This window comes from Bradyrhizobium sp. USDA3010 (assembly GCF_056429065.1).
The window spans coordinates 586246-642049 of record NZ_JBWJZD010000001.1; the positions used below are offsets into that span (position 1 = coordinate 586246).

The following is a 55804-nucleotide window of genomic DNA, read 5'->3' on the forward strand; positions in this document are numbered from 1 at the left end:
GACCTCACCGAAGGCTGGTATGCCGGCATGAAGAAGGAGCTCGAGCCGCTCGGCGTCAAGTTCGAGATCCGCGATCCCAACTGGAACACCAATGCCGGCGCGCAGGCGGTGACCTCGCTGATCTCGGAGAAGCCGGCCGTGATGGTGATCCACAATCCGGACGTGCAGACCTACGCCAAGCTGCTGCAGCGCGCCGAGAACGAAGGCATCTACGTCATCCAGATCAACATGGGATCGGCCTATCGCTCTTCAGCCTTCGTCGGCGCCAACTGGATCGAGATCGGCGAGAAGGACACTGAAGCCGTGGTCAAGGCCTGCCAGGGCAAGTCGAACAAGATCGCCATCGTACAGGGCGCGCTTTCGGCGGCGGCCAGCGCCTACACGCTCAAGGGCGTCGAGAACGTGCTCGCCAAGCATCCCGAGATCAAGGTGGTCTCGAGCCAGGCGGCCGACTGGGATGCGGCAAAGGCCAAGGCGATCACCCAGACAGTGCTGAAGCAGAATCCCGATCTCTGCGGCATCGTCGGCTTCTGGGACGGCATGGACATCGGCACCGCGGCCGCGGTGAAGGAAGCCGGTCTGACCGGCAAGGTGTTCGTCGCGACCTCCGGGGGCGGCGAGCGCAAGGGCGCCTGCGAGCTCGTGAAGTCCGGCGCCTTCGATCTCAACCTGAGCTACGACGTGCCGACCCAGGCCGCGCAGATGGCCGGCACCATCAAATGGCTGCTGTCGTCCGGCGCCAAGGCCGGCTCGATCAAGGGTTCGGAATACACCACCCTGATTCCGATCACCAAGGAGAACGCCGACAGCCAGACCGCGTGCTGGAATCTCAGTGACCTGAAGAAATAATCCGGCCACGTCCGCTTGACGTCCCGGGCGCGCTCTGCCCGGGACGTCGATCTCCCAAAATCCAACGCCCTGCTGGAATGCCGATGCGCGATACCCTGACGAGCCTGCGTTACCGCTATTGGCCGGATCATCTCCTCGGCGAGATCCTGTCCAAGCGTTGGACCGAGACCGCCATCCCGGTGATTCTGCTTTTGATCGTCGGCTTCGCGCTGAGCCGCTCCATCGATCACTTCCTGTCGCCGGCGAGCCTTGCCGACACCGCGCGGCAGGCCGGCGAGATCGGCTTCATCGGGCTCGGCATGGCGCTGGTGGTCATCGTCGGCGGCATCGATCTGTCGGTCGGCTCGATCTTCGCGCTGACGGATTTCTGCGCGCTCTATCTGCTCGACGTGTTGAACTGGCCGGTGCCTGCGGTGGTGGTCGCCACCCTCGCCTGCGGCGCGCTGCTCGGTGCCGTCAACGGCGTCCTGATCGGATACCTTCGGCTGCGCGCCTTCATCACCACGCTGATCACCTTGATCATCTACCGTTCGGCGTTCGATCTTCTGATCCAGCGCTACTCCAATTCGATCGCCGCGGCCTTTCCCGACATCCCGTCCTGGAATTTCATCGGCGGCGGCGACGTGTTCGGCATTCCGAGCGTCGCGCTGGTCTACATCGCGATCGCGATCTTCGGCCATATCTTCATGACGCGGCTGCGCCCGGGCTGGCACATCACCGCGATCGGCGGATCGCGCCGTTCGGCCTACAATTCCGGCATTCCGGTTCGCCGCACCATCGCGCTGTGCTACGTCGCAAGCGGTGTGCTGACCAGCATCGCCGCGCTGTTCTTCGCAGCCAGGCTCGGCACTGTCGGCGGCGACATCGGCGTCGGCCTCGAGGTGATTGTGCTGACCGCGACCGTGCTCGGTGGCATCACGCTCGGCGGCGGCAAGGGCTCGGTCGCCAAATCGCTGGTCGGCGTGCTGATCGTGCTCCTGATCACCAATGGCCTGACCACGCTCAATGCGCGCGGCGGCATCAACCGCATGGCGCTCGCAGGCATCCTGCTGATCGCCGCGATGGTCGACATCCGCTGGCAGAAGAACCGCACCCGCATCATCAGCAAGGTCTATGTCGCGCCGACCTATCACGCGTTGCCGCCGCCCCCGGCCACCGAGATCGGCCAGGGCGGCCCGTTCGAGCAGAACGACAAGCTGCGCGACGTCGAATTGATCGGTCTCGGCCGCATCGAGGCGCCGGAGGACGTGATCCTCGACCGCAACGACAATCTCTACGCCGGCTCGCGCCACGGCGACATCATGCGCTTCTTCGCGCCCGATTATCAGCGCATGGAAGTGTTCGCCCATATCGGCGGTCAGCCGCTCGGCATGGCGTTCGACCGGCAGGACAATCTCTATGTCTGCATCGGCGGCATGGGCCTGTACCGGATCACGCCCGACGGCACCGTGGAAAAGGCGACCGACGAGACCAATCGCAGCATGCATTCGGTGAACGACGACAGCCGCTTGCGACTGGCCGACGACCTCGACATCACCGACGACGGCCTGATCTTCTTCTCGGAAGCCACCGTGCGCTACGAGATGGACGAATGGCCGATCGACGGCCTCGAGGCCCGCGGCAACGGCCGCATCATCTGCTACGACACCAAGACCGGCGCGACGCACACGGCGCTGCGCGGCCTCAAATTCCCCAACGGCATCTGCGTCGCCAGCGACGGCCAGTCGATCCTGTTCGCCGAAACCTTCGGCTGCTCGATCAAGCGGCTGTGGTTCGCAGGGCCGAAGAAGGGCCGGGTCGAGGTGGTGATGGACAATCTGCCGGGCTATCCCGACAACATCAACCTCGCCTCCGACGGCAATTACTGGCTGGCGCTGGTCGGCATGCGCAGCCCCTCGCTCGACCTCGCCTGGAAGATGCCGGGATTCCGCCGCCGCATGGCGAAGCGCGTCCCGGTCGACGAATGGCTGTTCCCGAACATCAACACCGGCTGCGTCGTCAAGTTCAACGAGCAGGGCAAGATCCTCGAATCGTTCTGGGACCTGCGCGGCGAGAACCATCCGATGATCACCTCGATGCGCGAGCATCGCGGCTATCTCTATCTCGGCGGCATCATGAACAACCGGATCGGCCGCTACAAGTTGACCAACGCCGACCCGAACTTCGTGCAGTATGACAAGCGTTGGGGGAAAGCGTCGTGATCGCGGCTGTCAGGGAATTCGCCAACCGCTTCCTCGGCCGCGGCGAGGCCACCATCACCGTGCCGTCGTTCGACGGCGCGCTCAAGCCGAACCAGAAACTGGAGGCCGCGACCACCTTGCTGGAGTGCGAGGCGCCCGAGGATCTCGCGACCGACGGCCGCAACCTTTATGTCGCCGACGGCCGGCGTCTGCTGCGCCTCGACGGCAGCGCCGCGACCGAGCTGCGCGGCTTCGAGCAGCCGATTTCCGCACTCTGTATGCTCGCCGACGGCGGCCTCGCGGTCGCGCTCGGCGGCCGCGAGGTGCGCCTCTACGCCAATCCCTCATCGGCCGAGCCGAGCGTGACGTTCAGCGACGCCGCCTTCAATGCGGTCAACGCGCTGACGCTGGCGGATGACGGGACCTTGATCGCGACAGACGGCTCGACGACCTGCGGCGTCGACGATTGGGCGCGCGACCTGCTGGAGCTCAACCGGAACGGCCGCGTGTTCCGGCTGGATCCCAGGAACCGATCGGTGAAGCCGCTGGCCTCGAAGCTCGGCTACGCTTTCGGCGCCTGCGCGCGCGGCGATGGCGTCTTGGTCAGCGAGAGCTGGCGGCATCGCCTCGTGCTTGTCGCGGATGGCAGGCCGCCGCAGGTCGTGCTCGGCCACCTGCCGGTCTATCCGTCGCGGCTGTCGAAGGCCACCGGCGGCGGCTATTGGCTCACGGCGTTCACCGCACGCACCCAGCTGATCGAATTCGTGCTGCGCGAGCCGGCCTATCGGCGCCGCATGATGGCCGAGATCGACCCGGCCTATTGGGTGGCGCCGCGGCTGCGCTCGGGCTTCTCGTTCAAGGAGCCGATGCAGGGCGCGCACATCAAGACGATGGGCGTGATCAAGCCGTGGGCGCCGCCGCGCTCCTACGGCCTCGTGATCCGGCTGGGCGAAGATGGCAAGCCGCTCTATTCGCTGCACAGCCGGGTCGACGGCAGCAATCACGGCGTCGTGGCAGCGCTCGAGCTGGGCAGCGACCTCGTGCTGATCGCCAAGGGACCGGGCCGCGTGCTGAAACTGCCCCTCGCCGGGCTTGCCGAGGAGGTTGGCTCATGAGCGACACCGTGCTTTCGCTGCGCAAGGCCACCAAGCTTTACGCCGGCGTGCCCGCCATCGAGGGCGTGGACTTCGACCTTCGCCGCGGCGAGATCCACGCACTGGTCGGCGAGAACGGCGCCGGCAAGTCGACGCTGACCAAGGTGATGGCCGGCGTCGTGACATTGACGTCGGGCAGCATGACGGTCGACGGCTCCGACGTCGCGCCGCGCACGCCGCTCGAGGCCCGCAATCTCGGCATCGCCATGGTGTTCCAGGAGAACAGCCTGGTGCCGACCATGACGGTGGCGCAGAACCTGTTTCTCGGGCAGGAGAAATTCTACAACCGGCTGCGCGGCATCTACATCGCCGCCCAGCAATTCCTGCAATCGCTGAATTTCGACGTGACGCCGACCGCGACCGTGAGCGGACTCGGCGCGGCCAAGAAGCAGATGGTGGAGATCGCGCGCGCGGTCCTGCACAAGGCCAAGGTCATCATCTTCGACGAGCCGACCGCATCGCTGACACCTGAAGAGAAGAAATACTTCTTCGACCTCGTCCGCGACCTCAAGAAGCGCGGCGTCTCGATCATCTTCATCTCGCATGCGCTGGAAGAGGCCTTGCTGCTCGCCGACCGGATCACCGTGCTGCGCGACGGCAAGCACGTCGTCACCGACGACGCGGCGAAGTTCGACCGCGCTGCGATCGTGCAGGCGATGGTCGGGCGCGACCTTTCAAACACGCTGTATGGCGCCAGGAAGACCAGCGTCCGGCCCGCCGGGGCGCGCGTGCTCACGGTGCAGAACCTCAAGATGGCGCCGATGGTGAAGAACAATTCGCTGTCGGTGTTTGCCGGGCAGATCACCGGCGTGTTCGGCCTGGTCGGCGCGGGCCGCACCGAGACCTTCAAGATCGTATCCGGCGTGCTGAAGCGCGACTTCTTCCATGGCGGCGAGATCCTGCTGCATGACAAGCCGGTGCGCTACCGGGTCCCGGCGCCGGCGGTGAAGGCCGGCATCGCCTATGTCACCGAAGATCGCAAGGTCGAGGGCTTCTTCGAGACCGCCTCGATCGCCCGCAACATCTATCTCGGCCTGCTGTCGAAGTTTCCAGGCGGCCGCATGATGCTGTCGCGGCGCGAGACCAACACGGTGGGCAAGACCTGGACCCAGCGGCTGAAGGTCCGCGCCATCGGAGACGAGGCCAAGGTGGTCGAGCTTTCAGGCGGCAACCAGCAGAAGGTGGTGATCGCCAAGTCGCTGGTGCAGGAGCCCGAGCTGATCATCTTCGACGAGCCGACCCGCGGCGTCGACGTCGGCGCCATTGTCGAGATCCACGAGCTGATCAACCAGCTCGCCGACGAAGGCAGGGCGGTGGTGGTGATCTCATCCTATCTGCCCGAGATCATGGCCCTCTCCGACCGCATCCTGGTCTCGCGCCAGGGCAAGGTGGTCGAGGAATTCTCCGCGGTCGAAGCGACCGAGGAGAAGATCATGTATGCGGCGATTCATTGATGCCGCAGTCACGGCGGGCGCGCCGCGCCGGCGGCAGATGATTGGCGCTGGTCGGCGAGGCGCTGTCGCAAAAGGAGGAATCAGCACGTTTGGGCCGCAGCGCAAGGATCAGGTGCGCCGCGCCGGCGGCCTCCTTGTTGGCGTCCGTCATGAAGACACCGAGCAGCCGTCCGGGCACCACGTTGCAGCGAGTCATGAAGCGCATCGGGACAGCGAGCAATGCGCAGCGGATGTCCGCTCCGCTCATCCCGGTACTGCGGCCCTGCTCTGCGGCTGCCCGCGACGTACGCCGGTGAAATCGGGGCCAGCGTATCTAGGGTAGCGACGCCGCGAAACTGCTATCGACCGGGAAACAAATGGAAACAAAGACACCGGTCGTACCGCCCGACAGCCAAGGAACTGATGGTGGTTCACTTCCGCCAGTGCCGGATTGCGCCTTGGCTTTCCGTTGATCGAACAACATGGCAGTGCTTCCGTATCGAAATTGCCGTCTCATCCATCCTGAGCGCGACGCCGGTCGGGACTTGCTGCAATCGGAAAATGGCGCGCCCGGAACGATTCGAACGTCCGACCCTCAGATTCGTAGTCTGATGCTCTATCCAGCTGAGCTACGGGCGCATTTTCGCAGGTGGGCTTAAGCCCGCACGGCTCCGGGAGCCCCGGAGCGTCGCGAAAGAGCGCTCTAGCTACAGGCTCCCGGTCCGGTTGGCAAGGTCTGGAAACGCCAATTTCGGCCGCTGTTATAGCCGCCCTGGGTTACCGGAATGGCCTCAGGCCCTCGCCCGCTCGCTGCGGACCGACAGCAGTTCCACCGGGCGATCCGGGATCGAGATCCGGAACGTGGCGCCGATGGTGCCCTCGACCAGATGGATATGGCCGCCATGGGCGCGGATCAGCTCGGCGGCGATCGCAAGGCCCAGTCCGCTGCCGCCGGGGCGGCCGGAGGTCTGGAACGCCTCGAACAGATGCTCGCGCGCCTTGGCCGGAACGCCGGGGCCGGTGTCGGAGACCTCGATGATCGCAACCGTCCCCTCGCGGCGTCCAGTGATGCGGATCTGCTGGGCCCCGCCGTCGCTGTCCTGCCGGCTTTCCAGGGCCTGCGTCGCATTGCGCACCAAATTGAGCAACACGCGGAACAGCTGGTCCGGATCGGCGTCGATGGTGAGGCCGCGCTCGATCGCACTGATCCAGGTGATCGATACGTCGGTCGCGAGCCCGGCCGATTCCCGCACCTCGGCAACCGCAGGCTCCACCATGATCACGCGGCGGTCGGGCGCCGCCTCCTGCGCGCGGCCATAGGACAAGGTCGACTGGCAGAAGGCGATGGCGCGCTCCAGCGAGCGCAGCAGCTTCGGCGCGAAGCGCTGCACCCGCGGATCGGGCACGCTGGCGAGCTGGTCCGACAGCAGTTGCGAGGACGCCAGCAGATTGCGCAGGTCGTGATTGATCTTGGAGACGGCGAGCCCGAGCGCGGCAAGCCGGCTCTTCTGATGCAGCATCGAGACGAGGTCGCGCTGCATGTCCGACAGCTCGCGCTCGGCAACGCCGATCTCGTCGCCGCGCTGGCTGGGCACGATGATTCGCGCCGAACTCTCCGGATTCTCGTGGAAGCCGACGAGGCTCGCGGTCAGCCGCCGCATCGGGCGGACGAACAGATAATGCAGCGCCAGGTAGACCAGGCCGGCGGTCAGGCCGGCGATCAGGAGCGCGACGACCAGAACGTTGCGCGAGAAGCGGTACATCGCCTGCCGCAACGGTTTCTCGTCGATCACGACCTCGATGAATTGCGCCTGGCCCGGCGCGGGTCCGACCACGCGGATGGTCTGGTCACCGTGCTCGAGCATGATCTCGAAGGCATCGACGATCGCCGACCACACCGTCATGGCCCGCATGTCGACATCATGGTCGATCGCGGCCGGCAGGTCGGCGCTGGCGAGCAGGCGGCGCTGCTGGCCGAGCTTGATGGCGACGGCGCGGGCGCCGATGCTGGTCAGGATCTGCCGCGCCAGCGAATCCGGCACCAGGCCGGACGGGGCGGCATCGAGCACCAGCGCCGCGGTGTTGGCGGCGGCCAGGCGGTCATTGAGCCGGTTCATCCGGAAGTTGGCGATGGCCGGCACGTAGATCAGGAGCCCGGCGATCATCACCAGGGGGATCGTCAGCAGCAACAGCTTGCCCGACAGCCCGAGCCGAAGGGGCGGCTTGGGCCGCTGCTTCTGCGCGGTCGCCTGATCGTCAGTTATAGCCACAAGATAAGGCCTTGTTTGGCTTAGGGGTCGGAAGATGGGGCCCGGCCCCCAAGCCGGTCAAATTACGGATCGCTAATGTCGGCGGTTCCCCGAACGCCCCAAAGCGCTCCTCACCGGCAAAAACCCCGCGAAAACAGTTATATTCGCCCCAATTGCGACGTTTCAAAGAAGCCTCTTTGCGACGCCCTGTGACATTGACGAAAACAGGGCGCTCCCTTATAAGCCGCGCCAACTGTCCGCGATGGCCCGGTTCTTGACCGGGGGCGGCTCATTTGGGGCCGTAATCGGCTCGCTTGGGCCTGCCAGCATCATCGGACTCCATCTCAATACAACGGCAAATTGCCCGGTCAGCGGAGAATTACCCGTGAAGCGGACTTATCAACCCAGCAAACTGGTGCGCAAGCGCCGTCACGGCTTCCGCGCCCGTCTCGCCACGGCCGGCGGCCGCAAGGTCCTCGCTGCGCGCCGTGCGCGCGGCCGCAAGCGCCTGAGCGCCTGAGCCCGGACGTCTCCTCTCCGGAGATACCCATTATGGATCGGCTGAGGCAGCGGGCGGATTTCCTCGCCGTTGCCAATGGCGCACGGGCGAATACCGCAGCTTTTGTGCTACAGGGCCGCCGTCGCGACGATCAGGGCCCGATCCGCGTCGGCTATACCGTCACCAAGAAGAACGGCACCGCGACCGAGCGCAATCGCATCCGCCGCCGGCTTCGCGAAGTGATAAGACGGATCGATGCCGTATTCATGCGGCCGCACCATGATTATGTGCTAGTCGGCCGTCGTGACGCGCTGACCCGCGACTTTGCGACCATGATTGACGACCTGCGGTCGGCGCTGCGCCGCCTCGACCGGCCTGCGCCCAAGACGGGTACCGACAAGGCGGGTAACAAGAGCGCTCCCAATCCGAATGGAATGACGAGACCCTAAGAGATGTCCGACAACCGCAACACGATCATCGCCGTCATTCTGTCGGGCCTCGTCCTGATCGCCTGGCAATATTTCTATAACGTGCCGCAGATGGAGAAGCAGCGCGAGGCGCAGCGCCAGGCCGAGCTGTTGAAGCCGGCACCGCAGGCGACCCCTGGTGCTGCTCCCGGCGCCGCTCCCGGAAGCTCCGCGACGCCGTCACCGACAGCGGCCGCGCCCGGTGCCGACGCGCCGGTGGCGAGCCGCGAGACGGTGCTCGCGGCCGGCCCGCGCATCAAGATCGAGAGCCCGCGCGTCATCGGCAGCATCGCGCTGAAGGGCGCCCGGATCGACGATCTGGCGCTCGTCCAGTTCCGCGAGACGGTCGACCCCACATCGCCGGCCGTCGTGTTGCTGTCGCCGTCGGGCACCGCCGAGCCTTATTATGCCGAGTTCCTGTGGCTGACCGCCAACGGCTCGTCGGTGAAGACGCCGAACGCCGAAACCGTCTGGCAGCAGGAGGGGTCGAACAGCCTGTCGCCAAGCACCCCGGTGACGCTGAAATACGACAACGGCCAGGGCCTGACCTTCCGCCGCACCATCTCGATCGACGATCGCTACCTCTTCAGCATCAAGGATGAGGTCAACAATCTCGGCAGCACGCCGGTGACGCTGTATCCGTTCGGCCTGATCTCGCGCGGCGGGAAGCCGCCGGTCTCCGGCTACGCGATCCTGCACGAAGGCCCGATCGGCTATCTCGGCGAACAGGGCCTGCAGGAATACACCTACAAGAACCTCGACGAGGCCAAGACCCCGACCGGCGGAAATTCGCGCGGCGTCGTGTTCTCGAAGGTCACCGACGGCTGGCTCGGCATCACCGACAAATACTGGGCCACCGCGCTGCTGCCGGAAACCAATGCGACGCTCGACACCGCCCGCTTCACCACCGGCGACAAGCGCTACCAGGCCGACTACATGCTCGGCGCGCAGACCATTCCGATCGGCGGCACCGGCGTTGCCAACGCGCGGCTGTTCGCCGGCGCAAAGGAGGCCGCCACGGTCGGCCTCAACTTCCCGCTGGTCGGCTTCGGCGGCTACAACAAGCAGCTCGGCCTCAACCATTTCGATCTCCTGATCGACTGGGGCCACTTCTACTTCATCACCAAGCCGATGTTCCTGGCGCTCGACTGGTTCTATCGCCTGGTCGGCAATTTCGGCATCGCAATCCTCTTGGTGACCGTGATCGTGAAGCTGCTGTTCTTCCCGCTCGCCAACAAGTCCTACGCCTCGATGGCGAAGATGAAGTCGGTGCAGCCGCAGCTGCAGGCGCTGAAGGAACGCTATCCTGACGACCGCGTGAAGCAGCAGCAGGAGATGATGGAGATCTACAAGAAAGAGAAGATCAACCCGATCGCCGGCTGTCTTCCCGTCGCCTTGCAGATCCCGGTGTTCTTCTCGCTCTACAAGGTGCTGTTCATCACCATCGAAATGCGGCACGCGCCGTTCTTCGGCTGGATCAAGGACCTCTCCGCGCCCGATCCGACCAATCTGTTCACGCTGTTCGGGCTGATCCCATTCGATCCGATCGCGCTGCTCGGACCGCATATCGGCGCCTATCTCGTGATGGGCATCTGGCCGATCATCATGGGCATCACGATGTGGGTCCAGATGAAGCTCAACCCGGCGCCGCCGGATCCAACCCAGAAGATGATCTTCGACTGGATGCCGCTGATCTTCACCTTCATGCTGGCCGGCTTCCCGGCGGGTCTCGTGATCTACTGGGCCTGGAACAACACGCTCTCCGTGCTGCAGCAGAGCTTCATCATGCGCAAGAATGGCGTCAAGGTGGAGTTATTCGACAATCTGAAGTCGACCTTCGCCAAGAAGCCGACATAGCTTCCTGCGCCCGATCTATCACTGCGTCATGCCCGGCCTTGTGCCGGGCATCGACGTATTTGGCGGCCAGCAAAACGTTGACGCGGATGGCCGGGTCGTCTTACGCCAAAGCTGCGCTTCGGGCTTTCGCCCGGCCACGATGAAATGGGATCCTTCGCATGACCGCCGAACCTGATGCGGAGCTGATCGAGCAGGGGCGAAAGCTGTTCGCCGGCGACTGGCGCTTCATCTGGGCCTCGCCCTCGATCGAGACGCTGCCGCCGATGGCCGGCCTCGAGGTCGCCTTTGCCGGCCGCTCCAATGTCGGCAAGTCGAGCCTGATCAACGCGCTGACCGGCCGCAATGCGCTAGCTCGCACCTCGCATACGCCGGGCCGCACCCAGGAACTGATCTTCTTCGAGGGCCCGGAAAACGCGGACATTCGTCTCGTCGACATGCCCGGTTACGGCTACGCCTCGGCGCCGAAGACCAAGGTGGCGTCATGGACGGCGCTGATTCACAAATTCCTGCTCGGGCGCGCGACGCTGGCGCGGGTCTATGTGTTGATCGACGCCCGCCACGGCATCAAGGACGTCGATCAAGACGTGCTGAAGACGCTCGATAAGTCCGCGGTCAGCTACCAGGTCGTGCTGACCAAGGCCGACCAGGTCAAGGCCGGCGAACTCAAGACCGTCACCGCCGAAACCATCGCGACGCTGGCAAAACATCCCGCCGCGTTCCCCGAAGTGCTGGTGACCTCGTCGCGCACCGGCGACGGCATGCCGGAGCTGCGTGCCGCCATGGTACGCCTGATCGAGGAGCGGCGCCGATGAACGGCGCATCCCGTCTCCTGATCGGCGTTGCCGCCATCATGGGCGCGTGCGGCGTGATATTGGCGGCGGCCGCGGCCCATCTGCCGGACGCATCGCGGCTGGCGGCGGCATCCTCGATGCTGCTGTTCCATGCCACCGCCGCCATCGCGACCATTGCGGTCGCGGAGCGCGGGATCATCCATCTGAAGCTCGGTGTCGTGGCGGCGGCAGGCTTCGTCATCGCGGCGTCATTGTTCGCGGGCGACCTCACGCTGCGCCAATATGGCGGCCATGGCCTGTTTCCGATGGCGGCTCCATCAGGCGGAACGCTGCTGATCCTGAGCTGGCTGGTGCTGGCGGTTTCAGCCATGTGGCCCAGACGCTGAACGGTAGCCCGGATGCAGCCAACGGGTCGCGCGAATGCGCGCCCGATGACAGGCTCCGCGAAATCCGGGGACCGCAGCCGCGGCACGATTCCCGGATTTCGCTTGCGCTCGATCCGGGCTACGGATCGCGATCCCCACTTTGCGCCCTGCCCGGCAATCAGATAGAAACGCGCCCGTCCCTCCGCTGACGTGAGACCAGCCCCATGACCGACCAGCACATCAGCCCGCTCGATCAGGCCCGCATCCTGTCCGAGGCGCTGCCGCACATGCAGGAATATGACGAGGAAACCATCGTCATTAAATATGGCGGCCATGCCATGGGCGCCGAGGACACCGCCAAGGCGTTCGCGCGCGACATCGTGCTGCTCGAGCAGACTGCGATCAATCCGGTGGTCGTGCACGGCGGCGGGCCGCAGATCGCGACCATGCTGAAGCGCCTCGGCATCCAGTCGGAGTTCGCCGCCGGCCTGCGCATCACCGATGCCGCGACCATCGAGATCGTCGAGATGGTGCTGGCGGGCTCGGTCAACAAGCAGATCGTCGGCTACATCAACGAGGCCGGCGGCAAGGCCGTCGGCCTCTCCGGCAAGGACGGCAACATGGTGAAGGCGTCGAAGACGACCCGCACCATGGTCGATCCGGATTCCAACATCGAGAAGGCCATCGATCTCGGCTTCGTCGGCGACCCCGAGAAGGTTGACCTCACGCTGCTCAATCAGCTGATCGGCTATGAGCTGATCCCGGTGCTGGCACCGCTGGCGACCTCGCAGGACGGCCAGACCCTGAACATCAACGCCGATACCTTTGCCGGCGCGATCGCGGGTGCGCTGAAGGCCAAGCGCCTGCTGCTGTTGACCGACGTGCCCGGCGTGCTCGACAAGTCCAAGAAGCTGATTCCGGACCTGTCGATCAAGGAGGCCCGCAAGCTGATCGCCGACGGCACGATCTCCGGCGGCATGATCCCGAAGGTCGAGACCTGCATCTACGCGCTCGAACAGGGCGTGCAGGGCGTCGTCATCATCGACGGCAAGACGCAGCACGCCGTGCTGCTCGAGCTCTTCACCAACCAGGGCACCGGCACGCTGATCCACAAGTAATGGCAGACGAGGTCGTCATCGCGGGATGCGCGGCGAGGATACCTCGCCGGTCGCCGCCGGCGCGGCTCGCGATGTCGCTGCCGGCCGCGCTGGTGTCGTTCCTGTTCTCGGCGGCGCCGGCGCATGCCGATCTCAAGCTGTGCAATCGCATGAGCTACGTGATCGAGGCCGCGATCGGCATCGACGACAAGGCCGCGACGGCGACGCGCGGCTGGTTTCGCATTGATCCCGCGACCTGCCGCGTCGTGGTGCAGGGGGCGCTGACCGCGGACCGCGTGCTGCTCAATGCCCGTGCCCTCGGCGTCTACGGCGCGTCGCCGATCCCGCAGAACGGCACCGACACGCTCTGCGTCGCGCAGGACAATTTCGTGATCGCCGCCGCGCGGCAATGCCGCTCCGGCCAGACACCGGCGCAGTTCACCCAGATCACGCCGACGCAGAGCGATGACGGCAATCTCGTCGCCTACCTCGCCGAAGACAGCGAGTATGACGACGAGCAGGCGCGGCTCGCCGGCATCCAGCGCCTCTTGGTGATCGCGGGCTACGATGCGGCGCCGATCGATGGTGTCGACGGGCCGAAGACGCAGAGCGCGCTGTCGGCATTCCTCAGGAGCCGCGGGCTCGGCAGCGACATCGTGCAGTCGCCGAACTTCTTCGCCACCATGGTCGATGCCGTGCAGAAGCCCTCGCCGTCGGGGCTGACCTGGTGCAACGACACGCCGCACAAGGTGATGGCCGCGGTGGCGACCGACGACGGCAAGATGGTGACCAGCCGCGGCTGGTATCGGATCGACCCCGGCAAGTGCCTGCATCCCGACGTGTCGGGCACGCCGAAGCAGATCTATTCCTTCGCCGAGGCCGTCGACGGCGACAACCGCGCCATCCGCATCAAGGACAAGCCGCTGAACTGGGGCGGCGCGGTCCAGCTCTGCACCCGCGAAAGCAAGTTCGAGGTCAACGAGCAGGGCGACTGCGCCACCCGCGGCCTCACCGCGCTCGGCTTCACCATCGTCGACATGACCAGCGGCGGCAAGACGCTGCGCTTTGCGATGCCGTGATGAAGACAGTGGCGCCACATGGATCACCGTCGTCCTGGCGAAAGCCAGGACCCATTACCACAGGCAATCATTTGGCGAAGACTGGTAGTGACCGACCGTTGCGCGGTATTGGCACCGCGCTTCATTTGATGGATCACGCGGTATGGGTCCTGGCTTTCGCCAGGACGACGACGGAAAGATAACATGAAAACTCCCCGCAGCTTCGGCCATGTCGAGACCTGGGTGTTCGACCTCGACAACACGCTGTACCCGCATCACGTCAATCTGTGGCAGCAGGTCGATGCGCGGATCGGCGAGTTCGTCGGCAACTGGCTGAAGATCTCGCCCGAGGAAGCGCGGCGGCTGCAGAAGGACTATTACCTGCGCTACGGCACCACGATGCGCGGCATGATGACCGAGCACGGCGTGCAGGCGGACGACTATCTCGCCTATGTGCACAAGATCGACCACTCGCCGTTGCAGCCGAATCCGGCGATGGGCGCTGCGATCGCCAAGCTGCCGGGGCGCAAGCTGATCCTGACCAACGGCTCGGTCGACCATGTCGATGCGGTGCTGGGCCGGCTCGGCATCTCCAACCATTTCGACGGCGTGTTCGACATCATCGCCGCCGATCTCGAGCCCAAGCCTGCGCCGCAGACCTATCAGAAGTTCCTCAGGCTTCACGACGTCGACCCGGCGAAGGCTGCGATGTTCGAGGACCTCGCGCGCAATTTGGTGGTGCCGCATGAGCTCGGCATGACCACCGTGCTGGTGGTGCCCGACGGCAGCCAGGAGGTGGTGCGCGAAACCTGGGAGCTCGAAGGCCGCGACGCCGCTTATGTCGACCACGTCACGGACGATCTCACCGGGTTCTTGCAGCGGCTCGATCGGAAGCCGTAGCCTCTCAACGGGTGTCGTCCCGGCCTGGTGCGCAATTGCGCACGGGAGCCAGGACGACGTGGAGTTTGCCTTGACTCCATCGCCCCAAATTCCGAAAAAGCCCTGCAAATTCCCTCATATCCCCGATACGCCCAAGGATTGTCCCGATGTCGCTGTCCGCCCTCGAAACCACCGTCAACACCGCGTTCGACGCCCGCGATGGCATTTCGACGTCGACCAAGGGCGAGGTCCGCGAGGCCGTCGACCACGCGCTGGAGCTGCTCGACAAGGGCGAGGCCCGCGTCGCCGAGCGCGAGGCCAGCGGCAAGTGGAAGGTCAATCAGTGGCTGAAGAAGGCCGTGCTGCTCTCGTTCCGCCTCAACGACATGAGCGCCATTCCCGGCGGCCCGGGCAAGGCGTCGTGGTGGGACAAGGTGCCCTCGAAGTTCGAGGGCTGGGGCGAGAACCGCTTCCGCGACGCCGGCTTCCGCGCCGTGCCGGGCGCGATCGTGCGCCGCTCCGCCTTCATCGCCCGCAACGTCGTGCTGATGCCCTCCTTCGTCAATCTCGGCGCTTATGTCGATGAAGCCACCATGATCGACACCTGGTCGACGGTCGGCTCCTGCGCCCAGATCGGCAAGCGCGTGCACATTTCCGGCGGCGTCGGCATCGGCGGCGTGCTCGAGCCGCTGCAGGCCGAGCCCGTGATCGTCGAGGACGACTGCTTCATCGGCGCGCGCAGCGAGGTCGCCGAAGGCGTGATCGTGCGCAAGGGCGCGGTGCTGTCGATGGGCGTGTTCCTGGGCGCGTCCACCAAGATCGTCGACCGCGAGACCGGCGAAATCTTTGTCGGCGAAGTCCCGGAATATGCCGTCGTGGTGCCGGGCACCCTGCCGGCCAAGCCGCTGAGGAACGGCCAGCCGGGCCCTGCCACCGCCTGCGCCGTGATCGTCAAGCGCGTCGACGAGCGCACCCGCGCCAAGACCAGCATCAACGAGCTGCTGCGGGACTGATCGCCGTCGCGGAAATCGACCCATCACCGTCACCCTGAGGAGGCCGCGAAGCGGCCGTCTCGAAGGGTCGACGGCCCGACTGTGGCCGTTCACCCTTCGAGACGCGCTACGCGCTCCTCAGGGTGACGGGGCCGGGACTGATCGAACCAAATTCCATCCGACCCCGACAAAACTCCGGGCCGCGAAAAATTGCCGCTGCCCGGAGTTTTTTCATGGACTGGGCCAATTACCTGTTCGGCTTCAAGGGCCGCGTCAACCGGGCCAAATTCTGGCTCGCAGCACTGATCATCGTGTGCTGGATGATATTCTTGGCCGCGCTGGTGCTCCTGGCGGGCCTCGGCGGCAAGGGTGCGTCGTTCGGCTTCAATGTCGACGACATCTTCCGGGCGTTCGACCCGGACAGCTACAAATCGCTGACCTCCGCCGGATTGCCCGCGCTGCTGGTCAAGGCCAGTGGCACGGCGTTATTCGTCTGGGTCTATATCGCGGTCTCGATCAAGCGCCTGCACGACCGCGACAAGAGCGGCTGGTGGATGGTCCCGTTTTTCGCGATCCCCGGTCTCATGAGCCAATTCTCGGACCGGCTTCCCGATGATTCCTATTGGGTGATGGCGGCGGGCGGGATCGTCTCCGTGCTCTATATCTGGGGCTTCATCGAGCTGGCGTTTCTGCGCGGCACCTCTTACCCCAATCGCTATGGTCCCAATCCGCTTGGGAAAACCCATGTGCGGCAAGGCGGCGACCGCGGCAACGGGTCGCGCTCCAGGCAGGGCTGGGATCAGCAGAGCGAGCTCGAATGATGCGGCACAAAGCTGGTCCACCCGCGGTGTGACGTGTTAAGCGAGGCGCATGAGTGATGCTGTCTCGATTACCCGCGATCTGGTTCGCTGCCCCTCCGTCACCCCGGCCGACGCCGGCGCGCTCAGCGTTCTTGAAAATTTGCTGAAAAGCGCGGGCTTCGAGGTCCACCGCGTGACGTTCTCCGAGCCCGGCACCGCCGATGTCGACAATCTCTATGCCCGCATCGGCAGCGCGGCGCCGCATATCACCTTTGCCGGCCACACCGACGTGGTGCCGCCCGGCGATGAAGCGGCGTGGACGCTCGGCGCGTTCTCCGGCGAGGTCAAGGACGGCTATCTCTACGGCCGCGGCGCCGTCGACATGAAAGGCGGCATCGCCTGCAGCGTCGCCGCGGTGCTGCAATATCTGCGGGATCATGCTGGCAAGGCAAACGGTTCGATCTCCTTCCTGATCACCGGCGACGAGGAAGACGTCTCGATCAACGGCACCGTCAAGCTGCTGAAATGGTGCGCCGAGCGCGGCGAAAAATTCGACCATTGCGTGCTCGGCGAGCCCTCCAATGTCGAGGTGCTCGGCGACATGATCAAGATCGGCCGGCGCGGCTCGCAGTCCGGCACGCTCATCGTCGATGGCGTGCAGGGCCACGTCGCCTATCCGCACCGCGCCTCGAATCCGGTGCCGGATATCTCGCGGCTGATCGTGGCGCTGAGCGATGAGCCGCTCGATCACGGCAGCGCGCAATTCCAGGCCAGCAACCTCGAATTCACCACGGTCGATGTCGGCAACACCGCGGGCAATGTGATCCCCGGCCAGGCGCGGGCGAAATTCAATATCCGCTACAACGACAACCACACCCAGGAGAGCCTGCGGCAGCTGGTCGACGCGCGGCTGGAGAAAGCCTGCGGCAACCGCATCCGTGCCCACATCGACTGGCAGCCGTCGAACTCGAACGTGTTCGTGACCCAGCCCGGCCCGTTCACCGACCTCGCGGTCGCCGCAATCGAGGAGGTCACCGGCCGCAAGCCGGAGCTTTCGACATCGGGCGGCACGTCGGATGCGCGCTTCATCTCGAGCTATTGCCCGGTGATCGAATTCGGCCTGGTCGGCCAGACCATGCACCAGATCGACGAGCGCACGCCGGTGGCCGATCTGGAGAAGCTGACGCGGATCTATCGGTGCGTATTGGACAGGTATTTTGCGTAATCCAGCCGCGTGGCTGGACAAAATATCGAAAACAACCCCATGCACAGTAGGGATTGGGGCCGCTAGTAGTCCACCCGCACCAGATATAGCCCGTCCGGCGGCGCGACGGGGCCGCAGGCGGCACGGTTGCGGGCGGCCAGTGCACCAAAGAGATCGTCCGCATTCCAGCGGCCCTCGCCGACCCAGACCAGCGATCCCACCATCGAGCGCACCTGGCTGTGCAGGAACGAGCGCGCCGACGTCACGATGTTGATGGCATCGCCCTCGCGCGTGACGTCGAGCTGATCGAGCGTCTTCTCCGGCGACTTGGCCTGGCACTCGGTGTCGCGGAAGGTGGTGAAATCGTGCTTGCCGAGCAGCCGCTGCGCGGCGGCGTGCATCGCGCCCGCATCGAGCGCGCGCGGCACGCGCCAGACGCGACCGATGTCGAGCGCGAGGTTCGCCCGCGTGTTGGTGATGCGATAGAGATAGTGCCGCTTGATCGCCGAGAACCGCGCCTCGAAATCGTCGGGCACGATGTCAGCCGCGAGCACGCCGATCGGATTGGGCCGCAGATGCGCGTTCAGCCCGTCGCGAAAGCGGCCGGGCGGAAAATGCTTGGCGATGTCGCAATGCGCGACCTGGCCGCGCGCATGCACGCCGGCATCGGTACGCCCGGCGCCATGGACGCGCACGTCCTCGCCGCAGATCGCCTTGACCGCCGTCTCCAGCGCGCCCTGCACGGTCGGTGCATTGTCCTGGATCTGCCAGCCGGAGAACGGCGTGCCGTCATATTCGATGGTGAGCTTGTAGCGCGGCATCAGGCGAGCCGCGCCGGCGGCTTCAGCGGCGTGCCGCGCAGAAAATCCGCCGCCTTCATCGGCGCCTTGCCGGCGCGCTGCAATTCGAGAATCCGGACCGCGCCATCGCCGCAGGCGATCGCAAGATTGTCGTCGAGCACATCGCCCGGCTCGCCCGCGCCTTTGGCCAGTTCGCAGCGCAGGATCTTCAGCCGCACCGGCTCGCCCTCGCCTAAGAGCTCGCACCAGGCGCCGGGGAACGGCGAAAGCCCGTGAATGTGCCGCAGCACCGCACGCGCCGGCTGCTTCCAGTCGATCCGCGCCTCAGCCTTCTCGATCTTGGCGGCATAGGTGACGCCGTCCTCGCTCTGCTTCGTCAGCTGCAACCCGCCACGCTGCAGCGCGCCCATTGCGCGCACCATCAGATCGGCGCCGAGCGGCGCCAGCGCGTCGTGCAGGTCGGATGCCGTCATGCTGTCGGAGATCGGCAGCCGCTCGGCCATCGCGACGTCGCCGGTGTCGAGGCCGACATCCATCTTCATCACCATCACGCCGCTTTCGGCGTCGCCCGCCATGATGGCGCGGTTGATCGGCGCGGCGCCGCGCCAGCGCGGCAATAGCGAAGCATGCAGGTTGAAGCAGCCGAGCTTCGGCGCGTCGAGAATCGCCTGCGGCAGGATCATGCCATAGGCGACCACGACGGCGGCATCCGCGTCAAACGCGCGAAATTCCTCGAGCGCCTCCGGCGTCTTGAGGGTCTTCGGCGTCAGCACGGGAATGCCGAGGCGGCGCGCCTCCTGCTCGACCGGCGTCGGCTGCAACTGCAGGCCGCGCCGCCCGCCCGGTTTCGGCGCGCGGGTATAGACCGCCACGACCTCATGGCCATGGGCCACCAGCTCCAGCAGCGTCGGCACCGCGAAATCGGGCGTGCCCATGAAGATCAGACGGAGAGGCATCAGACAGGGCTCGATGGCATTTGGAGTGCTCCGTTATGCACGGGCTCAAGCGCGAAGCGCGTCCTCGCATCAGAAGCCCCGGGCATCCACGTCTTTCGTATCAGCGAAGCAAGACGTGGATGGCCGGGTCAAGCCCGGCCATGACGCGTCTGAGGAGCCGGCAACGCCTACTCCGCCGCGCGCTTGGCGGCCTTCTCGAATTTCTTGAAAACGCGGTCGCGCTTCAGCTTCGACAGATAGTCCACGAACAGCACGCCGTTGAGGTGGTCGATCTCGTGCTGGATGCAGGTGGCATAGAGCCCATCCGCATCCTCCTCGTGCAGCTTGCCGTCGAGGTCGGTGAAGCGCAGGCGGACCCGCGCCGGGCGCTCGACCTCCTCGTAATATTCGGGGATCGACAGGCAGCCCTCTTCGTAGACCGACAGCTCCTCCGAATGCGAAATGATCTCCGGGTTGATGAACACCCGCGGCTGCGGCGTGGTCTCGCCGTTCTCGTCGCGCTTGGCGAGGTCCATGGTGATCAGCCGCAGCGGCTGCGCGACCTGGATCGCCGCGAGCCCAATGCCCGGCGCGTCATACATGGTCTCGAGCATGTCGTCGGCGAGCTTGCGGATCTCCGGCGTCACCTTCTCGATCGGTTTCGACACCAGACGCAACTGCTTGTCCGGCAGGATGATGATTTCTCGTAATGCCATGGCGGCGATTTAAGCTGCTGACTTCATGGGGTCAATCCGCTCAGGAACCGGCTAACGCAGCCTTAACCACGTTTCTTCACGCAACGTTAACCACGAAATTTAAGGGCGTGTTTACCACAAATGTTCCCTTTTCGTTCGATGACGGTGCCGAATCGGCTACAACTGATGGCATGAACGAGATTCTCCTCACGATTGGCGACCTTCCGGTCCGTGTCGCCGACGCGTTAATCGGCCTTGGCGCGCTGGCGCTGATCCTGCTGTTCGCCATCGCCGTGGTGATCGCGCGCGCCAGCCGGCGCGGCGCGGAACTCGCGATGGCCCAGGCCATTCGCGCCGACGAGCTGGAGGAGCGGCTCGCCGACATGCTACGGGCCCAGAGCGAGGCCTCGGGGCGGGTCGACGCGATGGGGCAGGCTCTGGCCGGCCGTCAGGCCGAGATGGCCCGTGCCGTCAACGAGCGGCTCGATTCGGTGACCCACCGGGTCGGCCAATCGATGGAACAGACCACGCGCAACACGATGGATTCGCTGCGCGTGCTGCATGAGCGGCTCGGCATCATCGATCACGCGCACAAGAACCTCAACGAGCTCACCACCCAGGTGACGACGTTGCGCGACGTGCTCGCCAACAAGCAGTCGCGCGGCGCCTTCGGCCAGGCGCGGATGGAGGCGATCGTCCAGGACGGCATGCCGAAAGGCTCGTTCGAGTTCCAGTACACGCTGACCACGGGCAAGCGGCCGGACTGCGTCGTGTTCCTGCCCGACCAGCGCCCGCTCTGCATCGACGCGAAGTTTCCGCTGGAGGCCATGACCGCGCTGCACGACGCGCGCAGCGACGAGGAACGCAAATTCGCCAGCCAGCGGCTGCGCGCCGACGTGCTGAAGCATGTCAGCGACATCGCGGAGAAGTACCTGATCCCGGGCGAGACCCAGGACACCGCGCTGATGTTCGTGCCCTCGGAATCGGTCTATGCCGAAATCCATGACGGCTTCGACGACGTGGTCCAGAAGGCCTATCGCGCCCGCGTCGTGCTGGTGTCGCCCTCGCTCTTGATGCTGGCGATCCAGGTGATGCAGCAGATCCTGAAGGACGCCCGCATCCGCGACGCCGCCGACCAGATCCGCAACGAGGTGATGCATCTCGGCGACGATCTCGGCCGCCTGCGCGAGCGCGTGCTCAAGCTGCAAAATCACTTCGGCCAGGTCAACGAGGACGTCAGGCAGATCCTGATCTCGGCCGACAAGATCGAGAAGCGCGCCGGCCGCATCGAGGAACTCGACTTCAGCAAGTCCGAGACCCCAATCGAGGTGCCGCGGTTCGTGAAACCCAGCGCGCCCGAGCTGTTCCCCGGCCCGCGCAAACTGCAGGCGGGGGAGTAGGTGTTGCCTTCAGAAGTCGTTTGGCGCTCGCGCGCCCGGCTCTACCCCCGAGATAGCCGCCGGCGGCGGAAGGCCTCTGGGATACTGGATCGCCCGGTCAAGCCGGGCGATGACAGTCTTTTTGCGGCCGAATCTGGTAACGACTTCTCTATGATCGTGCCTGGTGATGTTGCTGACCGCAGATCGCGCAGCATAATCAGGTGTCATCGCCCGGCTCGACCGGGCGATCCAGTATCCCAGAGGCAGCAGTTTGGGGGCACGCAGCTTCTACGTCTACATCCTCGCCAGCCACATCGGCGGCACGCTTTATATCGGCGTGACAAATGACCTCATCCGCCGCGTCGGCGAGCACAAGCTGAAACTCATCAAGGGCTTCACCGAGAAATACGATGTGGTGAAGCTGGTTTATTTCGAGCAATTCGATGATCCTGAGAACGCGATCAAGCGCGAGAAGCGGCTGAAGAAATGGCCGCGCGCCTGGAAAATTGCCCTGATCGAGAAGGACAATCCGGACTGGATTGATCTTTACCCGGAGATAGCCGGTGGCGGCGGATAGGCCTCTGGGATACTGGATCGCCCGGTCGAGCCGGGCGGTGACAGTCTTTTTGCGGCCGAATCTGGTAACAACTGACCATGACCGCACCTGAAGCGACTGCGCCCCCGCCCCAAAAGGCCGCCTCATGGCACGAATTGGTCGCCGTGTATTTTCAGCGGCGCGTGCTAGTTGTGATGCTGCTCGGGTTTTCTGCTGGCCTGCCGTTCTCACTCGCCGGCCAGACGTTGCAAGCCTGGATGACCGAAAGCGGCGTGAACATCAAAACGATCGGCTTGTTTGCGTTTGTCGGCACCCCCTATTGGGCGAAGGTTTTCTGGTCCCCCGCAGTCGATGCCCTCGATGTGCCCGTGCTGAGCCGACTGCTCGGACGGCGTCGCGCATGGCTCATCCTGACCCAGCTATGGCTCATGGGCGCGATCATTCTGCTCGCCTGTTGCGATCCGTTCAAAGCTCCCGCGCTGGTGGCGATCGCGGCCCTGCTAGTGACGACGGCATCGGCGACACAGGACATTGTCATCGATGCATTCCGCGTTGAAAGCCTCGGCAAATCCGAGCAAGCGGCCGGAATGGCCTCCTACGTCGCAGCGTACCGCGTCGCCGCATTGGTCTCAGGCGCCGGCTCATTGCTGCTCGTCAGCGCCATCGTGAACACGGGCGTCGATCAGCAGCACGCCTATAGCGCGACCTTTGTGGTGATGGGCGTTCTGATCGCAGTCGGGATAGCAGCAACCTTGTTGGCGATCGAGCCGGAACAATCCGTCGAGGTTAGCGCGGAACATGCCGGCACCGGAGAAGTCGCTGGAAGGCGCGTCATTGAGGTTGCGGTCGCCAGTCTCAAAGATTTCCTGTCACGGGATGCCGCGATCGCAATCTTGCTCTTCGTCACGCTGTTCAAGCTAGCGGACGCCTTGGCTACCGCCATGAATACGACGTTCGCGCTGAAGATGGGTTTCTCCAGGGTTGAGCTCGCGGCTATCTTGAAGGGCGTCGGCTTCGCTGCAGCCCTGGCGGGCGGCTTTGTCGGAGGATTCGTTTGCCGCTCATTCTCGCTCAGCAAGAGCCTCTGGATCGGCGGGATCCTGCAAACAGTCGCCATCCTCGCCTTCTCGTGGCAGGCACTCGTCGGCTACGACGTTGCGTGGCTGACATTTGCGATCACGGCTGAACAGTTCACCGCAGGGCTCGGGACCGTAACGTTCGTTGCCTATCTTTCGGCACTGTGCGGCAACCCCTTGCACACAGCGACACAATACGCGCTTCTAACGGCACTGGCGGCGCTCGGGCGGACCGTCTTCGCCGCGAGCAGTGGCTATATCGCCGATGCGACAGGGTGGTTCGTCTATTTTCTTGTCTGCACCGCGTCAGCCATTCCGAGCTTCATTCTGCTCGCCTGGCTGCAACGGCGCGGACATTTTGACGAGCTGGGGCCGGTCAGGATTTGACGCCAGGCTGTCATCACCCGGCTTGACCGGGTGATCCAGTATTCCAGAGGCGTTCGTAATCCAGCGGAGAAGCCGCGGCGTACTGGATCGCCCGGTCAAGCCGGGCGATGACACCGCAATTGACGCAGCTACTTCGCCACCACGCTCCACTTGGTGACGATGGCTTCGCTCATCTCGCCGGCATCCTTGGCGCAGGCGATCTCGTCGACCTTCACCGAGATGGCCTTGCCGGAGAGGCTCTTGAGCTGCGCGGCCTGGGCGTCGTTGGTCGGAATCAGCTGAAAGGTTTCCGGCCCGGTCTCGAGGTTGCAGAGACCGTTCGGCGGCGGCAGGCGGCGCGGCTCGCTGGTGATCTGGTAGGTCGCGACGCGCTTGCCGCGATTCTTGGTGTCGCGCACCTTCATGACGCCGAGTTCCCCCGACAGTACGTCGCCGGCCCGGATCATCTTGCCGGGCTTCTGCGGCGCGTCGCTCTGCTGCGCGATCGCACAGGGCGCGGCGAAGGTTGCCGCCAGAAGCGCAACGCCCAGGCGTACGCCGAATCGGTGTGTCGTCATTTGCAGTGGTTCCGTACTTGATTCGTCAGAGCGTGGATGACCGTCCCCGAATCGTCATCCACCCTATCGTTTTGTTTCAGTGCGATCTTTTCGACTTATGAAGGATCGCCCGGCAAACAACGTTGCGTCCGGCCTTCGAGCGCGCGCTAGAACAGCGTCCGCTGCCGCATCGCAGCCGATAGCGTACCTTCGTCGAGGTAATCAAGCTCTCCGCCGACCGGCACGCCATGCGCCAGCCGCGTCACCCGCACATTGGCCTCGGACAGGAGGTCGGTGATGTAATGCGCGGTGGTCTGGCCATCGACCGTGGCATTGAGCGCCAGAATGATCTCGCTCACTTCAGGCGCATGCGCGCGCGCCACCAGCTGATCGATGGTGAGATCCTGCGGGCCGACACCGTCGAGCGGCGACAGCGTTGCGCCGAGCACGTGATAGCGTCCATTGGTCGCATTGGCGCGTTCCAGCGCCCAGAGATCGGCGACGTCGGCGACCACGACGATGATCGAGGGATCGCGGCGCGGATCGGTGCAGACCGTGCAGGGGTTTTGTGTATCGATGTTTCCGCAGGTCTTGCAGACCTGGATCTTGTCGATCGCGACCTGCAGCGCCGCGGTGAGCGGCGTCATCAAAGCCTCGCGCTTCTTGATCAGATGCAGCGCCGCGCGCCGCGCCGAGCGGGGCCCGAGCCCGGGCAGCCGCGCCAGCAACTGGATCAGGCGTTCAATCTCGGGGCCGGCAACGCTCGCAGCCATTTAAGTTGGACCAAATCCCGGCGGCAGGCCGAGCCCGCCGGTGAGCGCCATCATCTTCTCCTGCATCGCGGTCTCGGCCTTGCGCCGCGCATCGCCATGCGCGGTGACCAGCAGATCCTCGAGCACCTCGCGCTCCTCCGGCTTCATCAGCGACGGATCGATCTTGATGCCCTTCACTTCCATCTTCGCGGTCATGCGCACGGCGACCAGGCCGCCGCCGGAGATGCCCTCGACCTCGACATTGCCGAGCTCGTCCTGCATCGCCTGCATCTTGGATTGCAGCTGCGCTGCCTGTTTCATCATGCCGAGAAAATCAGCCATGGGTGCGTTCCTATCGCCAGATCAATCGTCGTCGCCGTCGGAAGTTTCAATCGGGTCTTCGCCGGTCGCATCCGCCACCGGAACCTCGGCGGCAAGGCGGCGGACCTCGACCACCTTGGTGCCGGGGAAGCGCGCCAGCACCTCCTGCACGCGGGGATCAGCCTCCGCGGCACGCTGATGCTCGCTGCGCGCCAATTCGTTCTGCGAACGCACCGTGGGCTGGCCGGCCTCGTTGGAAATGATCACGGTCCAGCGCCGCCCGGTCCATAGTTCGAGCTTGCGTGACAGATCGGTAACGAGCGCGCGCTGCGCCTTCGGCTCGAGCCCGATCTCGAGCTGGCCGTCCTCGATGCGCACCAGCCGCACATCGGCCTCCAGCGCGCTCTTGGTCATGATGTCGCGCTTCTCGCCCGCGAGCGCGATCAATTGCGGAAAGCTCGTGATCCGCAGCGCCGGCGCAGCATCGGCGACCGGCGCGGCCATCTGCGGACGCGCGGCGAGATCGGCGCGCGGCGCAACCTGCGGTCCCCGCGCAGACGGCATGGCCGACATCGTCGAGGCCGGCGCGCCGCGTGGCGCTGACGATGCGGCGGAGCCCGACGTCGCGGGCGCCGCGCCGCCGCCATTCTGCTCGATCATCCGGATCGCTTCATCCGGCGTCGGCAGATCGGCGACATAGGCGATCCGCACCAGCACCATCTCGGCAGCGGCGGCCGGGCGCGTCGCGGTCTGCACCTCGGCGATGCCCTTGAGCAGCATCTGCCACATCCGCGACAACACCCGCATCGACAGCTTGGCAGCGAATTCACGCGCCCGCACCCGCTCAGTCTCGCCGAACGCGACATTGTCGGCCGTCGATGGCACGACCTTGACGCGGGTGACGAAATTGACGAACTCGGCAAGGTCGGACAGCACCACCACCGGATCGGCGCCGACATCATACTGCGCGCGGAATTCGGCGAAGGCTGAGGCGAGATCGCCGCGCGCCAGCGAATCGAAGAGATCGATGACCCGGGTGCGGTCGGCGAGGCCGAGCATCTGCCTGACCGCGTCGGCCTTCACGAGGCCTGCGGCATGCGCGATCGCCTGGTCGAACAGCGACAGCGAATCGCGCACCGAACCTTCGGCGGCGCGCGCGATGATGCCGAGCGCCTCGGGCTCGACCTCGACGCCTTCCTTGGCCGCGATGTTGCCGAGATGCTTCATCAGCACATCGGCCTCGACGCGGCGCAGGTCGAAACGCTGGCAGCGCGACAGCACCGTGATCGGAACCTTGCGGATTTCGGTGGTGGCGAACACGAACTTGGCGTGCTCCGGCGGCTCCTCCAGCGTCTTCAGGAAAGCGTTGAAGGCCGCGGTCGACAGCATATGGACTTCGTCGATGATGTAGACCTTGTAGCGCGCGCTGGCCGGCGCGTAGCGCACGCTGTCATTGATCTGGCGGACATCGTCGACGCCGGTGTGCGAGGCCGCGTCCATCTCCAGCACGTCCATGTGCCGGCTTTCCATGATCGCCTGGCAGTGCACGCCGAGGTCGGGCATGTGGATGGTCGGCCCCTTCACCGAGCCGTCCGGCTTCGCGTAATTCAAGGCACGGGCGAGGATGCGCGCGGTGGTGGTCTTGCCGACCCCGCGGACGCCGGTGAGGATCCAGGCCTGCGGAATCCGCCCGGTCTCGAACGCATTCGAGACGGTGCGGACCATGGCCTCCTGGCCGATCAGATCCTCGAAACTGGAGGGGCGGTATTTGCGGGCGAGAACGCGGTACGGCTTGGCCGTATCAGGCGCGCCGCCCAAATCGAAGCCGCCGTCAACGCTTGCTTTGCCTGCGCCGTCGGACGGTTGGGAGGGGTCGCCAGCGTCATTCATGCATCGATCCGCAACTAGGGAATTGTCTCTTCAGCCGGCGTGCGGATATGAGCCGAAATCGAGCGCCGGGCGCGGAGACCGCCGTTCCAGCGCGATTCGCTCGGAAAAACAGGTAGGAGACTGACGAGCGACCCGATCCGGACCTCGTTAGGGCTGCTTCCTTCCGGACCTGACCCGGTTGGCGAGTGGCTCGTCCACCGCCAATCTCCCGGTCCCTATTTGGGGCCAAAACCGCCGGAAAGCAAGCGGCCTGACCGGGCTTTGTGGGGCTTGTCTGGGAACACGGAAAGGCATTACTTGCGCCTCATGCCCGCCACCAACTGGTCGCTGCATTCGCAGCTCAAGAAAGACACCATCGACATCGGCGACCTGCCGCTGTGCAAGGTGCTCGTCATCAAGGATGCGCATTATCCCTGGCTGCTGCTGGTGCCGCGGCGCGACGGCGCGGTCGAGATCATCGACCTCGACGAGGTCGAGCAGGCGCAGCTGATGACGGAGATCACCCGCGTCTCGCGGGCCCTGAAAGAGGTCACCAAGTGCGACAAGCTGAATGTCGCAGCCCTCGGCAACCTCGTCCCGCAACTCCACGTCCACGTCATCGCGCGCCGTACCAGCGACGCTGCATGGCCGCGTCCCGTTTGGGGCGTGATGCCGCCGCTGGCGCATGACGCCGAGGAAGTGCAGAATTTCATCAGCGCGCTTCGCCGCAAGATCTGGTTGGGTTGATTTTCGATGTCTGCATCCGATTCATTTCCGCTTGGCCAGCCGGCCTTCGTCACCCATGCGCTGGACCGCGCCGCGCATCTGCGCAGCAATGACGAGAAGCTGTTCGCGCTGGAGGGCCATCGCGAGGCCAGAGCCTATGTGATCTATCGCGACTCGCTGGTCGTGAAGCAGGAGGAAGGCGGCGCCCGCGCCCTGCTCTCGCTGGAGGAGGCCCGCAGCTTTGGCGCCAATCCCGGCACGATTTTCCTCGGACTGCGCGATGCCGCGCCGATCTTCGGCATGGGGATCGCGCCGCAGGCGGCCGAGAAGCTGGTCGGGCGCGCCGACGTCGCGATCACCGAATTGCGCGGCATGGCGATGCAGGGCGTGGTGCCGCCGGAGCAGCTGTCGGCCATCGCGATGGCGAAATCGATGGTGACCTGGCACCAGCGCCACGGCTTCTGTCCGAACTGCGGCACCCGCACGGCGATGAAGGACGGCGGCTGGAAGCGCGAATGCCCGAGCTGCAAGGCCGAGCACTTTCCGCGCACCGATCCGGTCGTGATCATGCTGGTCACGTCGGGCGACAAGGTGCTGCTCGGCCGGCAGAAGCAGTTCATGCCCGGCATGTATTCCTGCCTCGCCGGCTTCGTCGAAGCCGCCGAGACCATCGAGGACGCGGTCCGGCGCGAGATTTTCGAGGAGTCCGGCATCCGCTGCACCGACGTCAATTATTACATGACGCAGCCCTGGCCCTATCCGTCATCGCTGATGATCGGCTGCACCGCGCGTGCGACCAACGAGGACATCGTGGTCGACCGCACCGAGCTGGAGGATGCGCGCTGGTTCGACCACGCGGAGGCGACGCTGATGCTCAAGCGCCAGCATCCCGACGGCCTGGCCGGCCCGCATCCGTTCGCGATTGCCCATCATTTGCTCGGCCGCTGGGTGCACCACCGAAATCCGTTGGACCAGTAGCGGGAACCGGACATCGTTCTGCCGATTACATCCGGACAGGTTGAGTTGACGGAACCATTGCGACGGACCCCTGCATGAATTTTCAGAACGGCGCCACGAAAGTCCCGCCCCGCATCCTCTGCATCGGCCTGCCGGTGCGCGACCTGACCTTCCGCGTCAACGTGCCGGCCCGCGGTTCCAAGGAGAACGCCACCCATTTCGACGAGATCTGCGGCGGCAACGCGCTGAACGCCGCCATCGGCATCGTCCGGCTGGGCGGCCGCGCCTCGATCTGCGGGCCGATGGGCGATTCGCGGGAGACCTCGAGCCGCTACATCTTCGACAAGCTGGCCCAGGAAGGCATCGAGACCAACCATCTCATCCACATGCCGGACCTGGTTACCCCGATCTCGGCGATCATGATCGACGACACCGGCGAGCGCACCATCGTCACCTTCCGCGACCCCGAGCTCTGGAAGGTCAAGCTGCCGCCGACCGAGCTGTTGCTGGAGGATTGCGCGGCGATCCTGACCGAGAGCCGCTGCGCGCCGTTCTGCACCGAGCTTTGCGCCGAGGCGGTCAAACGCGGCATTCCCGTGGTGGTCGACGTCGACCGCGCGATGTCGATGCGGGAAGGGCTGCTTACCGCCTCCTCCCATCTGGTGTTCTCCAGCGAGCCGCTGCAGCAGACCGCCGACGTCACCGACGACGGCCAGGCGCTGCAAAAGCTCGCCAAGCTCACCCCCTCCTTCCTGGCCGGCACGCGCGGCCATCAGGGCACGATCTGGCTCAACGAGAAGGGCGGGCTCGAGGAGACGCCGGCCTTCCCGGTCCATACCGTCGACACGCTGGGCGCCGGCGACGTCTTCCATGGGGCGTTTGCCCTCGCCATTACCGAGAAGCAGGAGTTGCGGCAGGCGCTCCGCTTTGCCTCGGCCGCCGCAGCGCTGAAATGCACCCGCTTCGGGGGCGCTTATGCCGCACCGCAACGTACTGAAGTTGAAGCGTTTTTGGGCGAACACGCCGACGTCCGGCCGGCCTGACCGGCCACGACCCGCTTGATTTGGAAGATTTTTCTCTATATGAGGGAGTTTGAACCTTCATGTGGAACTTTCTTCTATGACCGATGTCGCCATTCAGCTTCATGACAACAACCGCCGCCTCGACGCCATCGATCGCAAGATCCTGACCGTGTTGCAGGAGGACGCCTCGCTCTCCGTCGCCGAAATCGGCGACCGGGTCGGGCTGTCGTCGACGCCGTGCTGGAAGCGCATCCAGCGGCTCGAGGCCGACGGCGTGATCCTGCGCCGCGTGGCGCTGGTCGATCAGAACAAGATCGGGCTCGGGATCTCCGTGTTCGTCTCGGTCGAGAGCGCCGACCATTCGGAAGCCTGGCTGCGCAAATTCGCCGACGCCGTCAGCGCCATGCCCGAAGTGATGGAGTTCTACCGGATGGCCGGCGACGTCGACTACATGCTGCGCGTCGTGGTCGCCGACATGCAGGCCTACGACGTCTTCTACAAGAAGCTGATCTCGGCCGTGCCGCTGAAGAACGTCACCTCGCGCTTCGCAATGGAGAAGATCAAGTCGGTGACGGCGCTACCGGTGCCCGCGGCGTAAGCGCCGCCCGCTGAACCGTCATCGCCCGGCTCGACCGGGCGATCCAGTATGCCGCGGCCTCTCGGCTCCATCACTACCGTCTCTGGAATACTGGATCACCCGCATGCGCGGGTGATGACCCCATTCTTCGCGGCGAGTACCCGCCTCAAATCTTCTGATTGTAATCGCCGACCTCGGGGTGCGTGCGCAGCACCGAATCCATCGCCTCGAACATGTCGCGCATGCGCTGCTCGCTGACCGGGCTTTCCACCACGACCACGAGCTCCGGCTTGTTGGAGGATGCGCGCACCAGGCCCCAGCTGCCGTCCGCGACCGTGACGCGCACGCCGTTGACGGTGACGAGATCGCGGATGTTCTGGCCCGCGACCTGCGCGCCGTTCTGCTGCAGCGTCTCGAAGTGCTTCACGACAGCGTCGACCACGCCGTATTTCGCCTCGTCGGCGCAATGCGGCGACATGGTCGGCGACGACCAGGTCTTCGGCAGCGCGTCCTTCAGGTCGGCCATCGACTTGCCGGGGGCACGGTCGAGCATCTCGCAGATCGCGATCGCCGACACCAGGCCGTCGTCATAGCCGCGGCCGAACGGCTTGTTGAAGAAGAAGTGACCGGACTTCTCGAAGCCGGCGAGCGCGCCCAATTCGTTGGTGCGGCGCTTCATGTAGGAATGCCCGGTCTTCCAGTAGACGGTTTTCGCGCCCTGCTTCTGCAACACCGGATCGGTCACGAACAGCCCGGTCGACTTCACGTCGACGACGAACTGCGCGTTGGCGTTGATCGCCGACATGTCGCGCGCCAGCATGACGCCGACCTTGTCGGCAAAGATCTCCTCGCCGGTGTTGTCGACCACGCCGCAGCGGTCGCCATCACCGTCGAAGCCGAGCCCCACGTCGGCCTTGTGCGCCAGCACCGCATCGCGGATCGCGTGCAGCATCTCCATGTCTTCGGGATTCGGATTGTATTTCGGGAAGGTGTGATCGAGCTCGGTGTCGAGCGGGATCACCTCGCAGCCAATCGCCTCCAGCACCTGCGGCGCGAACGCGCCCGCGGTGCCGTTGCCACAGGCGGCCACCACCTTCAGCCTGCGCGTCAGCTTCGGCCGGTTGGTGAGGTCGGCGATGTAGCGCGCCGGATAGTTCTCGTGGAACTGATAGGAGCCGCCGGCCTTGTTGTTGAACGCGGCGTTGAGCACGATCTCCTTCAGCCGCGTCATCTCGTCGGGGCCGAAGGTGAGCGGACGGTTGGCGCCCATCTTGACGCCGGTCCAGCCATTGTCGTTGTGCGAGGCGGTGACCATCGCGACGCAGGGCACGTCGAGATCGAACTGTGCGAAATAGGCCATCGGCGTCACCGCAAGCCCGATGTCGTGCACCTTGCAGCCGGCCGCCATCAGGCCCGAGATCAACGCGTATTTGATCGAGGCGGAATAGCCGCGGAAATCGTGACCGGTGACGATCTCCTGTTTGACGCCGAGCTCCGCGATCAGCGCGCCGAGCCCCATGCCCAGCGCCTGCACGCCCATCAAATTGATTTCCTTGTTGAACAGCCAGCGCGCGTCGTATTCGCGAAACCCGGTCGGCTTCACCATCGGCTCGGATTCGAAGGCATAGGTGTTCGGGACCAGCGCGGATTTCGGCTTGGGAAACATGGGTCGGCCTTATGGTCGCATGCAAAATGACATCGCCGCAGCCTTTAGCGAATACGCAGGCCGGGCGAAAGGTGGGACCGGGGCTGGTGGCCGACAATTACGGCGGAAATCGCGGCGGATAGCGAGACAGGCACAGGCCTATCCGATCAGAGCGCGATCTCCTGCTCGATCACTAGTCTCAGCGGCGGCAATGCCTGCTCAACCGTCTCCCATACTAACTGCGCCGCAACATCCTCATAGTCGTGCCGATACACGTTGCCGGCCCCGGCCATCTGTTTCCACGCAATCCCAGGATGCCGCGCCTTGAGGTCGGCTGGGAGACGCCGCGATGCCTCAGAAATGATCTCGAGGCAGCGCGTTACAGCATAGACAGAGCGAATATCGGCCTTGAACTTTTCGCGATCGAGGCCTTCGACAAACCGCATCGCCATATCGATGTGATACAGGATATCATGGAGCGCGCCGTCTACGCGATCAGAAGGCATAGATCGCGTCGGCCGTTGCAGCAGGACGGACATAGGGCTTCAGGGCATCACGATTGACTACGTCGACGGGCCCTTCGAATAATCCCGAAATATACTCCTTGATGTCCATGTAGTCGAAAACCGTCAGGCGAGCGCCCGGATCGATTTCGATCATGATATCGATATCGCTATCAGCGCGGTGGTCGCCGCGTGCAACCGAGCCAAACAGAGCCGCATGCATCACCCCGCGCCCGCGCAAAGCCCGCTCGGAACGCCGCAACGTATCGATCGCATCGAACCTGTTCATCGGTTCAATATAGCACCGCGCAGCCGCGACCGGGAGGGGGCACCAAGCGGCCGGACTTACTGCTCCAGCAACAATTTGCCGTTGGCGTATTCGAAGCGCTTCAGCCTGGACAGGAAGGACAGGCCGAGCAGGTTCTCGGACAGCGCCTCGTCCGGCAGCACCATCGCGTCGACGTCGCGCACGGTGAGGCCGCCGATCTCGACCATGGCGAGGCGGGCCCGCGCCGCCTTGATGGTGCCGTTGGCGGTGGTGACGCGCGAGGTGTAATCGCCCGGCACCGGGCGCAGGCCGAAGCGCGCGGCCGAGGTCTCGTTCAGGGCCACCACGTAGGCGCCGGTGTCGACCATGAAGTTGATGCGCTGGCCGTCGATGCGGCCGTCGGTCGCGAAGTGACCGCGCGGATCGGGCGCAATGCTGAGCGTGCGGGCGCTGGCCTGCGCCACCGTGACGGCGGGGGCCATGGTCTGCTTTGCGGTGGTCGCGGCGGCCGGCGACATCTTGCTGGCCATCTGGGCCATGAAGGTGCCCAGCCCGATCAGGATGGCCGCGAAAATCATCAGGTTACGCATGACACCATACTCGGAAAACCGAACACGCGATTTCACCACGCCCGCCGCCCCGCCGCGAGCGAGGGTGCCAGCGCGAGCCTGCCATTTTGGCGAAAAGGATGAGCGAAGAGTTAATGCGACCGCGCTGAGGCGGCCGAATGTCATCGGCCGCCTCGCCCGGACGGGATTTGCCGCCTCTCAGGCCGTTTTCGCGACCGGGCTCGGCATCGCCACGCGCAGCGCGTAATAGACCGCACCCGCGATGGCGACGCCGAAGAACCAGCCATAGACGGCCCACCAGGCCGGCAGGATCGAGGTGAAGTTCGGCAGCACCGACGAGAACAGGGCGCCGATCGCGGCCGCGATCAGCGCGCTGACGTTCCAGCCGCTCTGGAAGCGATATTCGCCGTCCTCCTGGTACAGCGCTGGCACGTTCACGCGACCTTTGGCGATCAAATAATAATCGACCATCATGATCCCGAAGATCGGCCCCATGGTCGCGCCGATCAGCCCGACGAACGAGGCCGCACTGCCCTCCCAGGGCGCGAACGGATACAGCGCCAGCGCGATCAGCGCCGCGATGTAGCCGCCCTTCTTGAAGTCGATATGCCGGGGAAACACGTTCGAGAAATCGAACGCCGGCGAGACGAAATTGGCGACCACGTTGATGCCGAGCGTTGCCACCGCGAAGGTGACCGCGGCGAGCAGCGCCAGGAACCAGCTGTCGAACTTGGCCGAGATCTGGTCGGGATGTAGCAGCACCTCGTGATAGACGTTGAACGCCGCGATCGTGGTGACGCCGGCGACCAGCGAGAACAGGATCAGATTGACCGGCAGGCCCCAGATATTGCCCTTGCGCAGCGCCTTGGCGTCGGGCGCGTAACGCGAGAAGTCGCAGAAATTGAGATAGAGTGCCGCGAAATAGGTGATCCAGGTCGCGGCGACAGCGCACAGCGCCGGGAAGGTGCCGGGCTCGCCGGGCACGCCGGCATCCCTGGTCTTCTCCAGCAGCACATCCTGCGGGATCGGCGCGGTGAGCGAGATGCCGCCGGCCGCGATGCAGAGATAGATCGCGAGGATCAGCATCATCAGCCACACCGCCGGCCCCGCCCAGTCCTGGAAGCGGCGCACCGTCTCCATGCCGCGCTGGATGATCAGGAGCTGCAGCGCCCAGATCACGACGAAGCAGATCACCTCGAGCCCGGAATGGCCGAGCACATGGGTGGACTGGTGGAACGCCTTGAAGCTGTCGATGCGCGTCAGCAGCGCGACGATCGCGCCCGAGGCCGCCGCGGTCTGCGCGCCGTACCAGAAGCAGGCGACGATGGCGCGCACCAGCGCCGGAATGTTGGCGCCCCAGATTCCGAACGAGGCCCGCGCCAGCACCGGATAGGGCACGCCGGTCCTGACGCCGGCATTGCCGATCAGGCTCATCAGCACGAAGATCACCAGCGAGCCGGCACCGATCGCGAGGATGAAGTTGACGAAGCTGCCGCAGAGCAGGAACAGGCTGGCGGCGAGATAATAGCCCCAGAGGCTGTGCACGTCGGAGGTCCAGACGTTGAAGATACTGAAGGCGCCCCAGTTGCGTTCCTTGGCCGGCGCCAGGTCTTCGTTGTACAGCGATGGCGATGCGTTCTTGATCTCCAGGTTCTTGAAGTCCATGGCGGCCTCCCCAAAGTGCGAGCCCGTGATCCCATCCCAGCCTGCAAATCTAACCACCGTTTGCCGGCGCTCGCCAGCGCAACCGGTCAGCATGATCGGGAAAAGTGGGGACCGGATTGCGCGCGCGACAACCGCTGCGCGTTTGCGCTGATATCAGGTGCCGCGCGGTTTCACGCGCCTGGTCGGCATCGCGCTGGCGGGATCTTCCGGCCAGGGATGGCGCGGATAGCGGCCGCGCAGGTCGGAACGCACCGCAGCGTAACTGCCGCGCCAAAAACCCGGCAGATCGCGCGTCACCTGCACCGGCCGCTGTGCGGGCGACAGCAGTTCCAGCACCAGCGGCACCGCGCCCTTGGCGATCGAGGGATGGGTGTTGAGCCCGAACAACTCCTGCAGCCGCACCGCGATGGTCGGGCCCTGCTCGGCCTCGTAATCGATCGCGAGCTGCGTTCCGGTCGGCGCCTCGAAATGCGTTGGTGCCTCGCGATCGAGCCGCGCCCGCAAGTCCCACGGGAGCAACGCCATCAGCGCGTCAGACAGGTCACCGGCGGACAGATCCTTCAACGCGGTCTTGTCGTAGAGCGCGGGCACCAGCCAGTCGTCGGCGCGCGCGGCGAGCGCCGTGTCCGACAGATCGGGCCAGCTGTCGTCCTCGGCCTTGCGCAGGAACATGACGCGGTCGCGCCACTGTTTCGAATGCTTCGGCCACGGCAGCCGGTCGAGACCGGCCGCGATCAGGCCGTCGGCGAACACGCGCGCAGTCTCGGCCGACGGCTTGAGCGGCATCGACGCTTCCGACAGCGTGATCGCATGCAGCGAACGCCGGCGGCGCGCGCGCAGCGCCATCGCGCCGCGGTCGAACGTCACCTCTTCCACATTCTCGATCTGATCGGCGAAGCGCTGCTCGATCTCGTCCTGGGTGATCGGCGCCGCCAGCAGGATGCGGCCGCTCGCGGCGGTGCCGGTCAGTTCGGCAACCGCGATATAAGGCAGCCGCGCCAGCGCCGCGGTCTGCTCCACGGCAGCGCCGCGGCCATTGGCCAGCACGAAGCTGCCATTGCCACGGTTCTTCGCGACACGGTCCGGGAATGCGAAGGCCAGCATGACGCCGGTCGAGAGGTCCTTCTGCTCGCTCACCGCTGCCTTCACCTGCGAAGCCCAGCGCGCGGCCATGCTGCGCGCGCTCGATGCCCGCTGCGAGCGGTCGCGGCGGAACTGGTCGAGCCTGTGATCGAGATCGACGCTGTCGCCGCCGAGCCCGCGCTCGCTCAGCACGGCGGCAATCTCGGCCGCCTCCTCGCCCGCACCGAAGCGCGCGGAGTCCACGATCATGCGCGCCAGCCGCGGCGGCAGCGCCAGCGCGCGCAGGCTCTTGCCCTCCTCGGTGATGCGGCCGTCATCATCGAGCGCGCCGAGCTCGCCGAGCAGCGATCTCGCTTCCTTCAGCGCCGGCCCCGGTGGCGGGTCGAGGAAGGCAAGGCTTGCGGGATCGCTGACGCCCCATTGCGCGAGGTCGAGCACCAGCGACGACAGATCGGCGGAAAGGATCTCGGGCGCGGTGTAGGCCGGAAGCGACGCGGTCTGCGGCTCGTCCCAAAGACGGTAGCAGACGCCGGGCTCGGTACGGCCGGCGCGGCCGCGCCGCTGATCGACCGCGGCGCGCGAAGCCCGCACGGTCTCGAGCCGGGTCAGCGCAATATCCGGCTCGTAGCGCGGCACCCGCGCCAGGCCGCAATCCACCACAATGCGAACGCCCTCGATGGTCAGCGAGGTCTCGGCGATCGAGGTCGCCAGCACCACCTTGCGGATGCCCTTCGGCGCCGGCGCGATGGCGCGATCCTGCACGGTGGCATCGAGCGCGCCGAACAGCGGCACGATCTCGACCGAGGCGTCGTGCACGCGCTCGGCGAGGAAGCTCTGGGTGCGGCGGATCTCGGCCGCGCCCGGCAGGAAGGCCAGCACCGAGCCGGCATCGGCGCGCAGCGCGGTCGCGATCGTCTCCGCCATCTGCCGCTCCAGCGGCGCGTCGACCTTGCGGCCGACGTAACGGGTCTCGACCGGGAAGGCGCGCCCCTCGCTCGCGACGACAGGCGCGTCACCGAGCAGCCGCGCAACACGCGCGCCGTCGAGCGTGGCCGACATCACGAGGATGCGCAGGTCCTCGCGCAGGCCGGTTTGCGCATCGCGCGCCAGCGCCAGCCCGAGATCGGCGTCGAGCGAGCGCTCGTGGAATTCGTCGAACAGCACCGCGGCGACGCCGTTGAGCTCGGGATCATCGAGGATCTGGCGCGAGAAGATGCCCTCGGTGACGACCTCGATCCGCGTCGCGCGCGACACCTTTGAGCCGAAGCGCACCCGATAGCCGACGGTCTCCCCGGGCCGCTCGCCGAGCGTCTTCGCCATCCGCTCGGCGCTGGCGCGCGCGGCGATGCGGCGCGGCTCCAGCACGATGATTTTCTTGCCCTTGACCCACGGCGCATCGAGCAACGCCAGCGGCACGCGCGTGGTCTTGCCGGCGCCCGGCGGCGCGACCAGCACGGCGGCATTGTGGCGATCGAGCGTGCGGTCGAGCTCATCCAGCACGGCGTCGATCGGCAGCGGGCTATCGAAATGGTGCGGCAAGGAGTCTCATCGCGGCAGCGGCCTCGGCCGACCTGCGTCCTGTGGTTAACGAACCCCGGATTCGCTCAGGATTCGCTTGGGATTTCCGAGCCTCTTAGACCATTCGCCGGTTACAGGGAACCGGGGAAAGGTCCGCCTTCGGCGGCACATCATTTGTATGGATAAAGGAGAAAGCAACCGATCGGGCCGATGATGAGCCCGATCACGCCGGAACGGGACAAGGATGACCACTAACGGCACACAGGCTGCGACAGATCGTTCCGCCGGGAACGCGGCCGCGCGCGTCGATTGGGTCGACTATGCCAAGGGCATCTGCATCGTCATGGTCGTGATGATGCATTCGGTGCTGGGGGTCGAGAAGGCCGCCGAGCAGACCGGCTTCATGCATTATGTCGTGATGTTCGCAAAACCGTTCCGGATGCCGGACTTCTTCCTGATCTCGGGGCTGTTCCTGTCGGTCGTGATCGATCGCGATTGGCGCACCTATCTCGACCGCAAGGTGATGCACTTCGCCTATTTCTACGTGCTGTGGGTGACGATCCAGTTCGGCTTCAAGGCACCGTCGCTGGCCGCTGAGGCAGGCTGGGCCGCGGTCGGGCTGCAATATCTCGAGGCCTTCATCGAGCCGTTCGGCACGCTGTGGTTCATCTATCTGCTGCCGATCTTCTTCGTCGTCACCAAGCTCACGCGCAATGTCCACCCGCTCGCGATCTGGCTCGTTGCCGCGGCGCTGGAGAGCGCGCATGTCATGACCGGCTGGACCGTGATCGACGAGTTCTGCGCCCGCTTCATCTACTTCTTCACCGGCTATGTGCTCGCTGCTTACGTGTTCGCGCTGTCGGACCGCGCGCGGGCGCGGCCCGCATTTGCACTGCTCGGGCTTGGGCTCTGGGCGCTCGTCAACGGCAGCCTGGTCGCGCTCGATATCAGCGAATGGCCGGTCGTCTCGCTGGCACTCGGCCTGGCCGGCGCCTGCGCGATCATCGTGACCGGCACGCTGCTGGCGCGCGCGCACTGGCTCGGCTTCCTGCGCTTCTGCGGCGAGCACTCGATCGTGATCTACCTTGCCTTCTTCCTGCCGATGGCCGCGACGCGCACCCTTCTGCTGCGGTTCGATGTCATCCACGACATCGGCCTGGTCGCGCTGATCGTCACCGCGGTCGGCGTCGCGGGCGCGCTGCTGATCTGGCGACTGGCGCTGGCGGCGCGGGCCAATTTCCTGTTCGAGCGGCCCGACGCGTTCTGGATTGCCCCGAAAAAGCCAGCGCCCGCGCTGCAGGCGGCCGAATAGTGCCAAAAGTCATGGCTCGGATTCGTTCCAACAGGGACGAATCCGGCCATTCCAATTTTCCGTATGTTGAAATGACTGGCTTTTTGGTCCCGAATGTTTCGTCGCCGGGGCCGCGACGAAACAATTCTCCGGGTCACGAAACCATTTTCCGCTTTTCGCGCAGACATCCGGAAACGGGCGCTAACTAACGTTTCTCCCAACGAACCGCCGCCCAACGGCGAAATGGGAGCCTGTCATGCCGAACGTCATCGCCATCAACTCTGCAGCCAAGAAGCACATCGACGCTGCACGCGCGACCTCGGATGAAACGCTGCTCGCGCATATCGCCAAGAACGACCGCACCTCGATGCACACGCTCTATGCCCGTCACAACGTCCGGGTTTACCGCTTCGTGCTCCGGATGGTGCGCGACACCACGATGGCCGAGGACCTGGTCAGCCAGGTGTTCCTGGACGTCTGGCGCACCGCGACCCAGTTCGAGGGCCGCTCGCAGGTCTCGACTTGGCTGCTGTCGATCGCCCGCTTCAAGGCGCTGACCGCGCTGCGTCAGCGCAGGCATGAGGACATCGACCAGGACGACGTGCTGGAGATCGCCGACGGCGCCGACACGCCCGAAACCTCGCTCGATCGCGCCACCACCAGCGAGATCCTGCGCGCCTGCGTGGCCAAGCTGTCGCCGGCCCACCGCGAGATCATCAATCTGGTCTACTACCATGAGAAGTCGGTCGAGGAGGCCGGCCAGATCATCGGTATCCCGCAGAGCACGGTGAAGACCCGCATGTTCTATGCCCGCAAGCAGCTCGCCGACCTCCTGAGGGGCGCCGGCGTGGACAGCGTCGCCGCCTAAAGTAAAGCAAATTCAGGTTCTTAGCAGGAGATCAAGCAATCCTGGCAATTGTCCACGAAGCCAAAAAAGTCCGGCAACGAAACAATTGAAACAATCGACGACATCACCCGGAAAAACGCGATCTCTATACCCATATCCAACGACGCAACCCCAACCCCAATTCACTGACCCAGTTTCGATACCTCCCTAGTTCTAACCTCCCAAGTAACCTCCAACGACCCGGCCGGGATGCCCCCCAGCCGGGTCGCTCTGTTTCTGGCGCGCGGTCGTGAGGCCGAACGCAGCTCGTCTCACACGGACGTGACGTCGTCCGCGGCCAACTCTCCGTAACGACCACGCCGTCCTGGCGAAGAACATCAGGCGTACCCGGCACGGCCTTCTGGCGCGCCGGGACTTCTGATGGACGGACGACGATGCTCAGCCTTGCCCTTGCCCTGCTTGCCGGTGTCGCCACCGTCGCCGCCCCTTGCACCCTGCCGATGCTGCCGATCCTGCTCGGGGTATCGATAGGCCAGACCGGCAAGGCGCGGCCCGCGATGATCGCGCTCGGCTTCGTGATGTCATTCTCTGCCGTGGCATTGCTGCTGAGTGCGATCACGCGCGCCTTCGATTTCGATCCGAACCTGCTGCGGACCGGCGCGGCCATCCTGCTCGCGGGCTTCGGCCTGTTGATGATCTGGCCGGCGCCGTTCGAGTGGCTGTCGATCCGGCTCAGCGGCGCCACCAAAGCGTTTTCGAGCGAAGTGGATACCGGTTCGCGTCGAGAAAACGCGTCTAAACAAGAGGGCAGCCTCAGTCAGGCCGGGCCGTCGCCGAGCCTGTTCGGCGGCTTCGTGCTCGGCTCTACGCTCGGCCTGGTGTGGACGCCGTGCGCCGGTCCCGTGCTCGGCTCGATCCTGACCATCGTCGCGACCTCGAAGGACACGGCGTGGGCGAGCCTGCAGCTCGTCACCTACGCGATCGGCGCCGCGATCCCGATGCTTGCCATTGCCTATGGCGGGCAAGCCGTGACCACCCGCGTGCGCAGCATGGCGCGGATCGCGCCGCGCCTGCAGCAGGGCTTCGGCGTCGTCATCATCGCCTTCGCCGCGCTGTCCTACCTGCAATACGACACGCTGATCGTGGCGTGGCTGACCCAGTTCTATCCCAACGGCCAGATCGGCCTGTGAGCTCATAAGGAGAGATCGATGTCCCTGCGCTTGATTGCTGTATCCGCTCTGGTGGCGGGCCTTGGCCTCGGCGGCGCCGTCATCCCCGGCCTCTGCACCGAGTCGAACGCGCCGGCCGTGCCCGTTCCAATGGCCACCGCGATGACCACCGCGCAGAGCCAGGCCGCGCCCGAATTCGCAGGGATCAGCAACTGGTTCAATTCGCAACCGCTGAAGCTCGCCGATTTGCGCGGCAAGGTCGTGCTGGTGGATTTCTGGACCTATGGCTGCGTCAACTGCGTCAACACGCTGCCGCACGTCACCCAACTTTATTCAAAGTACCGGGATCGCGGCCTCGTCGTGATCGGGGTCCACACGCCGGAATTCCCGTTCGAGCATTCGGCCTCCAACGTGCAGGCGGCGCTGAAGCGGCACGGCATCCTCTATCCGGTGGCGCAGGACAACAATTCGCAGACCTGGAACGCCTACGGCAACCAGTATTGGCCAGCGCAATACATCATCGACCAGAACGGCAAGATCGTGTTCCAGCACGCCGGCGAGGGCCAGTACGACGAGATCGACCGCACCGTCGCCCGGCTGCTCAACGCCAATAGCTGATTGGACAATTTGTCAGCCAATTGGACAATCCGCCGTCATTCCCGGCATGATAGGCTCAACGCCGGGAATGCGCGATCCCGAACGTGATCGCGCCCGAAATTGACGACGGACGGTGCGTGATGTTTGAAGGCTGGGATGCGGTCGTACTCGCCCGCGCGCAATTCGCTTTCACGATGTCGTTCCACATCGTGTTTCCCGCATTCTCGATCGGGCTTGCCAGCTACCTCGCGGTGCTGGAAGCGCTGTGGCTTGCCACCGGGCGCGAGGTCTACATCAACCTGTTCAATTACTGGCTGAAGATCTTCGCGGTCGCGTTCGGCATGGGCGTGGTCTCGGGCATCGTGATGTCCTACCAGTTCGGCACCAACTGGTCGGCCTTTGCCGACAAGACCGGCCCGGTGATCGGCCCGATGATGGCCTATGAGGTCCTGACCGCATTCTTCCTCGAGGCGGGCTTTCTCGGCGTGATGCTGTTCGGGCTGGAGCGCGTCGGCCCCAGGCTGCACTTCGTGGCGACGCTGATGGTCGCGGTCGGCACGCTGATCTCGGCGTTCTGGATTCTGTCGGCCAATTCCTGGATGCAGACGCCAACCGGTCATGCCGTCAATGCCGACGGCCAGTTCGTCGCCGCCGACTGGCTGAGGGTGATCTTCAATCCGTCCTTTCCCTATCGCCTCGTGCACATGGTGCTGGCGGCGTATCTCACCACCTCGCTGGTGGTCGGCGGGGTCGGTGCCTGGCACCTGCTGCGCGACCAGCATCTCGCCGGCCCGCGCGTGATGTTCTCGATGGCGATGTGGATGGCAACCCTGGTGGCGCCGATCCAGATCCTCGCCGGCGACCAGCACGGCCTCAACACGCTGGAGCACCAGCCGGCCAAGGTGATGGCGATGGAAGGCCATTATCAAAGCCACAAGGACGGTGCGCCGCTGATCCTGTTCGGCTGGCCCGACCAGCGCGATGCCAAGGTGAAGTATGCGATCGAGGTGCCGAAACTGTCGTCGCTGATCCTGAAGCACTCGCTCGATGCACCGCTCGCCGGCCTCGACACCGTGCCGCGCGAGAACTGGCCGCCGGTGCCGATTACCTTCTGGTCGTTCCGCATCATGGTCGGGCTCGGCTTCCTGATCCTGGGGCTCGGCCTGTTCAGCCTGCTGATGCGCTGGCGCGGCATGATGTACCAGTCACAGCTGCTGCATCGCTTCGCGGTCCTGATGGGCCCGGCGGGCTTCATCGCGGTGCTCGCCGGCTGGATCACCACGGAGACCGGGCGGCAACCGTTCACTGTCTACGGGCTGCTGCGCACCACCGATTCGGTATCGCCGCTGGCAGCGCCGGCGGTGGGCTCGTCGCTGATCGCCTTCATCATCGTCTATTTTGCCGTGTTCACCGCGGGCGTGATCTACATCCTGCGTCTGATGGCGCAGCCGCCGCATCCCGGCGAGCAAGGCCCGACAAAAGACCTTCCCGCCCGCGCGGCCGGCATCACGCCGGCGGCAGGTGCAGCCGTGGAGGGCGTGCGATGAGCATCCCCATCGACCTCGCCACGATCTGGGCCTTCATCATCGCCTTCGCCGTGTTCGTCTACGTCGTGATGGACGGCTTCGATCTCGGCCTCGGCATCCTGTTTCCGCTGTTTCCGCAGAAGGCCGATCGCGACGTCATCATGAACACGGTGGCGCCGGTGTGGGACGGCAACGAGACCTGGCTGGTGCTCGGCGGCGGCGGCATGATGGCGGCGTTTCCGCTGGCCTATGCGGTGCTGATGCCGGCACTCTATACGCCGATGATCGCGATGCTGCTCGGCCTCGTGTTCCGCGGCGTCGCCTTCGAATTCCGCTGGCGGACCCAGAAGGCGCGCAACAAATGGGACCTCGCCTTCGCCGGCGGCTCGCTGGTCGCGACGCTGGCGCAGGGGATCGCGCTCGGCGCCATCCTGCAGGGCATCCATGTCGACGGGCGCCACTATGGCGGCGGCTGGTGGGACTGGCTGACGCCGTTCAGCGTCCTGACCGGCATTGCGCTCGTGATCGGCTATGCGCTGCTGGGGGCGACCTGGCTGGTGATGAAGACCGAAGGCGAACTGCGCGAGCGCGCCTATCATCTGAGCTGGATGTTGTTGGTCGCGATGCTGTGCGCGATCGGCGCCGTCAGCATCGCAACGCCGTTCCTGGCCGTGCAGTACACCCAGCGCTGGTTCGCCTGGCCCAACATCATCCTCACCGCGCCGGTACCAATCGCGGTCGCCGCCGTCACCGCGCTCTTGCTGCGCGCCCTCGGCAACAAGAACGACCACCAGCCGTTCTTCCTGACGCTCGCCCTGTTCGCACTGTCCTACGCCGGGCTCGGCATCAGCATGTATCCGTACATCGTGCCGCAGAGCATCACGATCTGGCAGGCGGCGTCGCCCGCCAACAGCCAGATCTTCATGCTGTTCGGGGTCTCGATCCTGGTGCCGCTGATCCTCGGCTACACCGCCTGGGCCTATTGGGTGTTCCGCGGCAAGGTGCGCCCCGGCCACGGATACCACTGATGCCACCAGAGCATTTTCCAGCGAAGGGGATCCCGGTTCGCGTCAAGAAAACGCGTCAAAAAGAGAATCGAGAGCCTCGTTCCGATTCCATCGGAACGGAAATGGCTCTGGTGCCGAATCAGCGGCCGCTCGGCCAGCGCCTGTTGTGGTTCGCAGCGCTCTGGCTCGGCGGCGTCGGTACCGTGACCCTGGTCTCTTTCGCGTTGCGACTCTGGATTGCGCCGAAATAAGGCCGCTCACGCGGCGTGCCACGGGTGCAATGACAAAAAACAGAAGCATTACAGTGATATAGTGTGACGCCCGCCCTAAACTTGCCATCAAGCTGCCGCTGAGATTTGATGCCACCCGCGATTTGGGTGGAGCCATTGGCCGCTGGGCCAACAAGGAGAGCTTTGCATGACGAAACTTCGTCACCTGGTCTGGATGTTGATCGCCACGGGCGCCCTCGTGCTGTCGACATCGCAAGGCTTTGCCCAGAGCCGACCCGATGCCGACGAGCCGGGCCTAGTCGCCGACGACAGCTACGAGCTCGACCCGGAATGGCAGAAGCAGGTCGTGTACTACCGGACCAACGAGGCGCCGGGCACCATCATCGTCTCCACCGCCGAGCGCCATCTCTACCTCGTGCAGGGCAACGGCCGCGCGCTCCGCTACGGCATCGGCGTCGGCCGCGACGGCTTCCAGTGGCAGGGGCTGGTGACCATCACCCGCAAGGCCGAGTGGCCGGATTGGACCCCGCCGCCGGAAATGATCGCCCGCCAGCCCTATCTGCCGCGCTTCATGGCGGGCGGCCCGGGCAATCCGCTCGGCGCGCGCGCGATGTATCTCGGCACCACCGTGTACCGCATCCACGGCACCAACCGGCCCGACACCATCGGCACCGCAATCTCGTCCGGCTGCTTCCGCCTGGTCAACGCCGACGTCGCCGATCTCTACAATCGCGTTCCCGTCGGCACCAAGGTGATCATCCGGCAGAAGCCCGAACTGTAATCCCCACCCACCCGCCTTCGATATCCGACCTGTTTTTCACCGATCATTCGCGAGAGAGAACCCATGCGTACATTTCGAGGCGGCCTGACGATCGGGCTCGCGGTCGCCGCGCTGGTTGCGGCCGCCGCTATCACCTATGAGCGCTACGACACCCGCACGCTGAAGCGCACCGTCCGCCGCGGCGACGTGCTGTGCGGCGTCAACAAGGGCCTGCCGGGCTTCTCGATCCCGGACGACAAGGGCAACTGGACCGGCTTCGACGTCGACTTCTGCCGCGCGGTGGCCTCGGCGATCTTCGACGATCCGTCGAAGGCGAAGTTCGTTCCGCTCGACGCCAGCGAACGCTTCAAGGAGCTGCAGAACCGCAAGGTCGACATCCTCTCGCGCAACTCCACCTGGAGCATGTCGCGCGAGACCAATTACGACCTCTATTTCCCGGCGGTCGCCTATTATGACGGCCAGGGCTTCATGCTGCCGCGCTCGCGCAACATCGATTCCGCGCTCGACCTGAACGGCAGCAAGGTCTGCGTGCAGGCCAACACCACGACGCAGCTCAACCTCGCCGACTATTTCCGTGCCAACAACATGAAGTACACGGAGATGAAGTTCGACAAGCTGGACGATGTCGTGAAGGCCTATGACACCGGCCAGTGCGACACGCTGACGTCGGACGCCTCGCAGCTCTATGCGCTCAGGCTCAACCTCTCCAAGCCGAGCGACCACACCATCCTGGCCGACATCATCTCCAAGGAGCCGCTGGCGCCGGTGGTCCGGCTGCGCGACGACGACTGGATGATGATCGTGAAGTGGACGCTCTACGCCATGATCAATGCCGAGGAACTCGGCATCACCTCGAAGAACATCGACGAGGCGCTGAAGTCGAAGAAGCCGGAAGTCATGCGGCTGGTCGGCACCGAGGGCTCCTATGGCGAGGATCTCGGCCTGACCAAGGACTGGGCCGTGCGCATCATCCGCCATGTCGGCAATTACGGCGAGGTCTACGACCGCAACGTCGGCGCCGATTCCAAGCTGAAGATTCCGCGCGGCATGAACCAGCTCTGGAACGCCGGCGGCGTCCAGTACGCGCCGCCGATTCGGTAACGACGCGTAGCCAGGCCACAGCCGCCACCGCATCCGCAGCTGTCATCACCCGCGAAAGCGGGTGATCGCCCGGTCGAGCCGGGCGATGACAGCCTGTTGTGTGGCGACAGCGCGTTGCGCGGCGCCAGCGCGGCCTCTCAGTATCCCTTGCCGCTCGCCAGTTGGTCGGTGTGAAAATTGCTGTCGCCGAGCAGCTCCTGGCAGACGCGGGCACGCTTCATGAAGAAGCCGATGTCGAACTGGTCGGTCATGCCCATGCCGCCGTGCATCTGCACGCCCTCCTGGACGGCCAGCGTCGCGGTGGTGCCGGCGCGCGCCTTGGCCACCGCGACCGCATTGCCCGCCTTGCCCAGATCGGCATCGAGCGCCTGCAGCGCCTTCAGAACGGCGGCGCGGGTGATCTCGATATCGATGTAGAGCTCGGCGGCACGGTGCTGCAGCGCCTGGAATTCGCCGATCGCCTTGCCGAACTGCTTGCGCTCTTTCAGGTAGGTCACGGTACGGCCGAACACCTCTTCGGAGAGACCGACCATTTCGGAGGCGACCGCGCCGCGGCCGATATTGAGCACGCCCTCGAGCAGCCCAAAGCCCTGGTCGACCTCGCCGAGCACGCTGTCGGCATTGACCTCGACATTGTCGAACACGATGCGCGCCGCGTTGTGCGAATCGACCATCGCGGTGCGCTCGACCGCGAGGCCCTTCGCCTTCGGATCGACCAGGAACAGCGTCAACCCGTTCTTGTCGCCGGCGCTGCCGGCCGTGCGCGCCGCGACGATCAGCAGATCGGCGGTATGGCCGTCGACCACGAAGGCCTTGTCGCCGGACAGCTTGAAGCCGTTGCCGGAACGCGTCGCCTGCAACTTCGTCTGCAAGGGACGATGCTTCGCGCCTTCATCGATCGCGAGCGCCGCGAGCAGCGAGCCGTTGGCGATCTTTGGCAGATGCTGCGCCTTCTGCGCCTCGCTGCCGCCGCGCGACAGCGCTGAGGCCGCAAGCACCGAGGTGGCGAGGAATGGCGAGGGCATCAAGGTGCGGCCGATCTCTTCCATGACGATGCCGGCCTCGACGCAGCCGAGCCCGCTGCCGCCGAAGGTGTCCGGCACCAGCAGGCCGGAGAAGCCCATCTCGGCGAAGGTCTTCCAGAGCTCGCGCGAGAAGCCGGTGGTGTCCTTGCTGTCGCGCAAGGAGCGCAAATGCGCCACCGGCGCCTTGTCGCTGATGAGACCGCGCGCACTGTCGCGCAGCATGGATTGTTCTTCGGTGAGGACGAGGGCCATGGATAGATTCCGCTCTTCGATAATTCAAATTCAGACGATGTTGAGTTCGTCATTCCGGGGCGCGACATAGTCGCGAGCTTTGATGTGCAATTGCACATCGGAGAATCCATACTCCCGATCGTGGTTATGGATTCCGGGCCTGGCCCTTCGAGCCATCCTGAAATGACGCGTGGTGAAACGGTGCCTCACGCGCCCGGCAGATCGAGGATGCGCTTGGCGACGATGCCGAGCATCACCTCCGAGGTGCCGCCCTCGATCGAGTTGGCCTTGGTGCGCAGCCAGGCGCGCGGACGGGCGCCGCCCCTGGAACGGTCGCTCTCCCATTCCAGCGCGTCGATGCCGCCCGCCGACATCAGGATCTCGTAGCGCCGCTTGTTGAGCTCGGTGCCGTAATATTTCATCGCCGACGAGAACGCCGGATGCGACTGCCCGGCCTTGGCGAGATCGACCGCGCGCTCCGCCGCCGCGGCGAGCGCGGCCTCGTCGACCTCGAAGCTCGCGATCTGGCTGCGCAGCTGGGCGTCGTCGAGCCTGCCTTGCGCGTCCGCGCCGACCGAGTCGGCGGCGATCTGACCGAGCGGACGGCCGACGCCGCGCTCGCCCATGCCCGAGATCATCGCGCGCTCGTGCTGCAGCAGGTATTTCGCGACGTCCCAGCCGCGATTGACGGTGCCCACGACGTGCGACTTCGGCACGCGGACATTGTCGAAGAAGGTTTCGCAGAACGGCGAATAGCCCGAGATCAGCAAGATCGGCTTCGTGGATACCCCCTTCGACGTCATGTCGAACAGAATAAAACTGATGCCGTCGTGCTTCTTGGCTGCGGGATCGGTGCGCACCAGGCAGAAGATCCAGTCGGCGTAATTGGCGTAGGACGTCCAGATCTTCTGGCCGTTGATGATGTAGTCGTCGCCGTCGCTCACCGCGCGGGTCTGCAGCGAGGCGAGGTCGGAGCCGGCGTTCGGCTCGGAATAGCCCTGGCACCAGCGGATCAGGCCTGCGGTGATCTTCGGCAGATGCTCCTTCTTCTGCTCCTCGGTGCCGTATTTCAAAAGCGCAGGTCCGAGCATCGAGATGCCGAACGAGGTCAGCGGCTGACGCGCCCCGATCGCCGCCATCTCCTGGCGCACGATCTTGGCTTCCTCGCCGTCGAGGCCGCCGCCGCCATATTCCTTCGGCCAATGCGGCACGGTCCAGCCCTTGTCGCGCATCCGCTCGAACCAGACCCGCTGTGCGTCCGACGAGAATTTCGTGTTGCGGCCACCCCAGAAGGTGTCGCCATCGGAGGTCATCGGTTTGCGCATCTCCGCCGGGCAGTTCTGCTCCAGCCAGGCGCGGGTCTCGGCGCGGAATTTCTCGAGGTCAGCCATGGTGCGTTTCCAGTCAAAATCGTCGAATTGGAATCGACCTTAGCCCCGCGCGGCCGCCGAGTTCAATATGCCTCGCAGCCGCGCCATGCTCTGGCGTCGCTACTCCCCTCACGCGATCGGGTGTATCGCCGAAGTGGGGTAACGATTGAAAAACAAGAGGAAACGGACATGCGGCTGAAGCTGCTTTCGCCTAGCGAAATGAACCCCGCCCAGAAAGAAACCTACGACGAGTCGATCGCCGGCAAGCGCGGCGCGCCGCCGGCACCGATGATGGCCTGGCTGAACAGCCCGGAGATGGCGCGGCATGCCACGCGGCTCGGCGAGGTGCTTCGCTTCGACACGGTCTTCCCGCCGAAGCTGTCGGAGATCGCGATCCTCGTCACCGCGCGGCACTGGACCGCGCATTACGAATGGTATGCCCACAAGCGCCTCGCGCTGAAGGGCGGCCTCGATCCGAAGATCATCGAGGACATTCGGGTGCGCCGGACGCCGAGCTTCGACGATCCCAAGGCCAGGATGGTCTACGACGTCGCCAAGGCGCTGCACGAAGGTCATGGCCTGCCGAAGGGACTGTATGACGAGGCGGTCGAGGTGCTGAGCCTGCGCGGGCTGGTCGAGGTGATCGGCCTCTGCGGCTACTACACCATGGTGTCGATGACGCTGAACACGTTCGAGTTCCAGCTGCCGGGTGGCGAGTTGTCGGAGCTCTGCTAGGTTCAGCCGGCCGTGGCGCCGTTCGGAAACGCTGCGTTTCAGGATGGATTGCTCCGGCGCCGGCAAATCCGGACTATATCAGGTGGCGAAGCCTTGCCCCTGACGGCACGGCATTGATGCCAACGGAGCCAGCTCATGCCGGAAAATCCCCCCATCATCGCGGGCACGCGGATCGGGCATGTCCACCTCAAGGTCGCCGATCTCGAGCGGGCGCTCGGCTTCTATTGCGGCGTGCTCGGTTTCCAGTTGCAGCAGCGCATGGGCGCGGACGCGGCCTTCATCTCGGCCGGCGGCTATCACCACCACATCGGCCTCAACACCTGGGAGAGCAAGGGCGGCCATCCGCCGCCGCCAGGCACCACCGGCCTGTTCCACACCGCCATCCTTTATCCGACCCGCCCGGCACTCGCCGATGCGCTGCATCGCGTGCTGTCGGCCGGTATCCAGCTCGACGGGGCCAGCGACCACGGCGTCAGCCAGGCGCTCTACCTGCGCGACCCCGACGAGAACGGCGTCGAGCTCTATTGGGACCGACCCGAAGCCGAATGGCCGCGCAGCGCGGACGGCAAGCTTTCGATGTTCACGCGCCGGCTGGACCTCGAGGATCTCTTGAAGCAGCGGGCGGCGTAATTCCGTAGCCCGGAAGGAGTTTGTAGCCCGGATGAAGCGAAGCGAAATCCGGGGTTCGCCTCCATGAAGTGATGCTGTTCCCGGATTGCGCTTCGCTCCATCCGGGCTACAGGTTCAGCAAGTTTTGGACGATCCAGCCAGCCGCGTAGAGCCCGACGCCGAACACCGCATGCGTCAGGAGGCTTTGCAGCCGCGCCGCCCATGGATGGGGCGTCCGGCTCGCGGCAAAGCCCGCGCCCATCGCGGGCTGCATCACCAGGAATGGTGCAGCCACGCTGCCGATCCCGACGATCAGAGCCGGAGCGATGCTGGGCTGCCGCGCCCACTCAAGGCCGAAGATCGCAAGCAGCACGCCGGCAAAGCCGATCCCGATCAGATAATGCGCGGTCCATCCGATCGCCCGTTCGCCCGCGACCGGCGGCGACGCGGCGATGCGGTCGTGGCGCAGGCGCCCGGATGCGAGATGGCCGAGCCACCGGCCGACCAGCGCATAGTCCAGCGGCGGGATGCCGAGCAGGCGCTTGCGGACCAGTCCCCAGATATCCATCACGACCGTCGCGCCGGTCCCGATCAGCATCGCACGCGCCAGAAATTCCACGGCGTCAGCCATGCGCAGCCTCCACCGGCGCGCGTGCCGCGACCATCCAGCAGGCCGCGGTGAAGCGAATTTCGTTGCCGTGGACGTAGCGATCGAAAGCACCGCGTGCGGCCTCGATCACCTGCGTGCGACGCGGCTCTTCCATCCCCTGCAGCATCGTGCCGACCGGGCCGAGCCAGCTCACATAACGGGTCAGCTCCGATGCCGGAAAGCTCAACGCGATATCGATCGGCTCGATCGCGATCGCGCCCCAGCCGCTGTCCTCCAGGATGCGCTCGACCCGCTTCCGGTCCGCGAAGCCGAATTGCCCCGGCGCGTCGGGACGCCGCGGCGGGAGATCCGGCAGCAGCGGCTTTGCCGCCCGCTCCGCCGTCGTCATGAACGGGTTCTCGGCCGCACCGCGCCACGCGATGAAGCGGAGCGCCGCACCCGGCCGGGCCGCGCGGCGCAGATTGGCGAAGGCCTGCACCGGATCGGCAAAGAACATCACGCCGAGACGCGAGATGATGATGTCGAAGCTCGCCGGCGCAAAGCCATGGGACTGTGCGTCGGCGCAGATGAAGTCGGCAGGCCGCCCTTCCCGCTCCGCGCGGTCACGCGCCGCCGCGATCATCGGTTCGGAGATGTCGATGCCGGTGCAATGCCCCTGCGGGCCGAGCACGTCAGCGACGGCGAATGTCGTGGCGCCCGTGCCGCAGCCGATATCGAGCACATGGCCGGCCGCGGCATCGGCCACCGCCCGTACAAGCAGCTCTTCAAGCGGCTTGAACATCCCTTCCAGAACGTCGCGTGTCTGGACCCAGGCGCGCCCGGCAGCGCCGTTCCAGAGTTTGACCTGCTCGTCCTCGGCCTGCGGTGCGACACTCATGATCTCGTCCTTTTGCTATTTGCCCGTCCTGATGCTTGCCTTGGGCAAGCGCCTGGCGGCACACTGCCAGTTCAAGTGAACTTGAGGTCAAGGCCATGCGGGACATCGACATCGCGGAGGTGGCGCAATTGTCGGGCGTTCGCGCCTCGACTTTGCGCTTCTACGAGGAAAAAGGACTGATCGCCTCGCATGGACGGCGCGGGCTGCGCCGGCTGTTCGATCCGGCCGTGCTGGACCGGCTGGCGCTGATCGCGCTCGGGCGCGCTTCCGGCTTCTCGCTCGACGAGATCGCGAGAATGTTCGCACCCGACGGCAGGCCGCGCATCGACCGGAAGATGCTGGCTGCCAAGGCCGACGACCTCGACCGCACCATCCGCCGGCTCAACGCGATGCGCGACGGCCTGCGCCACGCCGCCGTCTGTCCCGCGCCGACCCACATGGAATGTCCGACGTTCCGACGCCTGCTGCGGGTCGCGGCAGCCGGCAAGATCGGTGAGAAGAAGGCGAAGAAACCGCGACGCAAGTCGGGATCGTAGCCCGGATGCAGCTAACGGGTCCCGCGAACGCGCGCCCGATGACACGCTCCGCGAAATCCGGGGGTCTCTCCATGAGGTGACATTGTTCCGGGATTACGCTTCGCTTCATCCGGGCTACGTTTTTCGGCCGATCATGATCGTCACCGCCGCGATCAGCTCCAGGCAGATGCAGCCGTAGAACGGCAGCGTGTAGCTGCCGGAGAGGTCGTACAGCAGCCCGATCACGCCGGGGCCGAAGGCGTAGGTGATCTGGTTGATCGCGGTGATCAGGCTGACCAGCACGCCGAATGCGCGCGGATCGAATTCGCGCTGCACGATCAGCGCCGGCAGCGTGATCAGATTGCCGACCGAGAAGCCGAACAGCGCGCAGGCGGCAATCCGGGCAATGTCGTTGTGCACGTTGATGATGACGACCAGCGCGATCGCCTGGCTGACAAAGGACAGCGCCGACGCCAGCCGCTGGTTGAGCCGGTCGATCACGAAGGAGAACGAGACCCGGCCGACCACCGCCATCGCGGTCAACAGCGCCATCGCCACCGTCGCGCGCTCGCGCCCGATCACCTGATCGAGATAGGCGATCAGATGCACGATGAAGCCGACCTGGGCGAACAGCACCAGCGCGAAGGCAATCGAGACCGAGAGGAAACGGATATCGCGCAGTGCCCGGGCGCGCACCTGGGCCGCCGACGGCGCATCGGCCGCCGCTGAAGTCACCGCATGCAGATGCACCGGTGGCCGCCCGACGAAGATCAGGATCACCGGCACCATCACCACGACGAGCAGCACGGCGGCCGCGATCATCGCGCCGGAGAAGCCGAAAGTGCCGATCCCCGCCACCAGCAGCGGCACGCCGATAATCCCGCCAAAACTCGCACCGTTCAGCGCCAGGCTGATCGCCATGCCGCGCTTCTTGTCGAACCACAGGCCCAGCGTGTTGGTGATGATGCCGAGGCTGGTGCCGGCCCAGCCGAACGCCAATAGCGCATCGGCGAGATAGAGCTGCCAGGGCTCGCGCACCTCGCCGATCGCAACCGCGGCGACCGCCATCGCGAGGGTGCCGGCGATCAGGCAACTGCGCGCACCGAACGCCTTGATCGCCTCGCTGACAAAGGCAACCAGCGCGGCGCCGAACAAATAGAAGAACGTCGTGCCCGACGAGATCAGCGACGCCGGCCAGCCGTGCAGCCGCTGCAGCTCGGCGACATAGACGCTCTGGCCATAGAAGCCCAATCCCCAGCCGAAGGTCGCAAGCAGGAAGCAGACGACGACGATGCGCCAGCCCTCGTAGCCAAGCGAGGATTCGTCATGCAGCGCGGGCGATGATGCGTCCATTTCTTGCTCTTGCTTCTCACATCGTCATGGCCGGACCAATCCGTTCCCACGATGCAAGCAGCCTTGCAAGCCGATCATTTCGAAGCCGATCGAAGTGTCAGCAATTGGCAGCAGGAAATCAGATGCTGAGGTCTGGAATCTCGGCCACCGCGCGCAATTTCGCCCGACGCTTGGCGAACGACGCGAGCGACAGCACGGCAAGGCCGAGCAGCACCGGCGGAAACACCACCACGTTGACGGCGTTCCAGCCGTAATGCGCCAGCAGCTGGCCCGACGAGAACGAGCCGATCGCCATCATGCCGAACACGAGGAAATCGTTGAACGCCTGCACCTTGTTGCGTTCCTGCGGCCGGTGCGTCTCCAGCACCAGCGCGGAGGCGCCCACGAACGCAAAGTTCCAGCCGATGCCGAGCACGAACAGCGTGGCCCAGAAGTGCGGCGCGGTGATCCCTGACAACCCGATCATCGCGGCGACCGCCTCCAGCGCCAGCCCGAGCGCGACGATGACGGGCGCGCCGAAGCGGGCGATCAGCGAGCCCGTGAAGAAGCTCGGGCCGTACATCGCCACGATGTGCCACTGGATGCCGAAATTGGAATCGCTGACCGACAGCCCGCACATCTTCATGGCGAGCGGCGCCGAGGTCATCACCAGATTCATCATCGGATAGGCGATCACGCCGCACAGCGCCGCCGCAATGAAGCGCGGCTGTCTGGCGATCTCGAGCAGAGGGCGGCCGCCGTGCAGATCCGCCGGCGCGGGCTTCGGCGCATCGAGACCCGACAGCACCGCCATCGCCACCAGCGCGACCAGCGCCTGCATCACGAAGGAGAACGCGAACAGATAAGGCGGCCAGATGTCCATGGTCCATTGCACGAGCTGCGGCCCGAGCACGCCGGCGAACACGCCGCCGGCCATCACCCACGACACCGCCTTGGGCCGGAATGCGACGCTGGCGCCATCGGCGGCGGCAAAGCGATAGGACTGCGCGACGGCACCATAGAGCCCGCCGAGGAAGGTCGCGCCGCAGAACAGCCAGAACGATGAGTGCAGGATCGCCCAGGCGCCGAGCGCACCGGTCAGCGTGCCGCAGAAGGTGCCGACGATGAAGGCGACCCGCCGGCCATAGGCGCGCGAGATCGCGCCGGTCGGCAGCGTGCCGGCGGCCAGCCCGAGCACGTACATCGAGAGCGGCACCGTCGCGAGCGAGATGTCGGGTGCCAGCGACGCACCGACGATCGAGCCGGTGGCGAAGATCACGGCCGAATTGGCGCCGGTCAGCGCCTGCGCCGCCGCAAGCCGCCACACATTGCTGCGCGCCCGCGCGTCATCGCTGATTTCGTCCGCAGCTGTCACGTCGATCATCGGTCGTCCCGCCTTGAAGCCCCGGCGGGAGCCTCCAATCGCGCGCACTATGGAGAGCAGGTGCAGGCCGATCAACCGGCGCAAACGGACGTAGGCCATGCGGGAGGCGCACGGTTGTTGGCCAGGTCGAACACCCACACTCCGGCGTCGTCCTGGCGAAAGCCAGGACCCATAACCACCGAGTTTTGTTATAGGAGGGATCGCGGCCCCAGCCACGCGCAACAACCAGCATTTGGGGTAATGGGTCCTGGCTTTCGCCAGGACGACGTCGCGTGTTGCATGGCGCATCACCTACCGCACAGGCTTCTTGCCCGGCCGCTTCTCGGCGCGCAGCGCGCCGGTCTTGTGCACCCTGGAGCGCGGCGCGATCGGGGCGCCGCGCGGATATCCGCCCGGCCATTCGAGCGCGAGCGAACTCGCAAAGCCGAAGAAGCTCGAACGGCTCATGCCGAGCTCGGCGGCGCGCCTGTCGATGCGCGCGATCAGGCTTTTCGGCAGATAGACGTTCACGCGCTCGGATGGATCGGGCGGATCGACGCCGACCATGAAGAAGGCGGCGACGTCGGAGCCTTTCGGCGGCACGATCCGCTCGATCGGCGTCGGCTCCGGCAGCGCGCGGCCCTGCTCGGCCCAGCCGTCCACCGCCTGCGCCAGGGCCCGCTCGGCCCGCTCGATCGCCTCTTCCTGCGACTTGCCGCCGGCGACGCAGCCGGGAAAGTCGGGAAACCACGCCCCGAACGCGCCGCGCGGCCCGCGCTCCAGCACGGCCGGATAGAGCCGTCTCTTCATTCTGGCCTCCGTCGTCGAAGTATGCTATTTCACACACAATAGGTGTGTCAAATGACACATCTCGG

56 protein-coding genes, 1 tRNA gene and 1 other RNA gene (1 of these 58 cut by a window edge) are annotated in these 55804 nt (G+C 65.3%); 34 read left to right on the plus strand and 24 right to left on the minus strand.

What is annotated here, in order from left to right:
* The 4 genes from AC066Y_RS02580 to AC066Y_RS02595 all read left to right on the plus strand — a co-directional run.
* On the plus strand, nucleotides 1-849 hold the 3' portion of the coding sequence (locus AC066Y_RS02580) for a sugar ABC transporter substrate-binding protein (RefSeq protein ID WP_478272506.1). Its footprint begins 168 nt before the window's first position; the window shows 849 of its 1017 coding nt (coding positions 169-1017); the start codon falls outside the window, past its left edge; its stop codon occupies nucleotides 847-849.
* Between the two features lie 77 nt (nucleotides 850-926).
* A complete protein-coding gene (locus tag AC066Y_RS02585) occupies nucleotides 927-3050 on the plus strand; it encodes an ABC transporter permease (protein ID WP_478272507.1) in 2124 nt (707 codons plus the stop codon).
* A complete protein-coding gene (locus AC066Y_RS02590) occupies nucleotides 3047-4144 on the plus strand; it encodes a hypothetical protein (RefSeq protein WP_478272508.1) in 1098 nt (365 codons plus the stop codon). The genes AC066Y_RS02585 and AC066Y_RS02590 overlap by 4 nt, the downstream gene beginning before the upstream one ends.
* Complete coding sequence (locus AC066Y_RS02595) at nucleotides 4141-5637, plus strand: sugar ABC transporter ATP-binding protein (protein ID WP_478272509.1); 1497 nt, start codon at nucleotides 4141-4143, stop codon at nucleotides 5635-5637. Before AC066Y_RS02590 ends, AC066Y_RS02595 begins: the two co-directional genes overlap by 4 nt.
* Here AC066Y_RS02595 and AC066Y_RS02600 read toward each other — a convergent pair.
* The 3 genes from AC066Y_RS02600 to AC066Y_RS02610 form a co-directional block, all read right to left on the minus strand.
* Entirely contained in the window at nucleotides 5615-5833 is a 219-nt protein-coding gene (locus AC066Y_RS02600; RefSeq protein WP_478272510.1) for a hypothetical protein, read from the minus strand. The genes AC066Y_RS02595 and AC066Y_RS02600 overlap by 23 nt on opposite strands.
* 345 nt (nucleotides 5834-6178) lie before the next feature.
* A tRNA-Arg gene (locus AC066Y_RS02605) sits at nucleotides 6179-6255 on the minus strand.
* A 152-nt stretch (nucleotides 6256-6407) separates the two neighbouring features.
* The gene (locus AC066Y_RS02610; protein WP_478272511.1) at nucleotides 6408-7886 is read right to left on the minus strand and encodes a sensor histidine kinase; all 1479 of its coding nucleotides are present in this window, start codon (nucleotides 7884-7886) and stop codon (nucleotides 6408-6410) included.
* A 364-nt stretch (nucleotides 7887-8250) separates the two neighbouring features.
* Between AC066Y_RS02610 and rpmH the strand changes: the two genes are divergently transcribed.
* From rpmH to dapE, 11 genes are all read left to right on the plus strand, one after another.
* Nucleotides 8251-8385 (plus strand): 50S ribosomal protein L34, encoded by a 135-nt coding sequence (rpmH, locus tag AC066Y_RS02615; protein ID WP_008542748.1) that lies wholly within the window; start codon nucleotides 8251-8253, stop codon nucleotides 8383-8385.
* Nucleotides 8386-8417: 32 nt separating this feature from the next.
* On the plus strand, nucleotides 8418-8813 hold the full coding sequence (gene rnpA / locus AC066Y_RS02620) for a ribonuclease P protein component (protein WP_478272512.1): 396 nt from the start codon (nucleotides 8418-8420) through the stop codon (nucleotides 8811-8813).
* Nucleotides 8814-8816: 3 nt separating this feature from the next.
* Nucleotides 8817-10688, plus strand: a complete 1872-nt coding sequence (gene yidC, locus AC066Y_RS02625) for a membrane protein insertase YidC (protein WP_478272513.1) — start codon at nucleotides 8817-8819, stop codon at nucleotides 10686-10688.
* Nucleotides 10689-10846: 158 nt separating this feature from the next.
* The gene (gene yihA / locus AC066Y_RS02630; protein WP_420967389.1) at nucleotides 10847-11500 is read left to right on the plus strand and encodes a ribosome biogenesis GTP-binding protein YihA/YsxC; all 654 of its coding nucleotides are present in this window, start codon (nucleotides 10847-10849) and stop codon (nucleotides 11498-11500) included.
* A complete protein-coding gene (locus AC066Y_RS02635; protein ID WP_478272514.1) occupies nucleotides 11497-11865 on the plus strand; it encodes a DUF423 domain-containing protein in 369 nt (122 codons plus the stop codon). Before yihA ends, AC066Y_RS02635 begins: the two co-directional genes overlap by 4 nt.
* A 203-nt stretch (nucleotides 11866-12068) precedes the next feature.
* On the plus strand, nucleotides 12069-12962 hold the full coding sequence (gene argB, locus AC066Y_RS02640; protein ID WP_016848093.1) for an acetylglutamate kinase: 894 nt from the start codon (nucleotides 12069-12071) through the stop codon (nucleotides 12960-12962).
* A gap of 71 nt (nucleotides 12963-13033) precedes the next feature.
* Complete coding sequence (locus AC066Y_RS02645) at nucleotides 13034-14020, plus strand: DUF1036 domain-containing protein (RefSeq protein ID WP_478272579.1); 987 nt, start codon at nucleotides 13034-13036, stop codon at nucleotides 14018-14020.
* A gap of 183 nt (nucleotides 14021-14203) precedes the next feature.
* On the plus strand, nucleotides 14204-14899 hold the full coding sequence (locus tag AC066Y_RS02650; protein WP_478272515.1) for a pyrimidine 5'-nucleotidase: 696 nt from the start codon (nucleotides 14204-14206) through the stop codon (nucleotides 14897-14899).
* Nucleotides 14900-15045: 146 nt separating this feature from the next.
* The gene (dapD, locus tag AC066Y_RS02655; RefSeq protein WP_478272516.1) at nucleotides 15046-15891 is read left to right on the plus strand and encodes a 2,3,4,5-tetrahydropyridine-2,6-dicarboxylate N-succinyltransferase; all 846 of its coding nucleotides are present in this window, start codon (nucleotides 15046-15048) and stop codon (nucleotides 15889-15891) included.
* A gap of 212 nt (nucleotides 15892-16103) precedes the next feature.
* Nucleotides 16104-16691, plus strand: coding sequence for a DUF805 domain-containing protein (locus AC066Y_RS02660; protein ID WP_478272517.1), 588 nt, complete (start codon nucleotides 16104-16106; stop codon nucleotides 16689-16691).
* A 49-nt stretch (nucleotides 16692-16740) separates the two neighbouring features.
* Nucleotides 16741-17895 (plus strand): succinyl-diaminopimelate desuccinylase, encoded by a 1155-nt coding sequence (dapE, locus tag AC066Y_RS02665; protein ID WP_478272518.1) that lies wholly within the window; start codon nucleotides 16741-16743, stop codon nucleotides 17893-17895.
* A 62-nt stretch (nucleotides 17896-17957) separates the two neighbouring features.
* Here the strand turns inward: dapE and truA are convergent, their stop codons facing one another.
* The 3 genes from truA to def form a co-directional block, all read right to left on the minus strand.
* Nucleotides 17958-18695: a tRNA pseudouridine(38-40) synthase TruA gene (gene truA / locus AC066Y_RS02670; protein WP_478272519.1), complete on the minus strand. Its 738-nt coding sequence runs from the start codon at nucleotides 18693-18695 to the stop codon at nucleotides 17958-17960.
* Nucleotides 18695-19630 (minus strand): methionyl-tRNA formyltransferase, encoded by a 936-nt coding sequence (gene fmt, locus AC066Y_RS02675; protein WP_478272520.1) that lies wholly within the window; start codon nucleotides 19628-19630, stop codon nucleotides 18695-18697. Before fmt ends, truA begins: the two co-directional genes overlap by 1 nt.
* A gap of 167 nt (nucleotides 19631-19797) precedes the next feature.
* Nucleotides 19798-20325 carry a peptide deformylase gene (def, locus tag AC066Y_RS02680; RefSeq protein WP_342708391.1) on the minus strand — a complete coding sequence of 176 codons (528 nt, stop codon included), beginning with the start codon at nucleotides 20323-20325 and terminating at the stop codon, nucleotides 19798-19800.
* 170 nt (nucleotides 20326-20495) lie between these two features.
* On the opposite strand from def, the gene AC066Y_RS02685 reads away from it, so the two are divergent.
* The 3 genes from AC066Y_RS02685 to AC066Y_RS02695 all read left to right on the plus strand — a co-directional run bounded on the left by AC066Y_RS02685 (nucleotide 20496) and on the right by AC066Y_RS02695 (nucleotide 23702).
* A complete protein-coding gene (locus AC066Y_RS02685; RefSeq protein WP_478272521.1) occupies nucleotides 20496-21704 on the plus strand; it encodes a DNA recombination protein RmuC in 1209 nt (402 codons plus the stop codon).
* Nucleotides 21705-21954: 250 nt separating this feature from the next.
* Nucleotides 21955-22260: a GIY-YIG nuclease family protein gene (locus AC066Y_RS02690; protein WP_478272522.1), complete on the plus strand. Its 306-nt coding sequence runs from the start codon at nucleotides 21955-21957 to the stop codon at nucleotides 22258-22260.
* Nucleotides 22261-22337: 77 nt separating this feature from the next.
* The gene (locus AC066Y_RS02695) at nucleotides 22338-23702 is read left to right on the plus strand and encodes an AmpG family muropeptide MFS transporter (RefSeq protein WP_478272523.1); all 1365 of its coding nucleotides are present in this window, start codon (nucleotides 22338-22340) and stop codon (nucleotides 23700-23702) included.
* 128 nt (nucleotides 23703-23830) lie between these two features.
* On the opposite strand, the gene AC066Y_RS02700 is transcribed toward AC066Y_RS02695, so the two are convergent.
* The 5 genes from AC066Y_RS02700 to ffs all read right to left on the minus strand — a co-directional run bounded on the left by AC066Y_RS02700 (nucleotide 23831) and on the right by ffs (nucleotide 27410).
* Nucleotides 23831-24259, minus strand: coding sequence for a hypothetical protein (locus AC066Y_RS02700; RefSeq protein WP_478272524.1), 429 nt, complete (start codon nucleotides 24257-24259; stop codon nucleotides 23831-23833).
* Between the two features lie 146 nt (nucleotides 24260-24405).
* Entirely contained in the window at nucleotides 24406-25011 is a 606-nt protein-coding gene (gene recR / locus AC066Y_RS02705) for a recombination mediator RecR (RefSeq protein ID WP_028335942.1), read from the minus strand.
* Nucleotides 25012-25332 (minus strand): YbaB/EbfC family nucleoid-associated protein, encoded by a 321-nt coding sequence (locus AC066Y_RS02710; RefSeq protein WP_456668328.1) that lies wholly within the window; start codon nucleotides 25330-25332, stop codon nucleotides 25012-25014.
* A gap of 21 nt (nucleotides 25333-25353) precedes the next feature.
* On the minus strand, nucleotides 25354-27201 hold the full coding sequence (locus AC066Y_RS02715) for a DNA polymerase III subunit gamma/tau (protein WP_478272525.1): 1848 nt from the start codon (nucleotides 27199-27201) through the stop codon (nucleotides 25354-25356).
* 112 nt (nucleotides 27202-27313) lie between these two features.
* Nucleotides 27314-27410: signal recognition particle sRNA small type (gene ffs, locus AC066Y_RS02720), an RNA gene on the minus strand.
* A 97-nt stretch (nucleotides 27411-27507) separates the two neighbouring features.
* On the opposite strand from ffs, the gene AC066Y_RS02725 reads away from it, so the two are divergent.
* From AC066Y_RS02725 to AC066Y_RS02740, 4 genes are all read left to right on the plus strand, one after another.
* Nucleotides 27508-27927: an HIT domain-containing protein gene (locus AC066Y_RS02725; RefSeq protein WP_456725004.1), complete on the plus strand. Its 420-nt coding sequence runs from the start codon at nucleotides 27508-27510 to the stop codon at nucleotides 27925-27927.
* A 6-nt stretch (nucleotides 27928-27933) separates the two neighbouring features.
* Nucleotides 27934-28884, plus strand: a complete 951-nt coding sequence (gene nudC / locus AC066Y_RS02730) for an NAD(+) diphosphatase (protein ID WP_106324465.1) — start codon at nucleotides 27934-27936, stop codon at nucleotides 28882-28884.
* A 74-nt stretch (nucleotides 28885-28958) separates the two neighbouring features.
* The gene (locus tag AC066Y_RS02735) at nucleotides 28959-29906 is read left to right on the plus strand and encodes a sugar kinase (protein ID WP_478272526.1); all 948 of its coding nucleotides are present in this window, start codon (nucleotides 28959-28961) and stop codon (nucleotides 29904-29906) included.
* A gap of 76 nt (nucleotides 29907-29982) precedes the next feature.
* On the plus strand, nucleotides 29983-30483 hold the full coding sequence (locus tag AC066Y_RS02740) for an Lrp/AsnC family transcriptional regulator (RefSeq protein ID WP_024578797.1): 501 nt from the start codon (nucleotides 29983-29985) through the stop codon (nucleotides 30481-30483).
* A gap of 145 nt (nucleotides 30484-30628) precedes the next feature.
* Here the strand turns inward: AC066Y_RS02740 and AC066Y_RS02745 are convergent, their stop codons facing one another.
* From AC066Y_RS02745 to hrpB, 6 genes are all read right to left on the minus strand, one after another.
* The gene (locus AC066Y_RS02745; RefSeq protein WP_478272527.1) at nucleotides 30629-32128 is read right to left on the minus strand and encodes a phosphomannomutase/phosphoglucomutase; all 1500 of its coding nucleotides are present in this window, start codon (nucleotides 32126-32128) and stop codon (nucleotides 30629-30631) included.
* Between the two features lie 146 nt (nucleotides 32129-32274).
* The gene (locus AC066Y_RS02750) at nucleotides 32275-32613 is read right to left on the minus strand and encodes a HepT-like ribonuclease domain-containing protein (protein ID WP_478272528.1); all 339 of its coding nucleotides are present in this window, start codon (nucleotides 32611-32613) and stop codon (nucleotides 32275-32277) included.
* Nucleotides 32603-32899, minus strand: coding sequence for a nucleotidyltransferase family protein (locus AC066Y_RS02755; protein WP_176534109.1), 297 nt, complete (start codon nucleotides 32897-32899; stop codon nucleotides 32603-32605). The genes AC066Y_RS02750 and AC066Y_RS02755 overlap by 11 nt, the downstream gene beginning before the upstream one ends.
* Nucleotides 32900-32955: 56 nt before the next feature.
* Nucleotides 32956-33468 (minus strand): TIGR02281 family clan AA aspartic protease, encoded by a 513-nt coding sequence (locus tag AC066Y_RS02760; RefSeq protein WP_478272529.1) that lies wholly within the window; start codon nucleotides 33466-33468, stop codon nucleotides 32956-32958.
* Nucleotides 33469-33645: 177 nt separating this feature from the next.
* The gene (locus AC066Y_RS02765) at nucleotides 33646-35112 is read right to left on the minus strand and encodes an NCS1 family nucleobase:cation symporter-1 (RefSeq protein WP_478272530.1); all 1467 of its coding nucleotides are present in this window, start codon (nucleotides 35110-35112) and stop codon (nucleotides 33646-33648) included.
* A gap of 153 nt (nucleotides 35113-35265) precedes the next feature.
* Nucleotides 35266-37734: an ATP-dependent helicase HrpB gene (hrpB, locus tag AC066Y_RS02770; protein ID WP_478272531.1), complete on the minus strand. Its 2469-nt coding sequence runs from the start codon at nucleotides 37732-37734 to the stop codon at nucleotides 35266-35268.
* 223 nt (nucleotides 37735-37957) lie between these two features.
* Here hrpB and AC066Y_RS02775 point away from each other — a divergent pair, with 223 nt between their 5' ends.
* The 9 genes from AC066Y_RS02775 (at nucleotide 37958) to AC066Y_RS02815 (ending at nucleotide 46262) form a co-directional block, all read left to right on the plus strand.
* A complete protein-coding gene (locus AC066Y_RS02775; protein WP_478272532.1) occupies nucleotides 37958-39025 on the plus strand; it encodes an acyltransferase family protein in 1068 nt (355 codons plus the stop codon).
* A gap of 235 nt (nucleotides 39026-39260) precedes the next feature.
* A complete protein-coding gene (locus AC066Y_RS02780; protein WP_173639351.1) occupies nucleotides 39261-39872 on the plus strand; it encodes a sigma-70 family RNA polymerase sigma factor in 612 nt (203 codons plus the stop codon).
* Between the two features lie 413 nt (nucleotides 39873-40285).
* Entirely contained in the window at nucleotides 40286-41041 is a 756-nt protein-coding gene (locus AC066Y_RS02785) for a cytochrome c biogenesis CcdA family protein (protein WP_478272533.1), read from the plus strand.
* An 18-nt stretch (nucleotides 41042-41059) separates the two neighbouring features.
* Entirely contained in the window at nucleotides 41060-41638 is a 579-nt protein-coding gene (locus AC066Y_RS02790; protein WP_173639353.1) for a thioredoxin family protein, read from the plus strand.
* A gap of 119 nt (nucleotides 41639-41757) precedes the next feature.
* A complete protein-coding gene (locus AC066Y_RS02795; RefSeq protein ID WP_478272534.1) occupies nucleotides 41758-43164 on the plus strand; it encodes a cytochrome ubiquinol oxidase subunit I in 1407 nt (468 codons plus the stop codon).
* Entirely contained in the window at nucleotides 43161-44171 is a 1011-nt protein-coding gene (gene cydB, locus AC066Y_RS02800; protein ID WP_478272535.1) for a cytochrome d ubiquinol oxidase subunit II, read from the plus strand. Before AC066Y_RS02795 ends, cydB begins: the two co-directional genes overlap by 4 nt.
* A gap of 101 nt (nucleotides 44172-44272) precedes the next feature.
* Complete coding sequence (locus AC066Y_RS02805; RefSeq protein ID WP_092122578.1) at nucleotides 44273-44401, plus strand: DUF2474 domain-containing protein; 129 nt, start codon at nucleotides 44273-44275, stop codon at nucleotides 44399-44401.
* Nucleotides 44402-44567: 166 nt separating this feature from the next.
* Nucleotides 44568-45161: a L,D-transpeptidase gene (locus AC066Y_RS02810; RefSeq protein WP_176534117.1), complete on the plus strand. Its 594-nt coding sequence runs from the start codon at nucleotides 44568-44570 to the stop codon at nucleotides 45159-45161.
* Nucleotides 45162-45224: 63 nt separating this feature from the next.
* Nucleotides 45225-46262, plus strand: a complete 1038-nt coding sequence (locus AC066Y_RS02815) for an amino acid ABC transporter substrate-binding protein (protein ID WP_478272536.1) — start codon at nucleotides 45225-45227, stop codon at nucleotides 46260-46262.
* 137 nt (nucleotides 46263-46399) lie between these two features.
* Here the strand turns inward: AC066Y_RS02815 and AC066Y_RS02820 are convergent, their stop codons facing one another.
* Both AC066Y_RS02820 and AC066Y_RS02825 read right to left on the minus strand, forming a co-directional pair.
* Entirely contained in the window at nucleotides 46400-47539 is a 1140-nt protein-coding gene (locus AC066Y_RS02820) for an acyl-CoA dehydrogenase family protein (RefSeq protein WP_478272537.1), read from the minus strand.
* 185 nt (nucleotides 47540-47724) lie between these two features.
* Nucleotides 47725-48909, minus strand: a complete 1185-nt coding sequence (locus AC066Y_RS02825) for an acyl-CoA dehydrogenase family protein (RefSeq protein WP_173639359.1) — start codon at nucleotides 48907-48909, stop codon at nucleotides 47725-47727.
* Between the two features lie 168 nt (nucleotides 48910-49077).
* Between AC066Y_RS02825 and AC066Y_RS02830 the strand changes: the two genes are divergently transcribed.
* Together AC066Y_RS02830 and AC066Y_RS02835 are read left to right on the plus strand one after the other, a co-directional pair.
* Complete coding sequence (locus AC066Y_RS02830; RefSeq protein ID WP_478272538.1) at nucleotides 49078-49623, plus strand: carboxymuconolactone decarboxylase family protein; 546 nt, start codon at nucleotides 49078-49080, stop codon at nucleotides 49621-49623.
* Between the two features lie 135 nt (nucleotides 49624-49758).
* Entirely contained in the window at nucleotides 49759-50253 is a 495-nt protein-coding gene (locus tag AC066Y_RS02835; protein ID WP_478272539.1) for a VOC family protein, read from the plus strand.
* A 106-nt stretch (nucleotides 50254-50359) separates the two neighbouring features.
* Here the strand turns inward: AC066Y_RS02835 and AC066Y_RS02840 are convergent, their stop codons facing one another.
* Nucleotides 50360-50863, minus strand: a complete 504-nt coding sequence (locus AC066Y_RS02840; RefSeq protein ID WP_478272540.1) for a DUF2938 domain-containing protein — start codon at nucleotides 50861-50863, stop codon at nucleotides 50360-50362.
* On the minus strand, nucleotides 50856-51719 hold the full coding sequence (locus AC066Y_RS02845) for a class I SAM-dependent methyltransferase (RefSeq protein ID WP_478272541.1): 864 nt from the start codon (nucleotides 51717-51719) through the stop codon (nucleotides 50856-50858). Before AC066Y_RS02845 ends, AC066Y_RS02840 begins: the two co-directional genes overlap by 8 nt.
* Before the next feature lie 95 nt (nucleotides 51720-51814).
* Between AC066Y_RS02845 and AC066Y_RS02850 the strand changes: the two genes are divergently transcribed.
* Nucleotides 51815-52255, plus strand: coding sequence for a helix-turn-helix domain-containing protein (locus tag AC066Y_RS02850; protein WP_478272542.1), 441 nt, complete (start codon nucleotides 51815-51817; stop codon nucleotides 52253-52255).
* A gap of 114 nt (nucleotides 52256-52369) precedes the next feature.
* Here AC066Y_RS02850 and AC066Y_RS02855 read toward each other — a convergent pair whose 3' ends face one another.
* The 3 genes from AC066Y_RS02855 to AC066Y_RS02865 form a co-directional block, all read right to left on the minus strand.
* Complete coding sequence (locus tag AC066Y_RS02855) at nucleotides 52370-53587, minus strand: MFS transporter (protein ID WP_478272543.1); 1218 nt, start codon at nucleotides 53585-53587, stop codon at nucleotides 52370-52372.
* Nucleotides 53588-53705: 118 nt separating this feature from the next.
* Entirely contained in the window at nucleotides 53706-54950 is a 1245-nt protein-coding gene (locus AC066Y_RS02860) for an MFS transporter (protein ID WP_478272544.1), read from the minus strand.
* Between the two features lie 291 nt (nucleotides 54951-55241).
* Nucleotides 55242-55739 carry a type II toxin-antitoxin system HicB family antitoxin gene (locus AC066Y_RS02865; RefSeq protein ID WP_478272545.1) on the minus strand — a complete coding sequence of 166 codons (498 nt, stop codon included), beginning with the start codon at nucleotides 55737-55739 and terminating at the stop codon, nucleotides 55242-55244.
* Between the last annotated feature and the right edge of the window lie 65 nt (nucleotides 55740-55804).

Bases quoted from the DNA above. Each gene is read 5' to 3' on its own strand.
- AC066Y_RS02585 (WP_478272507.1), top strand. From the start codon at position 927: ATGCCGATGCGCGATACCCTGACGAGCCTGCGTTACCGCTATTGGCCG.
- AC066Y_RS02595 (WP_478272509.1), top strand. From the start codon at position 4,141: ATGAGCGACACCGTGCTTTCGCTGCGCAAGGCCACCAAGCTTTACGCC.
- AC066Y_RS02600 (WP_478272510.1), bottom strand. From the start codon at position 5,833: ATGACTCGCTGCAACGTGGTGCCCGGACGGCTGCTCGGTGTCTTCATG.
- rnpA (WP_478272512.1), top strand. From the start codon at position 8,418: ATGGATCGGCTGAGGCAGCGGGCGGATTTCCTCGCCGTTGCCAATGGC.
- yidC (WP_478272513.1), top strand. From the start codon at position 8,817: ATGTCCGACAACCGCAACACGATCATCGCCGTCATTCTGTCGGGCCTC.
- yihA (WP_420967389.1), top strand. From the start codon at position 10,847: ATGACCGCCGAACCTGATGCGGAGCTGATCGAGCAGGGGCGAAAGCTG.
- AC066Y_RS02635 (WP_478272514.1), top strand. From the start codon at position 11,497: ATGAACGGCGCATCCCGTCTCCTGATCGGCGTTGCCGCCATCATGGGC.
- argB (WP_016848093.1), top strand. From the start codon at position 12,069: ATGACCGACCAGCACATCAGCCCGCTCGATCAGGCCCGCATCCTGTCC.
- AC066Y_RS02645 (WP_478272579.1), top strand. From the start codon at position 13,034: ATGTCGCTGCCGGCCGCGCTGGTGTCGTTCCTGTTCTCGGCGGCGCCG.
- AC066Y_RS02650 (WP_478272515.1), top strand. From the start codon at position 14,204: ATGAAAACTCCCCGCAGCTTCGGCCATGTCGAGACCTGGGTGTTCGAC.
- dapD (WP_478272516.1), top strand. From the start codon at position 15,046: ATGTCGCTGTCCGCCCTCGAAACCACCGTCAACACCGCGTTCGACGCC.
- AC066Y_RS02660 (WP_478272517.1), top strand. From the start codon at position 16,104: ATGGACTGGGCCAATTACCTGTTCGGCTTCAAGGGCCGCGTCAACCGG.
- dapE (WP_478272518.1), top strand. From the start codon at position 16,741: ATGAGTGATGCTGTCTCGATTACCCGCGATCTGGTTCGCTGCCCCTCC.
- truA (WP_478272519.1), bottom strand. From the start codon at position 18,695: ATGCCGCGCTACAAGCTCACCATCGAATATGACGGCACGCCGTTCTCC.
- fmt (WP_478272520.1), bottom strand. From the start codon at position 19,630: ATGCCTCTCCGTCTGATCTTCATGGGCACGCCCGATTTCGCGGTGCCG.
- def (WP_342708391.1), bottom strand. From the start codon at position 20,325: ATGGCATTACGAGAAATCATCATCCTGCCGGACAAGCAGTTGCGTCTG.
- AC066Y_RS02685 (WP_478272521.1), top strand. From the start codon at position 20,496: ATGAACGAGATTCTCCTCACGATTGGCGACCTTCCGGTCCGTGTCGCC.
- AC066Y_RS02695 (WP_478272523.1), top strand. From the start codon at position 22,338: ATGACCGCACCTGAAGCGACTGCGCCCCCGCCCCAAAAGGCCGCCTCA.
- AC066Y_RS02700 (WP_478272524.1), bottom strand. From the start codon at position 24,259: ATGACGACACACCGATTCGGCGTACGCCTGGGCGTTGCGCTTCTGGCG.
- recR (WP_028335942.1), bottom strand. From the start codon at position 25,011: ATGGCTGCGAGCGTTGCCGGCCCCGAGATTGAACGCCTGATCCAGTTG.
- AC066Y_RS02710 (WP_456668328.1), bottom strand. From the start codon at position 25,332: ATGGCTGATTTTCTCGGCATGATGAAACAGGCAGCGCAGCTGCAATCC.
- AC066Y_RS02715 (WP_478272525.1), bottom strand. From the start codon at position 27,201: ATGAATGACGCTGGCGACCCCTCCCAACCGTCCGACGGCGCAGGCAAA.
- AC066Y_RS02725 (WP_456725004.1), top strand. From the start codon at position 27,508: ATGCCCGCCACCAACTGGTCGCTGCATTCGCAGCTCAAGAAAGACACC.
- nudC (WP_106324465.1), top strand. From the start codon at position 27,934: ATGTCTGCATCCGATTCATTTCCGCTTGGCCAGCCGGCCTTCGTCACC.
- AC066Y_RS02735 (WP_478272526.1), top strand. From the start codon at position 28,959: ATGAATTTTCAGAACGGCGCCACGAAAGTCCCGCCCCGCATCCTCTGC.
- AC066Y_RS02740 (WP_024578797.1), top strand. From the start codon at position 29,983: ATGACCGATGTCGCCATTCAGCTTCATGACAACAACCGCCGCCTCGAC.
- AC066Y_RS02745 (WP_478272527.1), bottom strand. From the start codon at position 32,128: ATGTTTCCCAAGCCGAAATCCGCGCTGGTCCCGAACACCTATGCCTTC.
- AC066Y_RS02750 (WP_478272528.1), bottom strand. From the start codon at position 32,613: ATGCCTTCTGATCGCGTAGACGGCGCGCTCCATGATATCCTGTATCAC.
- AC066Y_RS02755 (WP_176534109.1), bottom strand. From the start codon at position 32,899: ATGAACAGGTTCGATGCGATCGATACGTTGCGGCGTTCCGAGCGGGCT.
- AC066Y_RS02760 (WP_478272529.1), bottom strand. From the start codon at position 33,468: ATGCGTAACCTGATGATTTTCGCGGCCATCCTGATCGGGCTGGGCACC.
- AC066Y_RS02765 (WP_478272530.1), bottom strand. From the start codon at position 35,112: ATGGACTTCAAGAACCTGGAGATCAAGAACGCATCGCCATCGCTGTAC.
- AC066Y_RS02775 (WP_478272532.1), top strand. From the start codon at position 37,958: ATGACCACTAACGGCACACAGGCTGCGACAGATCGTTCCGCCGGGAAC.
- AC066Y_RS02780 (WP_173639351.1), top strand. From the start codon at position 39,261: ATGCCGAACGTCATCGCCATCAACTCTGCAGCCAAGAAGCACATCGAC.
- AC066Y_RS02785 (WP_478272533.1), top strand. From the start codon at position 40,286: ATGCTCAGCCTTGCCCTTGCCCTGCTTGCCGGTGTCGCCACCGTCGCC.
- AC066Y_RS02790 (WP_173639353.1), top strand. From the start codon at position 41,060: ATGTCCCTGCGCTTGATTGCTGTATCCGCTCTGGTGGCGGGCCTTGGC.
- AC066Y_RS02795 (WP_478272534.1), top strand. From the start codon at position 41,758: ATGTTTGAAGGCTGGGATGCGGTCGTACTCGCCCGCGCGCAATTCGCT.
- cydB (WP_478272535.1), top strand. From the start codon at position 43,161: ATGAGCATCCCCATCGACCTCGCCACGATCTGGGCCTTCATCATCGCC.
- AC066Y_RS02805 (WP_092122578.1), top strand. From the start codon at position 44,273: ATGGCTCTGGTGCCGAATCAGCGGCCGCTCGGCCAGCGCCTGTTGTGG.
- AC066Y_RS02810 (WP_176534117.1), top strand. From the start codon at position 44,568: ATGACGAAACTTCGTCACCTGGTCTGGATGTTGATCGCCACGGGCGCC.
- AC066Y_RS02815 (WP_478272536.1), top strand. From the start codon at position 45,225: ATGCGTACATTTCGAGGCGGCCTGACGATCGGGCTCGCGGTCGCCGCG.
- AC066Y_RS02820 (WP_478272537.1), bottom strand. From the start codon at position 47,539: ATGGCCCTCGTCCTCACCGAAGAACAATCCATGCTGCGCGACAGTGCG.
- AC066Y_RS02825 (WP_173639359.1), bottom strand. From the start codon at position 48,909: ATGGCTGACCTCGAGAAATTCCGCGCCGAGACCCGCGCCTGGCTGGAG.
- AC066Y_RS02830 (WP_478272538.1), top strand. From the start codon at position 49,078: ATGCGGCTGAAGCTGCTTTCGCCTAGCGAAATGAACCCCGCCCAGAAA.
- AC066Y_RS02835 (WP_478272539.1), top strand. From the start codon at position 49,759: ATGCCGGAAAATCCCCCCATCATCGCGGGCACGCGGATCGGGCATGTC.
- AC066Y_RS02840 (WP_478272540.1), bottom strand. From the start codon at position 50,863: ATGGCTGACGCCGTGGAATTTCTGGCGCGTGCGATGCTGATCGGGACC.
- AC066Y_RS02845 (WP_478272541.1), bottom strand. From the start codon at position 51,719: ATGAGTGTCGCACCGCAGGCCGAGGACGAGCAGGTCAAACTCTGGAAC.
- AC066Y_RS02850 (WP_478272542.1), top strand. From the start codon at position 51,815: ATGCGGGACATCGACATCGCGGAGGTGGCGCAATTGTCGGGCGTTCGC.
- AC066Y_RS02855 (WP_478272543.1), bottom strand. From the start codon at position 53,587: ATGGACGCATCATCGCCCGCGCTGCATGACGAATCCTCGCTTGGCTAC.
- AC066Y_RS02860 (WP_478272544.1), bottom strand. From the start codon at position 54,950: ATGATCGACGTGACAGCTGCGGACGAAATCAGCGATGACGCGCGGGCG.
- AC066Y_RS02865 (WP_478272545.1), bottom strand. From the start codon at position 55,739: ATGAAGAGACGGCTCTATCCGGCCGTGCTGGAGCGCGGGCCGCGCGGC.